The sequence below is a fragment of the Paenibacillus sp. GCM10028914 genome (assembly GCF_042666275.1).
Lineage (GTDB): Bacteria > Bacillota > Bacilli > Paenibacillales > Paenibacillaceae > Paenibacillus_AQ.
Genome location: NZ_JBHTFO010000013.1, coordinates 1 through 57,671 on the forward strand (window position 1 = coordinate 1; position 57,671 = coordinate 57,671).

The 57,671-nt window shown below is 42.7% G+C and carries 52 protein-coding genes (1 of these 52 running past the window's edge); 39 read left to right on the plus strand and 13 right to left on the minus strand.

The window, feature by feature from the left end; genetic code table 11:
- Positions 1-87: 87 nt before the first annotated feature.
- Entirely contained in the window at positions 88-672 is a 585-nt protein-coding gene (clpP, locus tag ACFQV5_RS12000; RefSeq protein WP_379247032.1) for an ATP-dependent Clp endopeptidase proteolytic subunit ClpP, read from the minus strand.
- A gap of 174 nt (positions 673-846) precedes the next feature.
- On the opposite strand from clpP, the gene ACFQV5_RS12005 reads away from it, so the two are divergent.
- From ACFQV5_RS12005 to ACFQV5_RS12085, 16 genes are all read left to right on the plus strand, one after another.
- Positions 847-1,581 (plus strand): RNA polymerase sigma factor, encoded by a 735-nt coding sequence (locus tag ACFQV5_RS12005; protein WP_379247034.1) that lies wholly within the window; start codon positions 847-849, stop codon positions 1,579-1,581.
- A gap of 207 nt (positions 1,582-1,788) precedes the next feature.
- A complete protein-coding gene (locus tag ACFQV5_RS12010) occupies positions 1,789-2,682 on the plus strand; it encodes a TIGR01777 family oxidoreductase (RefSeq protein ID WP_379247036.1) in 894 nt (297 codons plus the stop codon).
- A gap of 5 nt (positions 2,683-2,687) precedes the next feature.
- Positions 2,688-3,281 carry a CDP-diacylglycerol--glycerol-3-phosphate 3-phosphatidyltransferase gene (gene pgsA / locus ACFQV5_RS12015; protein ID WP_379247038.1) on the plus strand — a complete coding sequence of 198 codons (594 nt, stop codon included), beginning with the start codon at positions 2,688-2,690 and terminating at the stop codon, positions 3,279-3,281.
- Positions 3,282-3,343: 62 nt separating this feature from the next.
- The gene (locus tag ACFQV5_RS12020; protein ID WP_379247040.1) at positions 3,344-3,883 is read left to right on the plus strand and encodes an STM3941 family protein; all 540 of its coding nucleotides are present in this window, start codon (positions 3,344-3,346) and stop codon (positions 3,881-3,883) included.
- Between the two features lie 17 nt (positions 3,884-3,900).
- Positions 3,901-4,053, plus strand: coding sequence for a hypothetical protein (locus tag ACFQV5_RS12025; RefSeq protein ID WP_379247042.1), 153 nt, complete (start codon positions 3,901-3,903; stop codon positions 4,051-4,053).
- Positions 4,054-4,323: 270 nt separating this feature from the next.
- Positions 4,324-5,757: an SWIM zinc finger family protein gene (locus ACFQV5_RS25570; protein WP_483874800.1), complete on the plus strand. Its 1,434-nt coding sequence runs from the start codon at positions 4,324-4,326 to the stop codon at positions 5,755-5,757.
- A 25-nt stretch (positions 5,758-5,782) separates the two neighbouring features.
- Positions 5,783-7,645, plus strand: a complete 1,863-nt coding sequence (locus ACFQV5_RS12040) for a HEAT repeat domain-containing protein (protein ID WP_379247044.1) — start codon at positions 5,783-5,785, stop codon at positions 7,643-7,645.
- A 12-nt stretch (positions 7,646-7,657) separates the two neighbouring features.
- Complete coding sequence (locus ACFQV5_RS12045) at positions 7,658-8,761, plus strand: ATP-binding protein (RefSeq protein WP_379247046.1); 1,104 nt, start codon at positions 7,658-7,660, stop codon at positions 8,759-8,761.
- Positions 8,740-11,088: a DUF5682 family protein gene (locus tag ACFQV5_RS12050; RefSeq protein ID WP_379247048.1), complete on the plus strand. Its 2,349-nt coding sequence runs from the start codon at positions 8,740-8,742 to the stop codon at positions 11,086-11,088. The genes ACFQV5_RS12045 and ACFQV5_RS12050 overlap by 22 nt, the downstream gene beginning before the upstream one ends.
- 2 nt (positions 11,089-11,090) lie before the next feature.
- A complete protein-coding gene (locus ACFQV5_RS12055) occupies positions 11,091-12,302 on the plus strand; it encodes a VWA domain-containing protein (RefSeq protein ID WP_379247050.1) in 1,212 nt (403 codons plus the stop codon).
- Between the two features lie 202 nt (positions 12,303-12,504).
- The gene (locus ACFQV5_RS12060) at positions 12,505-14,802 is read left to right on the plus strand and encodes a helix-turn-helix domain-containing protein (RefSeq protein WP_379247052.1); all 2,298 of its coding nucleotides are present in this window, start codon (positions 12,505-12,507) and stop codon (positions 14,800-14,802) included.
- A gap of 255 nt (positions 14,803-15,057) precedes the next feature.
- Entirely contained in the window at positions 15,058-15,873 is an 816-nt protein-coding gene (locus ACFQV5_RS12065; RefSeq protein ID WP_379247054.1) for an ABC transporter permease, read from the plus strand.
- 16 nt (positions 15,874-15,889) lie between these two features.
- A complete protein-coding gene (locus ACFQV5_RS12070) occupies positions 15,890-16,786 on the plus strand; it encodes a carbohydrate ABC transporter permease (RefSeq protein WP_379247056.1) in 897 nt (298 codons plus the stop codon).
- 29 nt (positions 16,787-16,815) lie between these two features.
- On the plus strand, positions 16,816-18,489 hold the full coding sequence (locus ACFQV5_RS12075; RefSeq protein WP_379247058.1) for an ABC transporter substrate-binding protein: 1,674 nt from the start codon (positions 16,816-16,818) through the stop codon (positions 18,487-18,489).
- Between the two features lie 18 nt (positions 18,490-18,507).
- The gene (locus ACFQV5_RS12080; RefSeq protein ID WP_379247060.1) at positions 18,508-19,812 is read left to right on the plus strand and encodes an alpha-L-fucosidase; all 1,305 of its coding nucleotides are present in this window, start codon (positions 18,508-18,510) and stop codon (positions 19,810-19,812) included.
- A gap of 2 nt (positions 19,813-19,814) precedes the next feature.
- Entirely contained in the window at positions 19,815-20,687 is an 873-nt protein-coding gene (locus tag ACFQV5_RS12085) for a sugar phosphate isomerase/epimerase family protein (RefSeq protein ID WP_379247062.1), read from the plus strand.
- A 110-nt stretch (positions 20,688-20,797) separates the two neighbouring features.
- Here ACFQV5_RS12085 and ACFQV5_RS12090 read toward each other — a convergent pair whose 3' ends face one another.
- Positions 20,798-22,141 carry a lytic polysaccharide monooxygenase gene (locus tag ACFQV5_RS12090; RefSeq protein WP_379247288.1) on the minus strand — a complete coding sequence of 448 codons (1,344 nt, stop codon included), beginning with the start codon at positions 22,139-22,141 and terminating at the stop codon, positions 20,798-20,800.
- A 579-nt stretch (positions 22,142-22,720) separates the two neighbouring features.
- Here ACFQV5_RS12090 and ACFQV5_RS12095 point away from each other — a divergent pair.
- Positions 22,721-23,335, plus strand: a complete 615-nt coding sequence (locus ACFQV5_RS12095) for a superoxide dismutase family protein (protein WP_379247064.1) — start codon at positions 22,721-22,723, stop codon at positions 23,333-23,335.
- Positions 23,336-23,507: 172 nt separating this feature from the next.
- On the plus strand, positions 23,508-24,260 hold the full coding sequence (locus ACFQV5_RS12100) for a superoxide dismutase family protein (RefSeq protein ID WP_379247066.1): 753 nt from the start codon (positions 23,508-23,510) through the stop codon (positions 24,258-24,260).
- Positions 24,261-24,469: 209 nt separating this feature from the next.
- On the opposite strand, the gene ACFQV5_RS12105 is transcribed toward ACFQV5_RS12100, so the two are convergent.
- Positions 24,470-25,192 (minus strand): DUF2812 domain-containing protein, encoded by a 723-nt coding sequence (locus ACFQV5_RS12105; protein WP_379247068.1) that lies wholly within the window; start codon positions 25,190-25,192, stop codon positions 24,470-24,472.
- Positions 25,189-25,506, minus strand: coding sequence for a PadR family transcriptional regulator (locus ACFQV5_RS12110; RefSeq protein WP_379247070.1), 318 nt, complete (start codon positions 25,504-25,506; stop codon positions 25,189-25,191). The genes ACFQV5_RS12105 and ACFQV5_RS12110 overlap by 4 nt, the downstream gene beginning before the upstream one ends.
- A 236-nt stretch (positions 25,507-25,742) precedes the next feature.
- Here ACFQV5_RS12110 and ACFQV5_RS12115 point away from each other — a divergent pair, with 236 nt between their 5' ends.
- From ACFQV5_RS12115 to ACFQV5_RS12130, 4 genes are all read left to right on the plus strand, one after another.
- Positions 25,743-26,627, plus strand: coding sequence for a PhzF family phenazine biosynthesis isomerase (locus ACFQV5_RS12115; RefSeq protein ID WP_379247072.1), 885 nt, complete (start codon positions 25,743-25,745; stop codon positions 26,625-26,627).
- A gap of 162 nt (positions 26,628-26,789) precedes the next feature.
- Positions 26,790-30,071, plus strand: a complete 3,282-nt coding sequence (locus tag ACFQV5_RS12120; RefSeq protein ID WP_379247074.1) for a DEAD/DEAH box helicase — start codon at positions 26,790-26,792, stop codon at positions 30,069-30,071.
- 16 nt (positions 30,072-30,087) lie between these two features.
- The gene (locus tag ACFQV5_RS12125) at positions 30,088-30,450 is read left to right on the plus strand and encodes a potassium channel family protein (RefSeq protein ID WP_379247076.1); all 363 of its coding nucleotides are present in this window, start codon (positions 30,088-30,090) and stop codon (positions 30,448-30,450) included.
- A gap of 83 nt (positions 30,451-30,533) precedes the next feature.
- The gene (locus ACFQV5_RS12130) at positions 30,534-30,674 is read left to right on the plus strand and encodes a hypothetical protein (protein ID WP_379247078.1); all 141 of its coding nucleotides are present in this window, start codon (positions 30,534-30,536) and stop codon (positions 30,672-30,674) included.
- Between the two features lie 100 nt (positions 30,675-30,774).
- On the opposite strand, the gene ACFQV5_RS12135 is transcribed toward ACFQV5_RS12130, so the two are convergent.
- The gene (locus ACFQV5_RS12135; RefSeq protein WP_379247290.1) at positions 30,775-31,614 is read right to left on the minus strand and encodes a Gfo/Idh/MocA family oxidoreductase; all 840 of its coding nucleotides are present in this window, start codon (positions 31,612-31,614) and stop codon (positions 30,775-30,777) included.
- Between the two features lie 23 nt (positions 31,615-31,637).
- The gene (locus ACFQV5_RS12140) at positions 31,638-32,699 is read right to left on the minus strand and encodes a Gfo/Idh/MocA family protein (protein WP_379247080.1); all 1,062 of its coding nucleotides are present in this window, start codon (positions 32,697-32,699) and stop codon (positions 31,638-31,640) included.
- Positions 32,700-32,849: 150 nt separating this feature from the next.
- Between ACFQV5_RS12140 and ACFQV5_RS12145 the strand changes: the two genes are divergently transcribed.
- A complete protein-coding gene (locus tag ACFQV5_RS12145; protein WP_379247082.1) occupies positions 32,850-33,467 on the plus strand; it encodes an NUDIX hydrolase in 618 nt (205 codons plus the stop codon).
- Positions 33,468-33,638: 171 nt separating this feature from the next.
- Positions 33,639-34,535 (plus strand): AraC family transcriptional regulator, encoded by an 897-nt coding sequence (locus tag ACFQV5_RS12150; RefSeq protein WP_379247084.1) that lies wholly within the window; start codon positions 33,639-33,641, stop codon positions 34,533-34,535.
- Between the two features lie 150 nt (positions 34,536-34,685).
- Here ACFQV5_RS12150 and ACFQV5_RS12155 read toward each other — a convergent pair whose 3' ends face one another.
- Positions 34,686-35,099, minus strand: a complete 414-nt coding sequence (locus ACFQV5_RS12155; protein ID WP_379247086.1) for an Lrp/AsnC family transcriptional regulator — start codon at positions 35,097-35,099, stop codon at positions 34,686-34,688.
- A 268-nt stretch (positions 35,100-35,367) separates the two neighbouring features.
- Here ACFQV5_RS12155 and ACFQV5_RS12160 point away from each other — a divergent pair, with 268 nt between their 5' ends.
- Complete coding sequence (locus ACFQV5_RS12160; protein ID WP_379247088.1) at positions 35,368-36,132, plus strand: MBL fold metallo-hydrolase; 765 nt, start codon at positions 35,368-35,370, stop codon at positions 36,130-36,132.
- Between the two features lie 121 nt (positions 36,133-36,253).
- Complete coding sequence (locus tag ACFQV5_RS12165) at positions 36,254-37,438, plus strand: MFS transporter (protein ID WP_379247090.1); 1,185 nt, start codon at positions 36,254-36,256, stop codon at positions 37,436-37,438.
- A 133-nt stretch (positions 37,439-37,571) separates the two neighbouring features.
- On the opposite strand, the gene ACFQV5_RS12170 is transcribed toward ACFQV5_RS12165, so the two are convergent.
- The 6 genes from ACFQV5_RS12170 to ACFQV5_RS12195 all read right to left on the minus strand — a co-directional run bounded on the left by ACFQV5_RS12170 (position 37,572) and on the right by ACFQV5_RS12195 (position 45,323).
- Positions 37,572-38,603 carry a glycoside hydrolase family 88/105 protein gene (locus ACFQV5_RS12170; protein WP_379247092.1) on the minus strand — a complete coding sequence of 344 codons (1,032 nt, stop codon included), beginning with the start codon at positions 38,601-38,603 and terminating at the stop codon, positions 37,572-37,574.
- 60 nt (positions 38,604-38,663) lie between these two features.
- Positions 38,664-39,497, minus strand: coding sequence for a carbohydrate ABC transporter permease (locus ACFQV5_RS12175; RefSeq protein ID WP_379247292.1), 834 nt, complete (start codon positions 39,495-39,497; stop codon positions 38,664-38,666).
- A 10-nt stretch (positions 39,498-39,507) separates the two neighbouring features.
- Entirely contained in the window at positions 39,508-40,407 is a 900-nt protein-coding gene (locus ACFQV5_RS12180) for a carbohydrate ABC transporter permease (protein WP_379247094.1), read from the minus strand.
- A gap of 197 nt (positions 40,408-40,604) precedes the next feature.
- On the minus strand, positions 40,605-41,939 hold the full coding sequence (locus ACFQV5_RS12185) for an ABC transporter substrate-binding protein (RefSeq protein WP_379247096.1): 1,335 nt from the start codon (positions 41,937-41,939) through the stop codon (positions 40,605-40,607).
- A 105-nt stretch (positions 41,940-42,044) separates the two neighbouring features.
- Complete coding sequence (locus tag ACFQV5_RS12190) at positions 42,045-43,604, minus strand: response regulator (protein ID WP_379247098.1); 1,560 nt, start codon at positions 43,602-43,604, stop codon at positions 42,045-42,047.
- A gap of 3 nt (positions 43,605-43,607) precedes the next feature.
- Complete coding sequence (locus ACFQV5_RS12195) at positions 43,608-45,323, minus strand: cache domain-containing sensor histidine kinase (RefSeq protein ID WP_379247100.1); 1,716 nt, start codon at positions 45,321-45,323, stop codon at positions 43,608-43,610.
- 293 nt (positions 45,324-45,616) lie between these two features.
- Between ACFQV5_RS12195 and ACFQV5_RS12200 the strand changes: the two genes are divergently transcribed.
- The 13 genes from ACFQV5_RS12200 to ACFQV5_RS12260 all read left to right on the plus strand — a co-directional run.
- Entirely contained in the window at positions 45,617-46,909 is a 1,293-nt protein-coding gene (locus ACFQV5_RS12200; RefSeq protein ID WP_379247102.1) for a Gfo/Idh/MocA family protein, read from the plus strand.
- A 19-nt stretch (positions 46,910-46,928) separates the two neighbouring features.
- Entirely contained in the window at positions 46,929-47,297 is a 369-nt protein-coding gene (locus ACFQV5_RS12205; protein WP_379247104.1) for a sensory rhodopsin transducer, read from the plus strand.
- Between the two features lie 122 nt (positions 47,298-47,419).
- Positions 47,420-47,944 (plus strand): DinB family protein, encoded by a 525-nt coding sequence (locus ACFQV5_RS12210; RefSeq protein ID WP_379247294.1) that lies wholly within the window; start codon positions 47,420-47,422, stop codon positions 47,942-47,944.
- Positions 47,945-48,003: 59 nt separating this feature from the next.
- A complete protein-coding gene (locus tag ACFQV5_RS12215; protein WP_379247106.1) occupies positions 48,004-49,236 on the plus strand; it encodes an aminotransferase class I/II-fold pyridoxal phosphate-dependent enzyme in 1,233 nt (410 codons plus the stop codon).
- Between the two features lie 216 nt (positions 49,237-49,452).
- Entirely contained in the window at positions 49,453-50,352 is a 900-nt protein-coding gene (locus ACFQV5_RS12220; protein ID WP_379247108.1) for a sugar phosphate isomerase/epimerase, read from the plus strand.
- A 70-nt stretch (positions 50,353-50,422) separates the two neighbouring features.
- On the plus strand, positions 50,423-51,205 hold the full coding sequence (locus tag ACFQV5_RS12225; RefSeq protein WP_379247110.1) for a methyltransferase domain-containing protein: 783 nt from the start codon (positions 50,423-50,425) through the stop codon (positions 51,203-51,205).
- 73 nt (positions 51,206-51,278) lie between these two features.
- Positions 51,279-52,070: a lipid II flippase Amj family protein gene (locus tag ACFQV5_RS12230; protein WP_379247296.1), complete on the plus strand. Its 792-nt coding sequence runs from the start codon at positions 51,279-51,281 to the stop codon at positions 52,068-52,070.
- A gap of 207 nt (positions 52,071-52,277) precedes the next feature.
- Positions 52,278-52,463: a hypothetical protein gene (locus tag ACFQV5_RS12235; RefSeq protein WP_379247112.1), complete on the plus strand. Its 186-nt coding sequence runs from the start codon at positions 52,278-52,280 to the stop codon at positions 52,461-52,463.
- A 304-nt stretch (positions 52,464-52,767) separates the two neighbouring features.
- A complete protein-coding gene (locus ACFQV5_RS12240; RefSeq protein ID WP_379247114.1) occupies positions 52,768-53,532 on the plus strand; it encodes a helix-turn-helix transcriptional regulator in 765 nt (254 codons plus the stop codon).
- Between the two features lie 134 nt (positions 53,533-53,666).
- Positions 53,667-54,518, plus strand: coding sequence for an AraC family transcriptional regulator (locus tag ACFQV5_RS12245; protein WP_379247116.1), 852 nt, complete (start codon positions 53,667-53,669; stop codon positions 54,516-54,518).
- A 90-nt stretch (positions 54,519-54,608) separates the two neighbouring features.
- On the plus strand, positions 54,609-56,096 hold the full coding sequence (locus ACFQV5_RS12250; protein ID WP_379247119.1) for an ABC transporter substrate-binding protein: 1,488 nt from the start codon (positions 54,609-54,611) through the stop codon (positions 56,094-56,096).
- The gene (locus ACFQV5_RS12255; protein WP_379247121.1) at positions 56,093-56,992 is read left to right on the plus strand and encodes a carbohydrate ABC transporter permease; all 900 of its coding nucleotides are present in this window, start codon (positions 56,093-56,095) and stop codon (positions 56,990-56,992) included. The genes ACFQV5_RS12250 and ACFQV5_RS12255 overlap by 4 nt, the downstream gene beginning before the upstream one ends.
- Positions 56,993-57,014: 22 nt before the next feature.
- Positions 57,015-57,671, plus strand: the 5' portion of a protein-coding gene (locus ACFQV5_RS12260) for a carbohydrate ABC transporter permease (protein WP_379247123.1). It continues 147 nt past the right edge of the window; the window shows 657 of its 804 coding nt (coding positions 1-657); it begins with the start codon at positions 57,015-57,017; the stop codon falls past the right edge of the window.

The following is a 57,671-nucleotide window of genomic DNA, read 5'->3' on the forward strand; positions in this document are numbered from 1 at the left end:
AATTTAGTCATAAAAAAACTGCACCTCCAACTGTTAGAGTGTGTCTAACAATTGGGGTGCAGTTCATAGGGTGGCTTTTTTTATGAGTTAGAACGATGTGAGCACCTTATCGATGATACCGTACTCTAGAGCCTCCTCAGCGGACATGAAGTAATCCCGATCCATATCCCGCTCGACTCGTTCTATCGATTGACCTGTTCGTTCTGCTGTAATTTGAACGACCTTTTCACGTGTTCTGAGTATTCGTTTTGCGCTGATAGCGATATCGCTCGCCTGTCCTTGAGCGCCACCATGCGGCTGATGGATCATAATTTCACTGTTAGGTAATGCAAATCGCTTTCCTTTTGCTCCTGCAAGAAGAAGCATGGAACCGAACGATGCGGCGAACCCGGTACATATGGTGTGAACCTGCGGCTTGATAAACTGCATCGTGTCGTAAATACCAAAGCCAGCGCTTACTGAACCGCCGGGACTGTTAATATACATATGGATGTCCTTGTCAGGATCTTCAGCTGTTAACAAGAGCAACTGTGCAATAACACTGTTGGCCAGTGAATCATTAATCTCGGAGCCAACAAACACAATTCGGTCTTTCAGCAGCCTCGAATAGATATCATACGATCTCTCACCCCGACTCGTTTGCTCGACAACATAAGGGATATAACTAGACATTTCCGTTACCTCCAGTGTTTAAATTATGGAACAACAAGTAAACGAACTGGATATGGAAAAAGATACGGTCTAAACAACCCATAAATATTTGAGCAACTTCCGTAACGAAATGAACTTCGTATTCGTTTACATAGGAGAGGTGTTTATAGAACGTTAAAGGAGTTGACTGTTTAAGTGACGAATTCATCACAACCTTACAATAAAGAGCCTGATTACCTACTGGACCATTTGAATGCCCTTCTCCACAGATATTGTCTTTCTCTTACGCAGTCTGTGTGGGATTCAGACGATCTGGTCCAGGATACATGGGTCAAAATTTTAGAGAAGATGGATGCTTGGCAGCATAACAATCCGGAGGCTCTTCTGCTGCGGACGGCTAAGAATGCCTGGATCGATCAGGTGCGGCGTCGAAAAATATTCGAAAGAATATTGGATAAAGAGCTGGAACAAGTCAGAGTAGAACAAGAGGTAGTGGGAGTAGAGGATACCATCAACTTGGAAATGGCATTTCTATATCTCATCAAACATCTGTCTCCTCTTCAGCGAATAATACTGCTTATGCGAAGTGTACTTGGGTACTCAGTTGCTGAGACAGCAGTTAGACTCCATACCACAGAAGGAGCGGTTAAAGCGGCTTACCACCGTGCCCGAAAGAGTCTTCAGAACACGGAGCAAGAAGTGGATGAATTGAATTATGATCCTCATGAGGAAGAAATGAAGATCAGGATACATGCACTTGCTGCTGCGTATGTGGGAGGTAACGTGGAAGAGGTGTTAAGACTGGTTCAAGAGAACCAGGAGGATCAAGAGATTGTTTCGGCAGTCGGTGCTTATTCGGATCAACCACGGTGTGGGATCTCGTCGTTCGGTTACTCAGTCACTCATACGGGAATTCGAATGGCAGCATAACAAAATAACGAATTCAATCGGGCATTTACCGTCTTGAAACGGTAAGTGCTTTTTTTGTGGAAATGATTCAATTTGTGTTAAAAAAAGGGAAAGGGTGGTGTTTAATCGAATATTTAGGCAGAGGTTTGAGCTATATTGTTGTCGTAGTTGTGGCATAGACGGACGGGATTAGTAACATCGTGAATCTTATAAAAGTGAGTTGATCATATGCATAAAAAGGTTGTATTAGCCGGCGGTACGGGATTCATCGGCACATTTTTGGAGAACAAATTCAAGGCACTTGGTTATGAGGTCTATATCATATCAAGACAGGCGCAACATATTCCATGGGATAACCTTGATGGGATTGTTGAAGCTTTGGATCACGCCGAGCTGTTAATTAACCTTGCAGGTAAGTCCGTAGACTGCCGCTATAACGAGAAGAATAAACGTGAAATCGTTGAATCGAGAACAGAGACGACTCGAATCCTGGGTAAGGCAATCGAAAATTGCAGCAGTCCTCCTCCGCTATGGATTAACTCCAGCACAGCAACGATATATAGACATGCCGAGGATCGGCCGATGACCGAGGAGAATGGTGAGATAGGAAGTGGATTTTCCGTTGAAGTAGCTAAAGCGTGGGAGGACGCATTTTTCTCGTTTAACCTTCCTCATACGAGACAAGTTGCTCTGCGGATTGCTATCGTGCTTGGTCCTGATGGTGGGGTCATGACACCATTTATAAATCTTGTTCGGTTCGGTCTGGGGGGGATTCAAGGTCCCGGCAACCAAATGTTCAGCTGGATTCATATTGAGGATATATTCGGAATTATCATGTTTTTGAAGGATCGTGAAGAACTAAGCGGCGTGTTTAATTGTTCATCTCCTCATCCGATCACGAACCGAGAGTTGATGACAGAGCTGCGTAAAGCGATGAATAGAAAAATCGGTTTACCATCTCCGAAGTGGCTGCTTGAAATAGGGGCCGTCATGATTAAAACAGAAACCGAGCTTATTCTGAAGAGCCGCTGGGTTATCCCTGATCGACTGGAGAGAGCCGGATATCCTTTTAAATTTATGGAAATCGATCAAGCACTTGCTCATATTCTGTTAAAGGAGTGATTTGAGTGAACTTGGCAAACAAGATTACAGTAGCAAGAATTCTGCTAATACCCTTCTTTATACTGTTGTTTATACGATATCCAGTCTGGTTGACAGACAGTGTGCCGCTGTTTCATTTTATCAATCATAGCGGTGTATACTTAGCTGCCATATTGTTTCTAATCGCCTCCGCTACAGATAAATTGGATGGTTATATCGCGAGAAAATATAATCAAATTACGAATCTGGGGAAGCTTCTTGATCCATTAGCAGATAAACTGCTCATCTCTGCTGCCCTAATTATGATGGTTCAGCAGAACATGATTGCGACATGGATAGCGGTTGTAATCATTGGACGGGAGTTTGTGATTACAGCATTACGGATGGCAGCTGCCGCGCAGAAAGTTGCTCTCTCGGCAGATCGGTATGGTAAGTGGAAAATGGTTCTTCAAGTTGTGGGAATAACAGCTGTAATGCTAAACAATTATCCTGTTAGCATGTTCACAGACTTTCGAGTGGATGTTCTGATCATGATGCTAGCCGTCGTGATGACCATCTATTCTGGCCTTAATTATATTGTGAAAAATTATAGAAACCTTAAAATGATCCCTCATCAATAATTGTTGTTATATGATTATTGTGAATGAATGCATATAACAAGATATGTAAAGGAGTTTAAACGTTGAACAATAATGAGGATATTGTTGTATATCCGAAGCTTGGCAAATTGGTGTTCTTTTCAGTGATCTTCGTCCTGCTGGGTATAGCCATTACTTATTTCGGACTTACTGAGGACGACGGTTCAATGGCAATTGTTGCGATCGGTGTACTGTGTACGATATTTTTTGGATTTGGTCTAATTTATTTTATATCCAGACTAGTAAACAAGCGACCTTCTCTTATTGTGAATGATGAAGGAATAACAGATCAGTCCTCATACATCCAAGCGGGTGTAATAAAGTGGGAAGATATTAAAGAAATTAAACTTTACAGCATGATGAATCAGAGGATGATTGGAATTATACTGTATCACCCGGAAAATTTCATGTCGAAGCAGTCGGGTTTTAAGAAGCTATTAATGAGGGCAAATCAAGGACTGGTAGACACACCCATTAATATAGCCGAATCGAGCCTGCCGATAAGTCTGGATGAATTATATATGATCATTCTTAATAAATGGGAATTATCGACTAGAGAAGCATCCGCATCATTAGAGGATTAAGGGAGAGAAGAAAACAAGTGGATACATTAATAATTGTTATTGGTCTGGTTGGACTGGCTGGAATCATCGGAAATCAATATTCCGGATTAAGAAGAATGGAGAAGCTGCAAAAGACGCTAGATGAGATTAACACAGGGATTAAAACGATGAACGAAAATCAGAAGAACTAGCCATAAAAGAAGCAAGCTGTTCGTATAATTGAATTGTGGTCATAAACCTTGGGGTATAGCACCCGAGGTTTTTTTAATGATGCAGTGACATTGCATCACAATCAAACCAAAAACATCCATTTTATAGGGAGTGAACGTTGTAGATGAGAATAAATGTTCCTAAATAGGTCTTAAGAAGGAAGGTCAAATGAAGGAGATTAGGTATGATTTAGGTAATTGAGAACTTTACCACTATTTAATCGGAGCAAGTTGATACAGGAGGGCATGATTTTGATTGAAATAACAGAGGCATGGATAGATTCAGTTGCACCGAATAGTGCAGCGATTAAGAATGGTCATGGACTTGTGAAAAAAGGACGATATTTACAGCTGAATCATTCCGAGGACAAATCAGTCCTGTTCGGTACATGTGCTGGCAGTGGCAGCTCCAATTACCAGCCGTCCGCTGATTTTGTTACACCGGAAAAACCGGTCATGCGTTGTACATGCCCGAGCAGGCAGTTTCCATGCAAGCATGTGCTTGGATTGTTGTATGCTTACGCGGACGGTGCAATGTTCACATCTGCCACCGTGCCAGAAGATCTGGCTGCTAAGCGGGAGAAGGCAGAGAAGCGGGAAGAACGGAAGCTCAAGGAAACGGCAGAAGGAGTAGCACCTAAACCGAAGAAGACCAACAAGTCTGCACTGAAAAAGAAAATTACGACCCAATTGGAAGGTCTAGACGTACTGGAGAAGTTAATTCAATCGCTAATCTTGAACGGACTTGGCACCATTGATAAAAAGCAGTTAAAGCTGATTCAAGATCATATCAAACAGATGGGCAATTATTACTTGTCCGGTGCACAGATCGAACTTCGACGGTTATCCATACTGTTGTCGGATTCGAGTGATCAAGAGACTGCTTATACATACGCTGTGGAACAGCTTGCCGTTATGAACGCTTTTATCAAGAAAGGTAAGGTCTATTTAGCATCGAAGCTTGAAGATCCTGAGATGACACCTGATCATGAGTCAACAATTGAGGAATGGTTAGGGCATGCATGGCAGCTGACAGATCTGCAAAATTTTGGCTTAATCAGTGAAGAGGTGGAGTTAATCCAGCTTGCATTTCTCAGTTATACAGATGAAGCACGGCAAGAATATGTAGACATTGGATTCTGGATACAGAAAGGCAGTGGAGAAATTCACCGCACGATTCAGTACCGCCCTTTCAAAGCTGCGAAGCTGATGCGTGAGGACGATAGCTTCTTCGAAGCCGTTCAAGTACCCGTGCTGTACCGTTATCCAGGGGATATGAACCGTAGAGTGCGGTTTGAAGAAATGCGATCAAGACCTTTAGCGACACAAGATATCAAGTGGATTTATGATCATGGAATGAGATCGTATGCAGAAGCTATTAAAAAAGTGAAGAATCAGCTGAAAAATCCATTGAGTGATCCTAATCCCGTCATGCTGCTGCACGTTTCTAACATCAGTAAAACGACAGCTGGCCAATATGCCATCACGGATGAAACGGGTCAGTCAATTGGGCTAGGCGATGTGTGTTTAAAATCAACCGCATCTATGCTGCGATATCTTAAACAGGATCAGCTGAGTCAAATATCGATGTTGGTTATGTTTGAGCACTGTCTGAAGACGGGGCGCCTATTAGCACAACCGCTGACCATAATTACAGAGAAAGAAATGATCAGGCTGCTGTACTAGAGCAGTTAATGAAAGGGGAACAAACATGAGTACGGCATTACTACAGGAGCTTAACCAAGAGGTAAGGCGTTTATATATAGCAGGCAGTGATCTCGCTGCAGGCGATTTCCGTTTGAAAAGACTGTTGCCACAGTTCCAGCAGCTGGGTGAACGTGCGCCCGTATTTAAAAGATTAGGAGAAGGAATCACCGCATTAATTGAACCGGAAATGGGGAAGGATGTCCATTCAGCTCAGCTTCTTCAAGATTTAAATCAGCTATTAAGTGCGGTACTGCATACCCAAGGGACAACGAGCCCGGAAGGCGAACAGAGTTCCATAAACAATATCCCTTTATCATTGTCATCAGAATTTTCTTTTCGTAAGCTTTCCGCTGTTCAGGTAGCATTAACAACAAAAGGTGGCGGACGCTATGAAATCATCGAAGATGCTTGGAAGGAAGGCTTGTTCCAGGATCTTCGGATGGTGGACTTAGCGATTGAGGCTCTGAATGATTCTTATGTGGAAATTGCAGAGCTAGTTATGAATGATATATTGCCATCATACGGTTATGAAATTGTCCCTCTACTTGTAGAAACCTTTAATAAAGCAGGTGGAAAGTCAGAATCCCGCAAACTGACTGTAATAGCAAGAGCAGGCGGTAAAGATGTGCTTGATCTCATCTATCAGGCAGCTGAAACAGGATCAGATGAGGTGCGTTCCACGGCCATTCGACTTCTTGCCCCCTATGAAGAGTATGAAGCAGAGTTAGTGGAATGGAGTCGGAACAAGAAGAAATCAATCCGTGAAGCCGCATATGATGCTCTTGCTGTGAGAGGTTCCGCTAGAGCTGTAGAGAGATTGTATGAAGCTTTTCTGGGAAAAGACAAAGAATTGGTGAGCTTTGCACTGTATAAATGCCAGTCAGCTCAGTTAACAGAATGGCTTGTCCGAGACTTATCCGCACTTCTTGATTCTATACCAGTGTTGAAAGAGGCTAATAACAATTTAGAGGATGTCTGGGCTAGCGTTAGAATCCACTTACGAGCATTATCTGATAAGCAGAGTCCACAACTCGAAGAATTATACCGGAATGTGATGGAGCAGTATCCGCTGTATATGACGATCTTAGATTCGTATTATCTAATCAATGAAGCGGTCCGTTATATGAGCAGGCTGGAGACGGAGGATGCAAGAGAACTTCTTCGTCAGCATGTTGAGTACGATCTAGTGCATTACAAGAATAGCGGTGCCTATGTAGAAGATGTTTTCCGGAATGCCCAATCGTTCTTGTCTCCTGAACGAGTATATGAGGAGTATGTAGATGTTCTGCTAAAGGGGTATGCTTCTTCTCCGCAGAGTAATGCAGGAAGAGAACGGAAACGACTGTTGGATACAATAGCGGATATTGTGATTGATCGGGAATACAGACCCTATGAAGAACTGTCGCATTTCGCTAGCAAAGGTTATACGTATTATGTTGAGATGGCTCCGCAAGAGCAGATAGAACAATGCTGGGATCAGCAATGGTTGGATCATTTTATCGAACAGGATGAATTTACGCTTGTAAGTGCATTTGCGCGGCAAGGACATCGAGCGGCAGAAAGCTATTTACTCATGAAATTATCAAAGTCACCTGAGTTCCGGAATCGATTTGCCAATATTTTTATTATGGGCTTGGTTCGGGCAGGTATTCAGAATGATCTTCTTCACGAAGCATTGATCACGGCTTTAGAAGATGAGCGTAATAAGCAGTGTTATGAGTTTGAGCCCTTTGTGTTCAAGCAGCTATGTCTGCTGCCATCTAGCTATTATGACCGTGTTCATGCGGTATTACCTAAATATTTGGATACTGCAGAGGAACAGCTATTATACGTATTGCGGAAAATGAAAGAAGATAAAGAAGACTAAGGAGTGGTATAGATGGCAGCAAGCCAAGATCAATTGCAGGATATCATGCGTCAGCCAGCGGAGATATTATTCCGCGAAGAACTGGAGGCGTTACGTAAAGCAGATACAGGAAAAATCCCAGCAGGATGGCAGATGTCACCGCAATCTGTGCTTACATTCATTGTAGGCGGTAAAGCAGGAAAGAAGATTATAACGCCTAAATATATCGGAAACAAACGGCTGATTGAAATGGCAATTGCTACACTCGTAACGGATCGGGCGCTGCTGTTAATTGGTGAACCAGGTACAGCCAAGTCATGGTTGTCAGAGAATTTAACGGCAGCGATCTATGGGAATTCGGGATTGGTTGTTCAGGGGACCGCTGGCACGAGTGAGGAGCATGTACGATATTCATGGAATTATGCCATGCTGCTCGCACAGGGACCTACGCCAGAAGCACTTGTGCAAAGTCCGATTATGCGGGCAATGGAGACAGGAGGAATTGCCCGGTTTGAAGAAATCTCGCGTTGTGCTTCAGAAGTTCAGGATGCTCTTATTTCGATTTTGTCTGAAAAGACGATTTCTGTACCTGAGCTTGGTAAGGAAATGAACGCGCGGAAAGGCTTCTCTATTATTGCTACGGCGAATACAAGAGATCGAGGCGTTAATGAAATGTCGACAGCGCTTAAGCGGCGTTTCAATATCATCGTTCTTCCGGCTCCTGCGGATCTGAATACGGAAGTTGAAATTGTGAAAAAACGAGTGTCCGAAATAGCAGCTTCATATGATCTGCAGGCGACTGTACCAGCTGAAGAAGCGCTGCTTAAAGTGGTAACTATATTCCGTGAATTGCGAAGCGGAATGACACTTGATAAGAAAGGAAAGGTGAAATCTCCAGCAGGTGTCATTTCGACTGCAGAAGCGATCTCATTGCTGACGAACAGCATGGCGCTTGCGGCGAGCTTTGGGAATGGAGAATTGACGGATGAAGATTTGGCTGCGGGTCTTCAGGGCGCAATCGTAAAGGATGATGATAAGGATCGGCTGGTATGGAAGGAGTATCTCGACAATATTATGAAGAAGCGCGGGGCAGAGTGGCGCGGTCTGTATAACGCATGCAAGGAGATAAACCAGTGAACCCAGCTGGCGTACATATTTTTGGAGTTCGGCATTTGTCCCCCGGCGGAGCGAAGCATTTACTAGAATATTTGGATGAAATAAAACCGACAGCCGTGCTCATTGAGGGACCATCTGATGCGACATCTGAAATTCGCCATCTGACGAACCTCACGACCAAGCCGCCTGTTGCAATATTGGCGTTTACGGAAGAGCTGCCCGTAAGGACAGTGCTGTGGCCTTTTGCAGTTTATTCTCCTGAATTTCAGGCTATGAAATGGGCGCAGAAGCAAGGAGCGTATACGGCATTTATTGATTTGCCCTCATCTGCGGCTGTATGTTTACAGGATCTTCGAGGTGTGTCTTTAATAGACGAACCGGAGCCGAAGGAAGAGGAAGGCAATCGCAAAAACATAGAGCCTGGAACTAGCAATCATTCGGTATACGATCAAATTGCTGAGCTGTCTGGAGAATATGATTACGAAATGTACTGGGAGCGCAGTTATGAGCACAACTTAAATTCTGGAGCCTATCAAGAGGCAATACTGGCGTTTTCAAGGCAAATGCGAGAGCTTTCGGAAGATAAAGAGCGCCGAGAGGATACAGTGGAATTTGCCTATAATGCGGTTAGAGAAGCTTATATGCGGCGTAAAATTGTTGAGGTCATTGATGCGGGGCATAAGCCGGAACAGATCGTGGTCGTATGCGGGGCTTATCATGCATCCGCCCTCACAGATTTATCAGATATCATGAGTGATAAAGAATTGAAGAGTTTGCCATCTCGTGAAACGAAGCTGACACTGATACCTTATTCATATTATAAACTGTCATCTCTTTCAGGTTATGGTGCTGGAAATACCGCACCTTATTATTTTGAGATGATGTGGGAGCGGATGCTGCGGGGATCTCTAGCAGAGCTGCCTCATCACTATTTGTCCATGGTTGCAAGTTCGATGAGAAAGAATGGAACTCATCGTTCTACAGCTGAAGTTATTGAAGCCGTTAGACTCGCCGAGTCTCTTGCAGCTCTTCATGGAGGGAGTGCTCCAACGCTAAGAGATCTGAGGGATGCGGCTCAAACGCTGCTTGGGCGCGGAGACTTTTCTGCTGTGGCGGAGGATCTTGCCCGAATCGATATCGGTACGGCTATAGGTGAGCTGGCTGAAGGTGTCAGTCAAACGCCGATTCAAGATGACCTGAACCGTCAACTTAAGAGATTAAAGCTGGATAAATATAAAACAGTTGTGGCTAATGATTTGATGCTGGATTTGCGGGAGAACCGGAGAGTAACGTCTGAAGAGTCTGCTTTTCTTGATTTGAACCGATCTTTTCTATTTCACCGCTTAAAACTGCTCGGAATTGACTTTGTAATGGCTAGACCAAGTGGTCAGGAACAGGCTACATGGGCAGAGCATTGGGTGCTAAAGTGGACACCTGAAGTTGAGATTCAGATTGTGGAATCAACTTTACTGGGAGAGACCGTAGAAGTCGCTTCAGCTTATGTGCTTCAACAGAAATTATCTAGCTGCACTTCTATTTCTGAAGCTTCTGCCCTGATCCGAACCGCTTATGAATGTGGAATGATTCATCAGATGGAAGTAGGGCGTCAGACATTGCAAAAGCTCGCCGTTGATAGCAGAGATGTTATTCAGATCGCTTCTGCAGCAAGAGAATTGTCTGTATTGATTCGCTTTGGTGATATCAGACGAATGGATACAGAGCCTCTTATTCCTCTATTGGAGCAGTTGTTTATGCGAGCATGCTTATTTCTAGATGAAGCGAGTCAATGCAGCGATGAAGTTTCAAGTGCTATGTTAGGTGCCATGAATGAACTGAATGGCGTATCTATGGAGCACAGTGAGCAGGTGGATGAACAGCTGTGGTTGCAGGAGCTGCTTCATCTATCTGAACGAGATGATCGCAATCCGCGGCTATCAGGTTATGCTTGTGCCATTTTGATGGAACGAAATGCAATTTCTGCTCAGCAAACAGCAGAGGAAGTGTCCCGAAGACTATCTCCTGGAATCCCGGCAGATTTAGGAGCGGGATGGTTTGAGGGCTTATCCATGCGAAATCGTTATGCATTATTGTCTCGAATGAGCCTGTGGGAGCAACTAAATGAGTATATCTTGTCTCTTGAGGAAGATGAGTTTATGCGTGCACTCGTTTTTCTACGACGGGCATTTAGTACGTTTTCAGGAACGGAGAAGACAATGATTGCTGAATTGCTGGGAGAATTATGGGGCGTTCATGCTGAGCAGGTTGCCGAGATATTGACGGGTGATTTGAAGGAGGAAGAAGTGAAGATGATTGACGATTTAAATGATTTTGATTTTGAGGATTTTTAACGATGAACAAGACGATAGATTCTCAACTCATGACGCGGTGGCGATTAATACTCGGACAATCTGCAGAAGCTCAATTAGCTGGTTATAGTCCAGAAGGGAGTGTACAACTCTCGGAGGAAGAGATGATCATGGATCGAGCCTTAGCAGCAATTTATGATAATACGAACAGCGATACAGAAGCAGGAGGTTCATCTACGGGACAAAGAGGTGCAGGGCAAGGAAAATCCGCTCCCCGGCTCGCTCAGTGGTTAGGCGATGTACGTACGTTTTTCCCAGAGGATGTTGTATCCATAATTCAGAATGATGCGATGGAGCGGAAGGGCTGGAAGCAGCTGTTGTTTGAACCGGAGGTTCTGGCTACGGTGAAGCCGGATATTCAATTGGTCGGCACGCTTATGTCTTTGAAAGGCAAAATTCCGGAGAAGACTAAAGACACAGCCCGAATGCTTGTGCAAGCCGTTGTGGATGAGCTGATCAAACGTCTGAATGAAGATATTCGAAGAGCTGTTACGGGAGCGCTAAATCGAAGACAGCACACACCTCTTCCGTCACTTAGTGGTATAGACTGGAAAAGGACAATTCAGAGGAACTTGAAAAATTATGATTCGAGCCGCAGGCAGATCATTCCGGAGAAATTTTATTATTTTGACAGGGCAAGGCGAAATAAAGAATGGACGGTTATAGTAGATATTGATCAGAGCGGATCGATGGCGGAATCGGTCATTTGGGCTTCAGTGATTGGGTCTATTTTCGCAAGTATTCCGTCATTAGATACACGTGTCGTCGTATTTGATACGGAAGTCGTCGATTTGACCGAGCAGTGCGCTAATGACCCGGTGGATATGTTATTTGGCATTCAGCTTGGCGGTGGGACAGACATTCATAAATCGGTAGCTTATTGTGAGCAGTTTATTGAAGAGCCTAAAAAGACATTGTTTATCATTATCTCGGATTTATACGAAGGCGGCAATCAAGCAGGATTAATTCGACGTATGCGTGAACTACGTGAATCTGGCGTCAAGACGATGTGTCTGCTTGCGTTATCGGATGAAGGAAGACCATTCTATGATGAGCGGGTTGCTAAGTTATTATCACGTGACGGTACACCATGTTTCGCATGCACACCGGCTCTGCTTCCGCAATTAGTGGAGGGTGCTCTTAAAGGGCAGGACCTTGCTGAGTTAGCGAAACGGGTAGGTACGAAGGGGATATAGCCGTTGAAGTGATTCACGAGGATATCGTGAGATCTTCTGATCTGAATGATCATAATTTATAAAAAGGAACTGCGTAGGGTTTCATGAATCCAAGATGCGCAGTCCTTTTTTTTCGTTAAAAACAGAGACTTGTGGGCTACTGACGCTTGTTTTCATCTTTGCTATATTGATGATACTGCGAAATTGTGAAGGTGGGATATCTGTGAAAGACACGTCTGGAGGACAAACCTCGCTGCTCATACGATTTTTTGTTCCTTATGTTCTGATTCTTTTAAGCTCGCTGCTTGTTGGTTGGTTTGCCTACTACAAGACCTCTGAGCTTGTTGAGAGTGAAACGATAAAGAGCAGTACAGCCGCATTAGGCCAAATCCGGGAAGCGTTAGACCGGCGAATTGCCGAAATTGAAACCATCGCTAAACAGATGTCCAGTGAGCCCAAGATACAATCTTTTCAATTCGTAAAGGATCCGTTCGGAGACACGAATCCATATCGATTATGGGACCTCGAGAAAAGCCTATTTGATTATCGTATGTTTAATCATTTCATTGTGGATTATTATGTCGCTTTTAAGAATAGTGGCATGTTCATCTCACCGCGGAAAATATATACGATAAATCAGTTTTATGATCTGCAGCTTCATTATAAAGATCTTTCTCTGGAAGAGTGGGAAAGACGTCTGTTTGATACGTATCATTATAAAACCTATATGCCGGGGGCTTCGGTTGAATATGAGGGGAAACCATATTCCGTTGTAAGCTTTATGCAATCGTTTGGCAATAAGGATAGCGGTGGTGTTATTACCGTTCTTATTAACAACGAGCAGATTCAGGAGATGCTGCGAAACATCGATTCTGAACAGGGAGGATTTGCTTATATAGCTGATCAGGAGGGGAATCTGATTAGCCACATTGGACTGGATGAAGAATTTGTAAACTTGAAAGCGCTTCCCCATAAAGGGAGCCCTTCCCAGCTGACATGGAATGGCAAGGAAATGCTTGTGACAGAAACGACATCTACCTACAACGGATGGACGTATGTGTCAGCACAGCCGAAGGAGATTGTGCTTGGAAAAGCCTATTACATTAAAGAGCTTACGTTCACAGTATTTATTGCAGCGCTTATTCTTGGCTTGGCTGTCGCCGCTTATTTTGCTTATCGGAGCAGCCGTCCGTTTCTTAAACTGCTTCAGATTCTTCCCGTATCCAAGGCAGATGATAAACCATTAGCTGTTCGAAATACAGTAGATTACATTCGCAGCTCCGTATCGGATTTGATCGAAAGGCATGATGATCTGAAGGGGCGGCTTGAAGAACAGCTGCCTCTCATGAGAAATGTGTTTATCGATCGATTGCTGAGTGGAGGTTATACTTCCATGCGAGACGTAGAGACAGCTATGGAACATTCACGAATTGAACTGATAGGAACGCAGTATGCTGTTGTTATTTTACGTCTTCGCGGTTATCACGCTCCTTATAATGAAGAAATATTGACGGAGATGGATATTGTTAAGTTACGGATCCATGACCGAATTAAGGAGCTATTTCATAATGGTGTTATTGTGCACGATCTAGGAGAAAATTTGATTGCTCTCTTACTGTACGGAGAAGAATCTGAGACGGATCTATTTATAGTCAACATGAGGACCTCACTCCAAGAAATGCATGAGGTTCTGACGATGGAAACAGATACCGGACTTTATATGGCAGCGGGTGGTTGCCATAGCCGCCTGACGGAGCTGTATCGGTCTTTTGGGGAGGCTAAATTCGTGCTACAGCATGCTAAATGGAATGAAAATAATCCGATTCTTTATCATGACGATGTAGATCTGACCGTCCCAAGTTATTTCTATCCTTCCGATGTAGAATTAAGGCTGATTCAGCTCGTGAAGTCAGGCAATAAAACGGATACGACCCAGCTCATCGAACAGATTACAGAGAGGAATCGAAAGGAACGTCAGCTTCCGCTCGTTGTTGAGCAGCTTCTCGCCCATGAATTATGCGGTACCCTGATGAAGTGCTGTGAACAAGCGGCAGGAGCTGACATTACTGATGAGGTTGAAACGATACATAAAGCGGCTGATCCCAAGCGATCACCTTGGGAGACCATTGATATGTTATGTATTTCATTCTTAAACTTATGCCGTAAAAATGCTGAACGGAAGAAAAGTCATAATGATCATCTGATGAATCGGCTGATTATTTATATTGATGAACACTATTCGGAAAGTGATTTAAGTTTAAGTGTGTTGGCTGCTGAAGCAAGGACTTCAGAAGCGTATATATCCTATTTTTTTAAAGAACAAATGGGACTTAACTTTTCGGATTATTTAGAGGATATTCGCATGCGCGAGGCTAAGCAGCTTTTATTAGAAAGCGGGAAGGCGATTAGTGAGATTGCCGCAGCCGTTGGATATTTGTCACTTAATACATTCAGTCGCGCGTTTAAGCGTGCTAACGGAATTAGTGCTACAGAATACAGACGAAATCATGAGGCTAGCTAAGGTTTTTCTAAAGAATGGTTAACTCCTTGAATGCTGCATAATGGTCATTCTAAAGAACGGAATAGTCTCTAAAATGAGAAGATTTACGAGAAATTCAAGCCCAGCTATACTTCAATCACCGGACCGGTCGGTATGACCATTACTTGATTGGGGTGATAGGCGCTGAATGGATGGAAGGATATCAAACGAAGTTGGCAGCTGTACGCACTTTTCGCATTGCCGTTGTTGTACATCATCATTTTTAAGTACGTACCCATGTACGGAGCGCAAATCGCTTTTAAAGATTTTAATGTAACAAAAGGAATCGGGGGGAGCGCTTGGGCAGGCTTTAAACACTTTGAGCGTTTCTTCCATTCTCACGAATTCTGGAGGCTGCTGCGGAATACGCTCTCCATAAGCTTTTACACACTGCTTGCGAGCTTTCCGTTCCCGATTATGCTTGCCCTTGGACTTAATTATGTAGGGAACAAACGATTTAAAAATATGGTCCAGATGGTGACGTATGCGCCATATTTTATTTCACTTGTTGTGCTTGTTGGATTACTACTTCAGTTTCTGGATCCCAGAACAGGGATGATAAACACCTTTCTAGGCTGGATCGGCCTCGGACCTTTCCACTTTATGGCGGAAGCCTCGTGGTTCCAGTCCATTTATGTATGGTCACATGTGTGGCAGAATGTTGGTTTTTCCTGCATCATATTTTTGGCGACTCTTTCTGGAATCGATCCGGCATTGCACGAAGCAGCTGTTATTGATGGGGCATCGAAAGTGCAGCGTATGCGGCATATCGATCTTCCGGGTATTATGCCGATTGCGGTTATATTGCTTATTCTGAACACCGGACAGATGCTGGAGACAGGGTTCGAGAAAATACTCCTTATGCAAAATTCACTGAATCTACGGTCATCGGAAGTCATTGATACGTATGTGTATAAGGTCGGATTAGTCTCTCAGGCGATGAACTTCTCGTATGCGACAGCGATCGGATTATTTAAAGCAGTCATTGGTTTTATTCTACTGTTAATTGTTAACCAAACAGCCAAACGGCTTAAACAGGAAAGCTTATGGTAGGGGGGGGCGAAGGCAAATGAATTCTAAGACAATAAAGGAATCCGGCTCCGATCGCCTGTTTACGATCTTTAATTATGTCATGCTTTCAATTGTACTTATCGTTGTGCTTTATCCTCTCATTTATGTTGTAAGCGCTTCATTTAGTTCGAGTAGTGCTGTGCTATCCGGAAGAGTATGGCTATGGCCCGTTGAACCTACGCTGGAAGGTTATAGAGCTGTATTCAAGAACACCATGGTCACCAAAGGTTTCATGAACACAATCTTCTATACGGTAGCTGGAACGGCCATTAATTTGATCCTTACGGTCTTGGCGGCATATCCGCTTTCACGTAAAGATTTTAAGGGCCGGAACTTCTTCATGCTGATGTTCGTCTTCACCATGCTGTTTAACGGCGGACTTATTCCGACTTATCTGATTGTGAAAGATCTTGGCATGATTGATACCGTGTGGGCTATGTTGATCCCAGCGGCACTATCTGTATGGAACGTTATTATTATGCGTACGTACTTTCAGACCACAATTCCTGGTGAACTTCTAGAGGCATCACAGCTGGATGGGTGTACCGACTTTCGGTTCCTGAAAAGCATCGTGCTTCCCTTATCCGGACCGATATTAGCAGTTATTGCATTGTTCTATGCGGTGGGACACTGGAATCAATATTTCAACGCGATGATTTATTTGAAACAGTCGGATTTGTATCCGCTGCAGTTGGTGCTTAGAGATATTTTGGTTCAGAACGAGGTGAATATCGAAATGCTTGGTGATGCCAAGACAGCAGCAGCTCGTCAGGGCTTACGAGAATTACTTAAATATTCACTTATCGTAGTTACATCGGTTCCTCTGCTTGTTGTATATCCGTTTCTTCAGAAGTTTTTTGTTAAAGGTGTCATGATCGGTTCCATTAAAGGTTAAGTATCCATTTGAAATTAGGGAGGGTCATTATGAACAAGAGTATGAAGGTAGCGTTTAGTGCTTTTACTGCGTTTAGCATTTTGCTAGCGGGTTGCTCGGATGGCAAGGGTACGGCTGGGGAGGAGAAGGGGAAAGATAACACAGCTTCTGCTGTAAAGTTGTCGGAACCGGGAACATATCCACTCGTTGAAGAGAAAGAGACCTTGAAAATCATGGTTAGAGGAAACCCACTGGTTGAAAATTTTGAAACAAATGAATTTACGAAATGGTACGAGGAGAAGACCAATGTTCATATCGAATGGGAAGTTGTTCCGGAACAAAGTATGCAGGAGAAACTGAACCTTGTGTTGGCAAGTGAGGATTATCCAGATGTCATCATGGGACTCAATATCTCTCCTTCACAGCAGATGATTTACGGTACACAAGGTGCATTTTTACCTCTGAATGATTTAATTGAAAGCCAAGGGCCACAGACCAAGAAGCTGTTTGCGGATTATCCGGACATTAAATCAACCATTACGGCGCTTGATGGCAATATCTATGCACTACCAGAAATTAATGATTGCTACCATTGCTCGATGAGTCAGAAGATGTGGATTTATGAACCATGGCTAAAGAAGCTGAATCTGGAAATGCCAACAACGACAGACGAATTTTTTGACGTACTTAAAGCATTTAAAGAACAGGACCCGAACGGGAATGGGAAAGCAGATGAAATCCCATTGTCAATATCGCAAAAATCATGGAGATCTTCCATTGATGCCTTCCTTATGAATTCGTTTATCTATAACCCGATTTACGGATCAAGTTATAAACATATGTATGTGAAAGACGGGAAGATGGATGTTGCCTATAACAAACCTGAATGGAAGGAAGGGCTTCGTTATCTCAACAAGTTGTATATGGAGGGACTTATTGCTCCGGAATCCTTTACACAAGACGATAATCAATTGATTCAGGTCGGTGAAAATCCGGATACGGTACTCTTGGGTGCTTCTACGGGTGGACATCAGGGGGTATTTACACAATTGATGGGTGAGAGCGGACGTTGGGGCGAATACAAAGCGGTTCCTCCGTTAAAAGGACCGAATGGTGTTCAATATGCACCGACGGATACGACAGCTTTAACACCAGGATCTTTTGTTATTACGAAAAAGGCGAAGAATCCGGAGCTGGCTATGCGCTGGGCTGACGGTTTATATGAAAGAGAGCACACCCTTCGCAGTGTATATGGCCGACCTAACGAAGAATGGCGTGATGCGAAGGAAGGCGAGATCGGAATTAACGGTGAGCCTGCTGAATGGTTTGAGATCAAAGCTTTTGGTACAGTACAGAACGTGAACTGGGCTCAGACAGGACCTGCGATGCGTACGAATGAATTCCGTCTTAGCTCTGTTGCAAATGGTGAGGATGATTTAGAGGTATTACTGTACAACGAGACGAAGAATAAATATGAGCCGTATGCGCCGAAGGATGTATCTACCGTACCCCCACTCTTTCTGACCAACGAACAATCGTCAGAGGTTGCGGACTTAGCCAAAACTGTAAACGATTACGTGGATGAAATGATCGCTCGTTTTGTTATCGGGGATGCAGACCTGGATCGGGATTGGGATGGGTACGTACAGCAGTTGGACGCTATGAATCTTGCACGCTTTCTAGAGATTTATCAAACGGCTTATGATGAGAAGAGCAAATCATAGCAGAAGGAGGTGTTTAACATGAATCCGAGATTTAATCGAACCGCTACGCTCATGAATGATCGATTCGGCCTTTTCATCCACTGGGAATTATACGCGATTCCGGCAAGAGGCGAATGGGTTCGCAGCCAAGAACGTATTTCGAATGAACAGTATCAGTCGTATTTTGATGAGTTTGATCCATCACGTTATGATCCGCGCAGCTGGGCGAAAGCAGCAAAAGCTGCAGGACAGAAATATGCAGTACTTACAACCAAGCATCACGACGGCTTCTGCTTGTTTGATAGTAAGCTGACGGACTACAAGGTAACCAATACTCCGGCGGGTAGAGATTTGATTCGTGAATATGTGGACGCTTTCCGCGAAGAAGGCATTTCTGTTGGATTCTATTATTCTCTCATTGACTGGTATCACGATGATTATCCGGCGTATAACGACCGTATTCATCCCATGCGTGGGGTGGAATCTTTCAAGGAGAAGGAGCAGGATTTTGACCGTTATCTGGATTATATGCATGGTCAAGTGAAGGAGCTCCTTACCAATTACGGTAAGATCGACATGATGTGGTTCGATTTCTCTTATGACGAAATGACAGGAGAAAAGTGGCGGGCAACGGAGCTCATGGAAACCATTCGTTCGCTGCAACCCGAGATTGTTATCGATAATCGTCTTGGTGGTAACATTATGGCGGCAGAACCAGAGGTTTATGCTGGTGACTTCTTCTCTCCAGAGCAGATTATTCCCCCGCGAGGAATCGTGAACGAGCTCGGAGAGCATGTACCTTGGGAAGCTTGTATAACTTTGAATAACAACTGGGGTTATCACGCTAAAGATAAAGACTATAAAACTCCACGTCAGGTTATACATGCGATCGTAGAATGTGTGAGTAAGAACGGAAATCTGCTGCTTAATGTTGGACCTGATGCAGAAGGGGAAATTCCTTCAGAGTCACTTGAGATTTTATCGACAGTTGGAGAATGGATGCGTCGTAATGGAGACAGCATTTATGGATGTGGCATAGCTGAGTTAGAAAAACCGGAATGGGGTCGTTATACCCAGTGTGGGAATAAGCTGTATGCTCATGTCTTTGACCGGGGAATCGGTCCGATTTATTTCCAAGGGTTAAAGGGACGAATTAAGAAAGCAAGGCTGCTTGCAGATGGAAGTGAACTGAAGGTGGAGACGCCTTGGATGGCAGAGCAGTATTCCGATACAGGAAGTGGGGCGTTCATTAATCTGTCCGGTGGAGGACTGCCTGATGAACTGGATACAGTCATAGAGCTTGAACTTAGCGATGAAGAGACAATTACAGGAGGCGCAGTATAACGATGAGAGTTGGAGTCAGCACGTATAGTCTACTTAATGCAATTAAATCAGGAGAAATGACAGTTTTGGATGTGATAGATTGGATTAAGGAAAATGGCGGGGAACATATGGAGATTGTTCCTTACGGATTTACGCTGGAAGATCAGCCTGAGCTAGCGGATGCTGTTCGCGAGCATGCTGCCAAGGTTGGAATCGCGTTATCCAACTATTCAATGCCTGCAAATTTTGTGCAGGATGGAGAAGAAGCCTTCGAAGCCGAGATGAATCGCGTCAAAAGACATGTAGACACCGTTCATCGGCTTGGCATGAAGCATATGCGTCACGACGTTACCGCTTTTACACTTCCAGCAGAGAAACACGGCATTGATTACCTGGAGTCCAATCTAGCTCAGATTGTGGAAGGATGTCGTATCATCGCTGATTATGCTGCTCAATATGGTATTACAACAACGATTGAAAACCATGGAGTCAGTGTGCAGGCAAGCGACCGGGTGCAGCGTGTGCTGCAGGCTGTAAATCGTCCTAATTTCAAAACGACACTTGATATCGGTAACTTCTTATGTGTCGATGAACAGCCGCTCGTTGGCGTGGCACGTAATTTACCATATGCCTCACTAGTTCATGTTAAGGACTTCTATATCCGTCCTTACGATCAGAACCCAGGTGGCGGTGATTGGTTCCGTACATCACACGGTAACTACTTACGTGGTTCCATCTTCGGTCAAGGAGATATCGATGTACGCCGTGTTCTTCGTTTAATCAAAGAATCTGGATATGACGGAGATATTACATTGGAATTTGAAGGTATGGAAGAATGTCGTGAAGCTACACACATCGGGCTTGAAAACTTGAGACGAATTTGGGATGAAATTTAGCATTCATCATTATTAAGCGTAGCGACTGATCATAGTAACTAAAGGGTTGCCCCTCAAGATTTTTTGAGGGGCAACCTTTTTTGATGAGCAATAAATTTAGGGGATTAACTCTACGGAATAACTTTCCATACATCTGCTCCGGACGCACCTGGTGTCTCGCCTAATGTCCACCATTTAGCTTCATAATTAACACCATTATGTGTAACTTTGTTACCACTTACGTACACAGTTGTTGCACTCCATGCCGGGTAAGTTACGGGCGCGTTAGGTGTTGTAACATTGACAACATTACTAGCGGATGACACATTCCCTGCAGCGTCTACAGCTTTTACGGTAAAAGAATAGGCCGTATTAGGGGTAAGGCCCGTGACAAGGTAATCCAGCGTGGAGCCTGAAACGGTAGCGACAAGTGTATTCCCATTGAACACTTGGTAAGCCGTCACACCTATATCATCCGTTGAAGCATTCCACATGAGCGGAACGGTTGTGGATGTTGATGTTCCCATTACGTGTAATGCAGTAGGTGTTGTTGGTGGATCAATATCTGGACCCGTTACAGCCTGCGTTGTGAAAGATACAGAAGTGCTAGCCGGGGACACATTCCCTGCAGCATCGACTGCTTTAACTGTGATACTGTAAGTCGTATTTGGGCTCAAACCCGTTAAATGATAATTAAGGGCACCGTTCGTAGAAGCGATTTGAGTTGAACCATTAAATAGGCGGTAGCTAGTTACTGCATGATTATCGGTTGCAGCAGTCCAAGCGATATTTGCACTCGTTGTAGAAACATTGGAAGCCGTTACATTTGCCGGCGCAGTTGGAGCTGTAGTATCCGCATTCCCAGCGAAATTCACATCAATGACATTGTAGAAAGCATTACCTGTATCTGAGATCTCCCATACGGCAAGGATTACTTGGTATCCTGTTCTATTCGGGACATCACAAGTATCGGAGTAAGTGTTCGAGGGTTTACCTTGATAGGGTACGCTGCAGAAAGGGGTCAGATCAAAAGAGGCCCGCGTAAGTGGAGAATTTGGATCCCAATCTTGCTTCGTAATATAGTACTTCCAGCTTGCAGTTGCATGCGGGACCTTTATGTTCCAATCAAAGGTCGTTGGTCCAGGTGAAATATTAACTTTCGACCAACGTGTTGCTGATTGTTGATCGAGTGGAGCGAACGCACCGTTAGCGCTTGCAATTTTGCCGTCAGCTGGGCCGGCTGCTGGAAATCCTTTCGGTGCTTCAAGGCTATAGGGCTCGTAAATGATAAGACCGCAATTCGTATTAACTCCACTAGCGCATAAATCTGCACGACTGGATGGATTGCTTACGTAACCGTGGGCGGACACTTTTGATTCGAACAATAACAGTGCCATAATGGCGAGTGACATCAATAGACTGCCTGCAATGATCTTTCTAAATAGTCCAGTGTTAGGTAAACGTAATGTTGTCATCACAAAAACTCCTCCTTTTTATAAGGGAATATGTAGGAATCACGATTCCATATTCCGTAATGGGATCCATTTTAATTCGTTAATTCACCTCCTTTCAGATGAAAATCTACGTATCTTTAAAAGTGATAAAGAGCTACTACTAAATGTATCGGGATTTATAAGAGAGAGTTGATGAATAAGGGGTTCATTTACTGGTAAGGAGTGTTTAGCTGAATACTCGAATTTTATCGGATGAGAGAATTATGAATAAGGAGTAAGACGCTGGAGAGTCGGACGTAATTATAATTGGAAGGGTTATAAGATTTATAGGTTTAAACGCTCAAGTCTTTTTAATTATGGTAATCTTTAACATTTATTTTATAGTAGTCTTTCAAACACAGCAATGGTAAATAGGTGCTGTGCTAAACGAACTACTTAGAGGATTCAAGGGTGGATGATCGAGTAGAATCACGAGTTTATAGTTAATGGAGGCAATAAATCGAATTTTTCTAACTAAAATAACAAAATTATCCGGATGACAGGTTTATTTATACGAAAATAGGAGAAAGGTGATTACTATAGACAGGAGGAGATAATATAATGAAAAAAACATTCAAGACAAAACATATGATAGGTTCATTTTTAGCGGGTGTATTATTGTCAGGCTGTATCTATGTAGTAGCTAATGCTGACCAAACTATGAATGCGATTCGTAATGTTGCTAAGAAGCCCGACCAACCAGTATCTCTGGATGTAGGTTCCAATTCGGAATCGATGGGGACGCTATCGGTTAAACTTCTAAATGCTTCAGGCGAACCTGCAGGGTTAGCAATCGTGGAGCAGGCAGTGGATGGGGTGAGTGTGAAGATATCTGTTTCAGGTTTGACTCCGGGCAAACATGGTTTTCACGTGCATGAAAATGCGATTCAATCGCTAGACTTCAAGACAGCAGGTGGACATTTTAATCCAACAGATAAGCATCATGGTCTTGAAAATCCTCAGGGGAGCCATGTGGGAGATATGCCGAATCTCATGGTTAAACAAGATGGCACTGCTGAAGCTGAGCTGATGATTCAGCATGCTACATTAGAAAAGGATAAGTCCAACTCTATCCGAGGGCGGTCACTCATTATCCATGCCGGAGAAGATGACAACAAATCGGACCCTGCTGGTAACTCAGGCGACCGTGTGATCGGCGGTAACATTCCAAAGTAAACAGACTTCATTTCTAAATGAACGATAAACTGCATCTCCAATTGTTAGTTATGTCTAACAATGGGGTGCAGTTTTTTTACGATCTCAAACTAAAGTACTAATAACCCCCGAAACAGATTTATTTGCGAAAAATGAGGGTATAGGTGAGTACTATAGCACAGGAGGCGATGAAGTGAAGAAAAGAACATTTTCATCCCAACATATTGTTGGTTCTTTCATGGCAGGCGCAATGCTATTCTCAGGCTTTTCCTATACGGCAGCTAACGCGGATGAGGCAATGGATGTCGTTTCTGGGACTGCTGCTAAAATCATGTTCTTCATGAACGGTGAAGAGCACTCTAATAAAGATGGTAACTACGTGAATCATGGGAACACTGTTCCAGAATCTATTGTTTATCAGGGGACAACTTATGTTCCTGTTCGAATGATCGCAGAAAGACTAGACAAGCCGGTGTTTTGGGATGGGGCTACTCAATCAATCTCGATAGGAGTTCCATCGGCTAAGTTGTTTAATGCAAACGGTGAAGCGTCAGGATTCGCGACTTTTGAACAGGTGGAAGACGGTGTGCTTGTGAAAATATCAGCTTCGGGATTAACTCCTGGCAAGCACGGTTTCCATGTACATGAAAATGAGATTCTATCATTAGATTTCGAGTCAGCCGGTGGTCACTTTAACCCTACAGATAAGCACCATGGCCTTGAAAATCCTGAGGGTAGCCACGTTGGGGATGTGCCGAATCTCGTGGTACGAGAAGATGGCACAGTTGAAGCAGAGGTCATCATTCAGCATGCTACATTGGAGAAAGATAAAACAAACTCCATTCTGGGAAGATCGCTCATTATCCATGCAGGAGAAGATGATAACCAATCCGATCCGGCAGGTAATTCAGGGGACCGAGTACTGGGTGGAAATATTCCGAAGTAGTAACGACGAGAAAATAGTTTAATGAATGGGATGTCTCAAAAGTAGATTATTAGATCGCTTATAATATGCTCCCCTTGCAGTATTCAGGCGAAAAAATAAAACCTGATCCTGTGAGGGGAGCTTTTTCAAAGCATGATTTTGGGCAAGCAGAGAATTAGTAATCATAAAGTAATAACAATGTCTAAAAACTTTGTTCTTCGTCTCCTTTACTAAGTCTTCTTTCCCCCCAGTTTATGATAAAGAGACAGGATCATCCAAATTGCAGTTGGAAATACGATCGCTCCAACTATCATAGACAGTAAAATGTAAACTGCTCGGTCTGTGTCAACGGCAAATAACAAAATAATAACAGCAGCTAAGAAGAGAAGGAACGGTATCGTTTTTAATAGATGAACTAATCCCTTTTTTTCCTTTACCTTCAATTTGTTAATGTATGTTGCGAATACAGTAAAAGCTATTGGGATGGCAATTATACTGAAAATTACAGCTATTACCTGAAGTAATGATGTTAAGCTGCCGGAGCTTATCATTACTCCACCCCATAGGAGTACTGTTATTAAAATTGACGGAATTGCTATGTATTTCATCGATCTATTTAAATTCTCGTACTTTTCAACCGATGTGTCACGGTCACTATAAATCGGTTTTGTTCCAGGTTGTGCCCGAAATAAATGAATATCTCCCGCTGAAGCAATGTGCGACCATCCAGAAGATGAAAAAAAGTCGAAATATTCCCCTTTTTCATCCTCTTTTATTGAACGATAATCTACACTGTAGATGTAATCTGAGCTTTTTCCTTTTTCAAGCGTATACCCCATAAACTTAAAATCTCTGACATGCCAACCCTTCAAAGAATATCGGCGTAGTTTTTCCATGTCCTTATCCTCGGAAAAAGCTAAACCACCTGACATAACATACTTTGTTCCTCTCATTCTCGAACCTCCTTCAATCCAGTTTCCGCTAATTGAATCAACGTTTTTCTTAGTTTCACATCTTCTTCTAATATTTCTCTGCCTTTTTCAGTAAGCAAATACGTTTTACGTCTTGAGTCCGATCCATCATACAAATAAATCCACTCTTCTCTTAGTAATTTTTTAATAATCGTGTACATGGAAGCAGGACCTATAGTAATTGCCCCTTTTGTTGTTTCTTCAATTAAATTCATAATGGAGTAACCATGCCTTGGTTTAGTTAAAGCAGCCATAATATAAAACATTGAATCTGTTAATTGCTCTGTTTTCTTCAACTAATCACCCTCTATATCTCTTTTAGATATATCATAAAACGATATATCTAAAAACAATATATCATAATGTGATACATGCGTCTAGAGTTATATCATAATGTGATACAACGTAGGCTTTTTAGTTATTGTATATCTGTATTTCCATATTATAGAATATGAATGATTCGCATTAATCCGAGAATAACGATCAACAAGAGTAATGTGTTCGAACTACTTTTTTTATAATGGAGGAGCTTATGGCGAAAGTAACGGTTTATCATTACGATGCATTCTCGGATACACCTAACCGAGGCAATCCGGCAGGTGTTGTACTCACTGCAGATCATCTAAAATATGACGAGATGCAGCATATAGCACATCAAGTGGGGTTTAATGAAACCGTATTTGTTTTGAAATCGGATAAGGCGGATTTGAAATTAAAGTATTTTACCCCTGGTCATGAAATGAATTTATGCGGTCATGCAACGATGGCTTCATTATATGGCTTGAAAACAAGAGGCTATCTGGAAGGCCGAGAAACGATTGAAATTGAGACAAAAGCGGGTATATTGCCGATTGTATTTCATACAGATCATGAACATCTCACTATCACGATGAAGCAGAAAACACCAGAGTTCATACCTTTTAATGGGGACACTCACAAGCTGGCAGCGTCCATGGGCTTAACAGAAGATTCTTTGGATATGACAATGCCAATTGTTTATGGCAGTACAGGTGCTTGGACCTTATTAGTTCCAATTAAGGATCTGGATAGCTTTAAGCGTATGCAACCTAATAATAATGCGTTTCCGGATATATTAGTGGAGAATCCGAAGTCATCTCTGCATCCTTTTTGCTTAGAAACTTATCATAAAGATGCACTCATGCATGCTAGACATTTCTCATCACCATACTCTGGTACGATTGAAGATCCGGTAACGGGTACAGCTTCGGGGGTTATGGGGGCTTACTACTTAACGTATATAGATCAAGAACAGAATGATATTCAATTCATCGTTGAACAAGGTCAAGAAATCGGCAGGGATGGGAGAGTGTATGTTCACGCTGTAAGGAACCTTGAAATGGATATTTATATTTCGGGCACAGCCGTTTTGATTCAAGAGTTTGAGATAGAGTATTGAAATGGAACATGCGAAGAAAGAAATGAGCTGGTGAGCATATTAAGCCTAGAAAGTTGACCACAGTAAAAGTGGTTCTTTCTAGGCTTGTTCTGTTATATTAGACGTGGCAATCTGAACCCGTTTGTAAGGGTGGATCAAGTTGTAACAAGAAAGGGTAGCGGTATGATTTTTCCTATAAATGAGCATATGATCCAGTCGTTATGTGGTCGAACTTCTTTTAATAAAGGAGCATCCTACGTACGATCTGGCAAAGTAACGATAACAAGTTATAACCCGAGTGAATTCACTTTTCAGGCGCAGGTTGAAACAGAGCAGATGTTTGATGTGCATGTGCACATTGATGATAAGGGAGATATCATGGCCGAATGCTCCTGTTCTTCGTTTTTTTCATTTGATAAACACTGTAAACATACAGCTGCTGCTCTATTATATATATTGCATAATCAGAGGGATTTACCCTCGATTTCTATGCCAGTTGTCAGCCCTGATTCCTTTGGAGAGGAAAACAGTGAGATTGATGTAGACAATCAGCTAGCGAACACGATGTTAGAACTATTTGAACATAAATATGAGCGACCGAGCCGAGCACAGTCTTATTTTGATACGAGACAGTTGCTTGAAGTGGAATTTGTCTGTCGGGTGATTTCTTATGGATTCCGAAAGTATCGGTTTGCAATGGAGATGAAGGTCGGTCCTAAACGCACTTATATCGTTCAGAACATTCGAAAATTTTTAGACCGCATACAGCGTAATGAAAGTTATGCCTTTACTAAACATTTTACTTACGATCCTGAACTTCATAGTTTTCAAAAAGAACATGACGATATAATCCGAAAGCTTATTGAGATATATAGTAGTGAACAATTGGTACAAGAGGCTTCTGGCCCGCTCTCAAGTATGGGTCCTGGCAAGCTTAGCGGCGAACGGATGCTTCTCATCCCTCCCTATATGTGGAGCGAAATGTATTCACTTCTAGTTAACGCACCATCCATTAAGCTGAAGCAGGATGGGGTGGTATATGACGGTTTAGTTATGTCTGATGAGGGTATTCCGCTTCACTTTGAATTTGACCAGACCGATGAAGGTAGCGAAAGTTATCAACTTCGCATTCAAGGATTAGAGCAGATCGTTGTCATGGATGCTTATGAGTTGGTCATCGCGGAAGGAAGGCTGTGGAGGCTTCCATCTGATCAGTGCGCAAGACTCGGTGAAATGAAGCATATGCTTGAGAACTCGGGCAGGAACACAATCGGAATCCGTCCGGAACAGATGGAGCCTTTTATGCAAAAGGTTATCCCCGGGTTAAGAAGGCTTGGAAGTGTCGGTGTCTCCCAGGTTGTCTCTAATAAGATTATACATACACCATTGGCAGCACGACTGTATCTGGATCGGGTGAGAGACAGATTGGTTGCAGGTCTTGAGTTCCAATACGGCGATATGATTATCAATCCACTACAGGAGACGAACGCAGCTCGGGGAGAAGGACGGATTCTAATACGTAACGGCGATCAGGAAAATCGCATTCTGGAGCTTATGGATCAAAGTCGATTTACTCGGACAGAAGGTGGTTACTTTCTGGATGGTGAGGATGATGAGTTTGATTTTCTGTACCATGTTCTACCTCAATTGGAGCAACTCCTAAAGGTATATGCTACATCAGCAGTCAAGGTACGGCTGTATAAAGGGAACATACCTCCTAAAGTTACCGTTAGTATGGATGAACGGACAGAATGGCTGAAGTTTAAATTTGATATGGATGGCATACCGGAAACAGAAATACGTAATATTTTGAAATCACTGGAGGAGAAACGGAAGTATTACAGGCTGCCGAATGGATCTCTCATGCCGCTGGAAAGTTCTGAATTCCAGGAGATCATTTCTTTAATGAACGGAATTGGAATCCATCAAATAGATGTAAACGGTAGTGAAGTTCATTTACCCGCTGTCCGTGGATTGTATTTCTTAGACTCTGATAGATTAGGGAATACAATTAAGCTGGAAAAGTCACTGAGACAACTATTGGAGCATGTTCGTAACCCGGATCACCTTGACTCACCTGTACCGGAAAGTATGGTAGGGATACTTAGAGACTATCAACATTATGGATACCAGTGGATGAAGACGCTCGCTTCATATCGATTTGGCGGTATTCTAGCAGATGATATGGGCCTGGGCAAAACCGTACAGGCCATTGCGTTTATCGTTTCTGTTCTGCCTGAAATCCGAAAACTTAAACGTCCTGCACTTGTTGTTGCTCCAGCATCACTTATGTATAATTGGTTGAATGAGTTTCACAAGTTTGCTCCCGAGGTCCGGGTTGTAATCAATGATGGTTCAAAGGTAGATCGGACACCTACACTGCGTAATACAGAACAAATAGATGTAGTCATTACCTCGTATCCGTTGCTTCGCAGAGATGTTCAGGATTATGCTCGTAAATCCTTTCATACACTCATTTTGGACGAAGCCCAGACCTTTAAGAATCATACGACTCAGACGGCTAAAGCCGTAAAGGCAATTGAATCAAGTTATCGATTTGCTTTGACGGGGACGCCAGTCGAGAACAAACTGGAAGAGATATGGACGATCTTTGATGTTGTATTTCCGGAATTATTCTCAGGACGGACAGCCTTTAAAGAGTTATCTAGGGACATGGTGGCAAAACGTATTCGGCCATTTCTCCTTCGCCGGCTCAAGAGTGATGTGCTGAAAGAGTTACCTGACAAGATTGAGACGATTCAAGCCTCAAATCTGTTTCCCGAACAGAAGAAGCTATATGCTGCATATCTAGCTAAGTTGCAGCATGAAACTTTGAAGCATTTGAACGAGAAGGGATTCCAGAAAAATCGCATCAAAATCCTCGCTGGATTAACGAGGCTTAGACAGCTATGCTGCCATCCTGCCCTGTTCGTGGAGGGCTATGAAGGTAGTTCTGCCAAGTTCGAGCAGTTGATGGAAATAGTTGAAGAGTGCCGAAATGCAGGGAGACGGATGCTAATCTTCTCGCAGTTCACGGAGATGCTTGGACTCATCGGCCGTGCCCTTGGTGATCAGGGTGTGTCTTATTTCTATTTGGATGGTAAGACACCGGCCTCAGAACGGGTAACGCTTAGCAATAGATTTAATGAAGGGGAACGAGAATTATTTCTCATCTCTCTGAAAGCTGGTGGTACCGGTCTGAATTTAACGGGAGCAGATACGGTGATATTATACGATTTGTGGTGGAATCCTGCTGTTGAGCAGCAGGCGGCAGATCGTGCTCACCGAATTGGTCAGAAGAAGGTTGTTCAGGTTATTCGACTTGTTACGCAAGACACTGTAGAAGAGAAAATGTACGAGCTGCAGCAGAAGAAAAAAGATTTGATCGAAGAAATCATCCAGCCTGGTGAAGAAGTTCTTTCAGCACTTACGGAACAAGAGATCCGTGAGATATTGATGATTTAAAGGAGGCGTTAAGAACATGATATCATTCTTACTGACACTGAAACGTCTCTTGAGCGGATTATGGGGAGCATTCAAGCTAAAGAACTTTCAGGTGTTATTTGTATTAATTCTGTTATTGCTATTGTCAGGAACGTTGTTTTATACAAAAGAAGAGGGGCTTTCCGTCATTGATGCATTGTATTTTTGCATTGCTACACTTAGTACGGTAGGACACCCTGATTTTGTACCCCAGACCGATCTGGGTAAAATATTCACGATGATTTATATTGTGGTAGGAAGTGGATTGTTCCTAGGGATGGCTGGGTATATTGCATATGCCATTATTAAGAGCAACCTTAGAGAGGACAATCAGGAGCGGAGAAACCGGTTTAATCGGTAATGAACAATGAAGGGGCTGTCCCAAAAGTAAGGTTCAACTGCTATTGACAACAGTCCAATATGGAAAAAGTGTTTACTTGAAAAATGACGGCGCTTCGGATGTTATTCCGGCGCCGTCATTTTGTGTATTTGAACTATATCAGCCTTCTTGAGCAAATTGTGGGCGAGCCCGTTCATGCGCTTCCTGCTTCTCCGCTTCTAGCATGGTTTGCGTCTAAAAAGTAGAGCATCTGCACAGAGTAGCGGAGGGAACGATTCGTACACGGAGCGTCTTCGAACAGCATAAAGGGCATATCGCAAGAGCTAAGCACTTTTGAGAAAGATATTAGGAAGGCAGCTCAATCCATTGATGAGGAGTTTGTGCTGCTTTCAGACCGTACTCAATGATCGTAATAATAGCAATCGTCTCGGCGGGATCTACTACGGGTTCGCCACTTTCGAAAAACTGAATCATTCGATCAATGAATGAACCAAAAAAATTAGATTCTGGTTTGACGATTTTAGCCTGACCGGATTCATAGTTCAAGGTTAACGTAAAAGGACACTCGGGTCCAAAATGGTTGATTGTCGCTTGACGTCCATTAGAGAACTCAATTAGAAGAGCTGGTGAAAGCTTAGTTCCGATATACATGACCCGTGTGGCTTCGGTACCCATCAGGGAAACAATAGGCTCTATCTGATGAATGGAGTAATTGTTAAACGATCCAGAACCTACACTGCAAATGGTTTCGATACCACTGCGTTCTATTTCTATATATTCCGATGCAAACCTGAGTGCCGAGCTGGAGTAGAGAGGAGTACCGTATTCGCGTGCTAACTCGAACAACTGAGTCGCAGTCTCTCTGTCCGGGGCAAATGTTTTATCGATATAAGTAGGTTTACCGGAGCGGAGCGGAAGCTGGGAAAGTTCTTTATGAAATTCAGGGTTATCAGGAGACAGAACGATTAAATAATCGCTTTCTTGGATAACTTCCTCGATGGTAGAGCGAAGCTCTATCCCCTTATCCTTGCACCACTGCGCATTATTGCGTCCATTGGGTGAGTCGATCATTCCGTAAGCGCTTGTCACTTTCATGTTGCCGCCTGATGCAGTATCAATCCATTCAGGGTATTTTTCTGCGTGCCATTCATCGAGATAATAGTCAATGAAGCCGATTTTTCTCAACATACCTTTACGCTCCTCATTCGCTAGTCAAAAATAATCTCCCGCCGCTGTTCAGATGAATCATAGATGGCCTGGATTATTTTCGCGGTAACAATAACGGTATCAATGTGTGATGGTAGCTTTTTACCGGTGCGGATACAATCCACAAAAGCGTTAATTTCATTATGAAAATGATCGCCAGTGTTAAATTTAGGACTGACTTCCAGCAAGGCGCCATCTTTTGCGCTATACACTTTAAAATCCCCGCCATATTGCAGTCGGATTCCGGCTTTATCCCCTAAAAAATCAATATACATTTCTTCTTCGCCAATATTTTGGGCCCATGCTCCGTTCATTGTTATGCTTGGTCCTTCTGTACGAATCATTGCGGTAACGAAATCTTCTACATCATAAATGCCTTCATCATTTGGAGGTCCTGCCCACATGTTCAAATAGGTATAATCTTTCATGTTCCGTCCAAGTTTCGAGTAGGTCTGAGCGGACACAGTTGTCGGTTTGGGATCTCCTGAGCAGTACATGACGACATCGAGAAAGTGAACACCCCAATCAATCATCACCCCGCCTCCAGAAATGGCTTTCGTAGTGAAAGCGCGTCCAAGACCGGGGATAGAGCGATGGGCTCGAAAGCTGGCATACACGTGGTACAGTTCACCAAGCTCGCCATTCTCGATCAGGTCTTTAATCATGTTGACGGCTTTGTTAAAGCGGTTGACTAAACCAATATTAAGCACCTTGCCCGTTTCGTTTTGAGCCTTTTGCATTTCCAGTGCTTCAACATAGGTTCTGGCGGCTGGTTTTTCACAGAGTACATTTTTACCTGCACGTAAAAAATCGATAGAAACTATCGCATGAGCATCATTTGACGTACAAACAGAGACAGCCTCGATTTCCGGATCACTCAATATGTCATGATAATCTTGCACAGCTACACCACACTTATACTCTTTCACGAAGCGTTCGGCATTTTCCTTGTAAAAATCACAAAAATATTTTATTTCGACGTTTGGATGCTTCAGATAAGCTGGAATATGAGCTGTTTTTGCTATCATCCCACAGCCGATGATAGCTACTTTAATTTTGTTCATGGAGAACCCCCCTGTAAGGTAATCAGTCCCTTCTTTATATTATTACGCAGGAAGAATCATACCTAAATCTATATATTTATTTTGATAGTCCAATCAATCTAACTCATATGATATAGTAAAGTTGAAATTTATGGAAATTGGAGGGCGACAATGACACAGAGATGGCTGGAGTGGGCGAAGGAGATTCAAGCGATCAGTCAGGCAGGTCTTGCCTATTCGAAAGATATTTATGATATTGAAAGATTTGAACAATTACGCGAACTAAGTGTTTCAATATTACATGAATATACTGATATCGAACACACAAAGATCCGTTCCTTATTTGCTAGCGACACCGGTTATCCAACACCAAAAGTGGATATTCGCGGGGTTGTTTTTCAGGATGATAAAATCCTCTTGGTTAGGGAGCGACTCGATGGAGCATGGGCAATTCCTGGTGGATGGGCAGACGTTGGGTTATCAGCGAAAGAAGTCGCTGTCAAGGAGATCAAAGAAGAGTCCGGATATGATGTTCAGCCAGTGAGATTACTGGCAGTATTGGATAAGAAATTTCATAATCATCCACCTGCTTCCCAGCATGTGTATAAAATGTTCATCCAGTGTGAGCTGATCGGCGGAGAAGCAGCGGGGGGGACGGAGACCACTGAGGTTAATTTTTTTACAGAGGATAACTTGCCTCCATTATCACTTGAACGAAATACGAAGGAGCAGGTTCAGCGGATGTTTGAATTCCTTCGGAATCCCGGAGAAGACGTCTGGTACGATTAGTGGCTATGCTACCAAATGGCGGCTTTATTGTGGACAAGAACATGTATCCATAGCGGTTCGATAACGGGCAGGATACTATGAGACAAATTATGAAGCAACTTTTTTTGGCACACATTGTTGCGAAGCTATTTTATGCCCCACCTATACTTAAATACGAAAGGAGGGACTTAGATGGAATGGCTCGAGCGGATGAACCGTGCAATAGATTATATTGAAACGAACCTTACCGAGAATGTTGAACTGAGCGAGGCGGCCCGCTTAGCCTGCTGTTCGTCGTATCAGTTCCAAAGGATGTTCTCGTTTATTACGGACGTGACGTTGTCAGAGTATATTCGGAGAAGACGGCTGACGCTTGCCGCGTTAGAGTTACAGCATGGCGGAGCTGCGAAGGTGATCGATATCGCATTAAAGTACGGCTACGAATCCCCTGTTTCTTTCGCGCGGGCGTTCAATTCGCTGCATGGGATCACGCCGGCTATGGCCCGTCAGGAGGGGATCGCGCTCAAAGCCTACCCTCGTTTATCCTTCCTGATCACAATTAAAGGGGCAGAGGCTATGAATTATCGGATCGAAACGAAGGAAAGCTTTGAAGTGTTCGGCATTGAAGAAGTATTCCCTACAAACGGAGGTGGGGAGTCGGCGCTGACGCCGGCAAAGCTTTGGGAGCAGAGTCATGCGAACGGTGATGTGAAACGGCTTGAAGCACGTGCGAGCAAATTGCCATCGTTCGTCAGTCAGAATCTGCATCCCGTGCATGCGGTATGCAGCTACCGGAAGACTGGAAAGGATACGTTTCCTTACATGCTATGCGTCTTCAAAGACGAAGCTAGTAACATCGAAGGGTACACCTCGGTGACTATTCCAGCTCATACTTGGGTGATCTTTCCCTCGGAGCCGCATCCATGGGATCAGTTTGACGAGACGATCGAAACGCTTTACAAACGTTTTTACACCGAGTGGCTCCCGACTGCAGGTTATGAACAAGTGGACGGGGTAGAGTTCGAAATGTACGGTGCTCAAGATGGCCTCAACTATATTGAACTCTGGTTCGCAATTCGTAAATTGTAATTGGTGTATTGGAGGAAATTGCGAGTTTATCACCCGAAGTAGTGATTATATAAATTTAACCGAGCAAGCCGTCATCGACGACGATCGAATGGGATTATGAAAAAGAAACTCCGAAAACCCGCTATTTTCAAGGGTTTTCGGAGTTTCTTTTTAATGCTTATTAATTACAATCGACACTTTATAATTAACATGTTTGTTTAAATATGTTAAAAACTGGTCTAAATCCTCATTAGATGGGAATCTACATTCCAAAAGGTAACAACCATCACCACTAATTCTGTAGTTGTTCAACACAAATTTTTTTTGTTCTTTTATAAACGAAAGATAAGGCTGATGGGATGTGCTTTTTGTATAAATTGTAATCCAGGCATGTACCCAACAGCCGAGTTCCTTCTGATTCAGTTGGATTGTATACCTTTCAATAATTCCTCTATCTTCTAGTTTTGCGACTCTAGCTGCTGCTGCTGGACCAGTCAAGTGAACCTTTTCACCTAATTCCTTCATCGTAATTCGGCTGTTTATTAAAAGTTCATCTATGATAAGTTTATCCGTGGAATCTAACATTGATCTGTATCCTTTCAAAAATTAAGTTCATTGGTTGGAAGACTTAATTGTCTCTGCTTTTAATGATTATTCATAATATAAACTAACTTTAAATTAAAGAAAAGGAGTTAGAAATTAGTTCAATAACAACGAAATCATATCTTTAAACGGATATTCTTTAATAAATAAAATAAAACGGTCAAAACGCTTTATTTATTCCGTGTATATGCACATTGTGCTTGATATACAATCAATCTTGTAAAAACAATCAAAGGAGAATTTATATAAAATGAATATTCAACAAATCCGAAATGCGACAATCATTGTACAATATGCAGGGAAAAAATTTCTAGTTGATCCAATGCTCGCGGACAAGGGTACGTATGCTCCATTCCTTGCAGGGATCAGAGAAGATGTAAGAAATCCTATCAATGATTTGCCAATGTCGGTTGACGATATTATCAAGGATGTTGATGCCGTTATTTTAACTCATTTGCATCAAGATCATTATGATGATGTAGCAAAAAAAGTACTTCCCAAGAGTATTAAAGTTTTCGTTCAAGATGAAAAAGATGCTGAACAAGTTATCAATGATGGTTTTCAGCAAGTGGAAGTACTCACTGAAAATACACTTTTTGAAGGTATTCAGTTAATTAAAACACAAGGTGAACATGGGAGAGGAGAAGAGTTACTAAATATGATTGGGGAGGTTTGTGGTATTGTCTTCAACCATCCTCATGAAAAGACATTATATGTAGCTGGAGACACCGTTTGGTATGAAGGTATCCAAAATGAAATTGATGCCCACACGCCTGATATTATTGTTGTAAATGCAGGGAACAATGTTTGGCAAAGTCTGGGCTCGCTTATCATGGGAAAAGAAGATGTTTATGAGGTCTTTAAGGCTGCTCCAAAGGCGAAAATTATAGCTGTCCACATGGAAGCTGTTAACCACTGGACTTTATCTCGTGAAGAACTAAAACGCTATGCAGATGAAAAAGGCTTTTCCTCTAGTCTATTAATTCCTGAAGATGGTGAATCGTACACTTTTTAATAATGAATGTGACGTATAAGACACTATCAAGACTTTAAACAAATAATGAGACCCTTAAGGGTCTCATTTTTGATTGAAATGCGATGAAGTTATAAATATTACGGAGACAAGGTGAACAACTATGAACCATACGAACTCTAAATTATGGACGAAAAATTTTATTGTTCTTTCGTCAGTGAATTTTACGATGACATTAATTTTCTTTTTATTAAATGCAACAATCACCCTATATGCAATCAATGAATATCATGCGTCTACCAGCCAAGCTGGTATCATTGCAGGTATCTTTATTATCGGTTCATTATTGGGGCGTTTGTTTATAGGACGGAGTATACACACAAAAAAGGTTTTGATGACCTGGTTGCTATTCTTTATTATCACAACGTTACTATATTTCACTCATTTTAATGTTAGCTTTCTCATATTAAGTCGGTTTTTGAACGGGATCACGGTGGGAGTAGTGACTACTGTTGTAAGTACAAGTGTAGTGCTTAGCCTTCCTGCTTCACGTAAAGGTGAAGGGATCAGTTATTTTGCAATTAGTACGGCTCTTGCTACGGGTATTGGCCCATTTATCGGTATGAAAATGAGTCAAAACGGTAATTTTGATATGATTTTTATTTTCTCTGTTTTGCTGGGGATTATGAATTTAATTATTGCATTATTAATAAAGTTTCCTGCTACTAATATAACGGAGATAAAAATAGAAAAGAGATTGAAAGTCTCTGGCTTTATTGAGCCTAAAGTGATCCCGATAGCAATCATAATGTTTATTATGGCTTTTTGTTTCTCTGGTATCGTTTCATATTTGAATGTTTATGCTTCAGAAATCGGATTAATAGACACAGCAAGTTTCTTCTTTATGGTCTATACAGTGTTTGTATTGATATCAAGACCTTTTACAGGTCGAATCATGGACAAGAAAGGTGCAAACATTATCATATATCCAGCCCTACTAATATTCGGAGCAGGAATGTTTCTCTTAAGCTCAGTTACTACCGGTGTTTCACTGTTAATAGCTGGTGCATTAGTTGCTTTGGGATTTGGAAATATTTCATCGATATCTCAATCTATAGCCATCAGTTTAGCTGAGCCTCACAGAGTTGGCTTAGCAACAGCGACTTTTTTTATATTTTATGATCTTGGGAACGGTTTTGGACCATCTATTATCGGGTTATTGATTCCAGTTACAGGCTATAAAGGTCTATATGTAATATTAGGATTCATTATTCTAGCATCAGTATTTTTGTATCACCAGTTGTATGGAAAGAATGAGCGTAATAATAAAAAACAAATGATTAACTAAACTTCTTCAGAAAATTAGAGCAAGAGCGATGAGAGAAATGATTTGTACCCAGCGTCTAACTATAGAAAAAAGAGCCATCCCGCATGATCTTAGATCTTGTGGGGTGGCTCTATGTCTACTCAGACACTCAAGCTTAATACGGATTTTGTTTAACATTCAGTACTGCGGACAGGAATGTTAACGTCAGTCCCTGTCCCCAACCCTGGATCCGTTTATCGGGTACAGCTTTGTATCCGGCTGAGTCCTTCATGACGGCTGTTCCGGCTGAAACACCAGTAACCGTTCCCTCGTCTGTGATCTTTGAAATAATCCCATGTATAGCTTTCTGCGTATATTTGTTATAAATACGTCCTTTCGTCAGCAGAGCGGCGGCAATTCCAGCTGAACCAGATGTTTCAAGCGGTGATTCCGGATCCGTAGTAATGGTATGCCAAAGCCCGGATTCATCCTGAAGACGGACTAAGCTGCTTAGTTGATCGCGCAAGGAGCCCTCAATAATCATAAATGATGGATGGGTTACGGGGATGAGTTCGAGTGCACGGGCCATAGTCAGGGCAGCCCAAGCGTTTCCTCTTGCCCAGAAGACACCGGACATATGATTTCCAGAAATGTTATCCCAGCCGTGATAGTACAGATTCGTAACAGGATCCTGCAAACAATTCTCATGTCCATGATATTGTCTGAGACCATCTTCGAAATAATCCTCGCGATTCAATAGTACGCCGATCCGAAGAAGGAAGTAACCCGCCATAAACATTGTATCCACCCATGCTTGCTCCGGAAAATTATATGTTTCAGAATTTACAGTATGCTGAAAAACGCCATCTCCAAAGCGTACTGCCTCATGTGTCAGAAACTCAGCCATTTCCTGTGCGGTATTGATGTATTGTTCCTCTTTGTAAACCTCATACAGTGTGAGCAGGGAATGACCGATGGATACACCGTTGACGGACAGCTTGGGAAGACCATCCTCCATATTTTCATCCACCCAGGCTTTCAAGGGTTCGAGATATTCGATGTTTCCCGTTGCTCGATATGCTTCACACACCCCGTAAAAGGCAACTCCACCCGGCCAATCCCAGCTGAAATCCATCTGGAATGTCCGATCGACCACACGCTTAATTAACGCTTGAATATGTTGTTCATCAACAATGAGTACTGGCATATTGAATAACTCCTTTCATAAGTCCATTCACATTGGTTAGAGGGAGGGGCGGAAACGAAGCTAACCTTTTAACCCCGTGGTGCTAATCCCCTCGACGATATATTTTTGAAAAATAAAGAATACGATGACAACCGGCATAAGCGAAAGAGTAGCCATAGCGAACATACCGCCCCAGTTATTGAGGGATTCGCCGTCCAGAAAGAGCTTCAGGGCAAGTGAAACCGGATACTTATCCGGACTGTTCAAATAGATCAGCGGATTAATGAAATCATCCCATCGCCAGTAAAAGGAGAAGATCGAGCAGGTGATGAGCGCTGGACCAATTAATGGTACGACAACCCGATAGAAAATACCGTACTTACTGCAGCCGTCTATCTTGGCGGCTTCGTCCAGTTCCTTCGGAATTGTGCGGATAAACTGCATGATCAGGAAGATAAAGAAGGGAGTCCCGAAGAAATGCGGGATGATCAGCGGTTTGAAAGATGACAGCCATCCGAATTTGGCGAACATAACATACTGCGGCACGATGACAACATCATGTGGCAGCATCATAACGGCCATCATGCAGACAAACCAAAACTTTTGTCCGAAAAACTTAGTCCGTGCGAGTCCGAAGGCGACCAGCGCGGATGAGACGACAGCCCCGATGGTAGAGACGATCACGATGATAAATGAGTTTTTGAAAAAGGTTGAAAAGGTTGTACCTGCAAATCCTCTCCATCCGGAAGCATAATTTGACCATTCCAGACGGCTTGGAATGAGGCTGTAAGCAGTAGAGAAAATTTCATTGTTCGGTTTTAATGAGCTTGCGATCAGCCACAGAATGGGATATGTCATCATAAGGGCGAAGGCGCTGACCAGAATATGATAGATAACCCGTTTGGAGGTAGTCATGGTCATGGCATTAATCTCCCTTCGTCTCATAATGAACCCAGCGGGTAGATGATTTAAAGATGAGTAATGTTAATACGCCGACGATAATGAGCATAATCCAGGCAAGCGCCGAAGCGTATCCCATCTCAAAATGTGAGAAGGCTTTTCGATAAAGGTAAAGGGAATAGAGCAGCGTCTGGTCAAGCGGACCGCCTTCACCCCTTGATATGATGTAAGCTGGTGTGAACGTTAAGAATGCAGAAATCGTCTGTAGTGTTAGGTTGAACAGAATGATAGGGCTTAACATAGGCAATGTGATTTTGAAGAACCGATGTACTGCATTGGCTCCGTCTACGCTGGCTGCCTCATAGTAATCCCTCGGAATGTTCTTCAGGCCGGCAAGGAAGATGATCATGGATGAGCCGAACTGCCATATGGATAAAGCAATCAATGTCCATAACGCTGTGCTTGGGTTTCCGATCCATGAGGTGGATGACTGGATGCCGATAAGTGAGAGAAAGGAATTGATCAGCCCCTTATCTCCGAATATCTGCTGCCACATGATCGATACCGCAACGCTTCCTCCGATCAGGGAAGGAAGATAGAAGGCCGAACGGTAAAGGCCTACGGCGCGTGTTGCTGTATTGAGTATCATTGCAACGAACAAAGCGAATATCAGCCTCAGCGGTACACTGGCTAGTACATAAGTGAATGTAACTTGAAACGACTTGGCTATTTTCTCATCCTCCAGAAACATCCTTTCATAGTTATCAAAGCCCAGCCATCTTGGCGCCTCCATCAAGTTATAATCCGTAAAGGAATAATAAAGTGAAGAAAGAATCGGATAAAGCGTAAAGATGAGAAAGCCTATTACGAAAGGAGCGGTGAATACATAACCGGTAATATGCTCGTTCTCGCGAAGCTTCTTCATGATCGTCAACCCCTAGAATCCAAATTTGCAGTTCCCACAAACGATTGTCCATGGATGTAATCCCATTATAAAAATAGGAGGGTGAGGAGGTAATGAATAAAACCGACCAATTTGTTCAAAAACCAGAGTTGAACCTTTGCAAAAAATAAAAGCCGGAACCCGACCGGGTCCGGCTCATTGATCGTTATATTGATTTCTTATTTCTGGCTTCTAGCAAGAATAGCATTTGCCTCTGATCGGAAATCAACCGCCGCTTGCTCAATGGTGATTTTCTTGAACAAAATTCGCTCGCTAAGATCACGTAGCAGTTTCTCGATCTCTACGGCTCCAATTGGATTCGGAGGATCGCCAATGCTGCTATTTGCCTCGGCCCATGTGACATAGTCGAAAATTTTCGCTTCATTTGTGGAGAGCGTTGGTTTAAGAGCTTCCTTTACTTTGGACGATACAGGCACTCCGCGTTCCCCTTTAATCAACTTGTTGGCTTCAATATCGTTGATAAAGAAGTCAATAAATTTAGCTGCTTCTTCTTTTTGCTTGGAGGATTCGGTCACAGCAAAATACATAGAAGGCTTCAGGAATAACCCTTCTTTGGTCCCGGGACCTGGCATTGGATTCAGCTCAAGTTCACGGTCTGTTACGAGATTTGCCACAGCTAAGAATTGATTAGACCAGCCTGTGCCGGAGATGGAGTTGCCAAGGACAATCTCATCCTCTTCAGCAACACCCTTTTTCTGAGCCTCTTTATCTAAAGATAGGATATAGCCGTTGTCGTACCATTGCTGATAGCGGGTGAAATAATCAATGAACGCTTTGTCATCGGAGTAGCTGATTGTTTTGCCGTCTTCACTGTACATTTTTTGGCCAATGGTTCTGAGATAGTAAGGGAAAAAGACATCATGCCGGTATGCGAAACCGCCAATTTGTAGTCCCTTTTCTTTCGCTTGAGCACCCATTTTATCCATGTCATCCCATGTCCACTCTTTGGATGGAATATCGATACCATTCTTTTTCATGGTTTCTACATCAAATGTTGTCTGTAGTGCGTTAACACCGAGGTTCATGGCTACAAGCTTTCCACCAACTTCACCGCCGCTTAGAGCATTTTCACTAACATCCCCTACATTCAGCACACCATTCTCAGTAAATGGCTTCAGGTCCGCTAACTGGTTACGTCCGGCGTATTGATTCAGATAGGATATATCCATCTGGATGATATCTGGTAATCCTCCAGCTACAGCTTGCGGTGCTAGCTTCTTCCAATAGTCGTCAAACGGTGCGTATTCCGGTTCGATCGTAACGTGAGGATTCTTCTCTGTATACATTTCAATGACTTTCAGTGTGTAGTCATGTCTTGACTGTCCGCCCCACCAAGCGATTCGAAGCTTGACTGGATCCTTCTTATCATTAGTACTGACCGTCGTTGTCTTCGTACTGGTGTCGGCCGGTTTCTCTGCAGTACCACCACCTGAACAGCCTACTAGGCTCGTAATCAAGGAAAAAAGCAGAACTGCGGTTAACGTTTTTTTCATTGCATTTCCTCCCCTTGTATAAATAATTGCGTAATGATACTGCTTACATTTCCAATTATCGATTTTTGCGATCTTAAGGGTAAGGAAAAAAACCGATCTGTTTGTTTAAAAAGCAGTTGTTTTTCGTATATATTCGGAAGGCGTGCAGCCCATTTGTTTTTTAAATACCTGACTGAAATACTGCGGGTTATCTCCAAAGCCAAACATTTCAGCCATCTCAAATATTTTGGTATCGGGATCGGCTGCCATAAGCTTGGAGGCACGTTGAATGCGAACCCGCATGACATAGTTGGAAAATTTCTCGCCGGTTTCCTTTTTGAATAGTTTTCCTAAATAATCCGCGTTCATATAAAGCATCTCATGAGCCACTAAGTTAAGGGATAGCTCGGAATTTCCCAGCTGCTCATCGATGATTTCAATGACTTTTCTGATGATGGCATTGTACTTAATGGAGTTCCTTTCATAGTTGCGTTCGGTTATTTCTTTCACAGCTTCTTCAAGGAATGTATGGATCGATTGCAATGTGTTCATCTCGGCTATTTCTGGTATTTTGGTATATGCATCTTTCATTCGATCTGGATCGGCTATTCGAATCAGAGCAGCATATTGCTGAATAGCGTAAGACTTTGTCATGTCTATGCTGAGCTGAGCTTTTTTTAACCCGTTAATAAATTCCGCTAAAGCTAGTCTGGACTCTTCACGGTGGCCTGAACGTACCGGCATAGCAAGCCGTTCTTCGTCGAATGTAAATTCATTCGAGGACCCCTCGGGCACAAAGGTGTCTTTTCGCGTAATAATGCCACTCTCATCTAGATAAAAGCGATAATTAAGACACTGTAGCGTTTCACGATACAGCTGTCTGGCTCGAATGATGGGCTCAGGGTCGCTGATTGCTATCGTCACGTCCATTTTGTAATAAAGACTGAAGGTTCGTCTGATTTCTTGAACTCGACTTTGGAGCAGTTCGAGATCAGGAAATTCCGTATGGGAGATGAGTAGAAGGACCTGATCTCCGATTGTTGTGCTTAACAGCGTTGTATGGAGCAGGTCCTCTGCGATATTTTTAACGGCGAATTGATGCTCATAATCCGTCTTTCCCTCCAGATGACACAGCAGAAGCCTTACCGGCTGGTCAAGATCGTATTGAAGCAAGGTGCGATACTCTTCAAGGTCTCGCTGACCATACGTTTTATTTGTAACAAATTCCTTAAGTATTTGTTCTTTAACATGTGGAACCACCCTCTCGAAACGTTGCTTCATATCACGGACGAACGAGTCTATCCGTTGCTTCTGTTCCAGCTCCTCGGTTAATTCCTTAAGTGCATCAGTAATTTTGGATTCATCCGTTGGCTTTAGTAAGTAATGCTTGACGCCATACTGCATAGCCCGGTTCGCATATTCAAATTCTCCGAAACCTGATAAAAGAACGAATTTCACGTGTGGGTGGCTTGCATGGGTTTTAGCTACCAGTTCCAGACCATCCAGACCAGGCATTCGTATATCACTGACAACGATGTCTGGTGTGTTTTCGACGATTTTTTCATAGGCTTGAAGCCCGTTTTGTGCGGTTCCGTACAGTTCTGTTTGAACGGCAGGCCAATCGACCATCTGTGATATACCATCTAAAATAATTCGCTCATCGTCCACTAGAAGCACCTTGTACATAGACTAACCCTCCGTTTCTCTAGGTAACATGATCTTGATTCGGGTTCCTTCGCCCGAACTGCTGTCGATTTTAATGCCGTATTGCTCGCCGAAGGCGAATTTTATACGCTCGTCTATGTTTAACAAACCAATACCGTTACCTGCGGTTTGCAGCTCCTCTTTACGCAGCAACTCCAATGTGTTCGGCAACATGCCCGGCCCATCATCCTCGACGATCAGGCAAAAGGCATCTTCCTCGTACTGTGCGTATATGGAGATGGAGCAGGTGCCAACAGAGGGCTCTAAAGCATAATGGACTGCGTTCTCAAGCAGTGGCTGCAGCGTAAGCTTTGGAATTGTTCGAGTGAGCTCTTCTTTATTTATGTCTAGGTTGAACGCTAGACGGTCTTCAAAACGATATTTTTGAATAGTGACATAGTTTTTAACGATTTCGAGCTCTTCTTCAAGGGTCAAGATGGGTTCTTTTAAACTGACGGAATTACGAAGCAGGAAGGCAAGTGCCTGAACCATCTGGGAGATTTGGGTCTGTTTGTTGATTTTTGCAATCCAGTTGATGGATTCCAGGGTGTTGTACAGGAAGTGAGGATTGATTTGAGCCTGAAGCGCCTTAAACTCGGTTTCTTTTATAAGGAGCCGGCTGGAATAGTTTTCAGTAATCAGTACATTGATCCTTTCGATCATGAGCCGGAAGGTTCGGTGCAGCAGACCGAGCTCATCCATCGCAGGCGGCTCTCCGCCTATGGCCAGCACATTGGCCTCAACGAAGTTTCCTTTTTCAGCAAGCTTCATGCGGGCGATCAGGTTTTCAATTGGACGTGTGAGGCCACGAGAGAAGCGGATGCCCCATAATATTGCTACAGCAAAAATGATGATGAAGACTACGATGACAAGCTCTTTAATAAAAACGATCTGTTTGAAGATTTGATTGAAGGGGGTAACGTTTAAATATGTCCAGCCTGTATCAGCTGATCGGTTGAAGGCTATGAAATATGTTTTCCCTTCAATTTCTTTTGTAAAGTAGCCATTTTCAGAGGAGATGGAATTACGAATTCCTGCAGGATCGAAATGAAGTTCGGAAGGGTAGATCACATCTGCTCCGGAGGCGATAATCAGATCTCCCTCATCAGCAACATACTCCTTAGCAATGCGATCCATGTCGACCCGCATAAAGATAGTACCGATATGCTGCAAATCGAACTGCGTACCGGAGTAAGAACGAATTTCACGGGACAAGATGAGGGCCGGATCGAACGCGTCTGGATAAGTCCAACGCTCTGCACCCTTGCCTTCGCCAGCTAGTTTAAGTATCTCATTTCTTTTGTCGGTGTTGATATGAATCACACTTCCAACGTCCTGCTGGGCACCGAAAGAATCCACGATATGTATGGAGAAAAGAGAGGGCTCTGAGCCGACATAGTTTAGTAGACGGTCAACTAGACGCTGGCGTAGAATGAGCCGGTCATAATCAGAATCGCTCTTGGAAATTGAATGAAGCAGGAGTTGAATCTGTGTATCGGTAATGATATTAAAGGATAATTGATCGATCCGTTCCAGTTCTTTCTCTATTGCTGAGGAGGACAAGTGCAGGACTCGAGAAGATTTTAAGTACAGCTGTTCATCATAGACGGAAAAAGCATACTGCTGTACGATCAATGCAAACGTAAAGGTCATAGCCACGATAAAAGCGATAAGGAGGGACAGTTTGTTTTTGATTTTCATATGTTTAAAGTTAACTAGCCATTTATACAAAGCAACCTTCTCCCTGCTGTGTGGGGATTTGTGTGATTATTATGTCATTTCAATGTAAACGCTGTCAATATAAGGATTGAATGTGAATCTCTGCGTTTCATAGACAAGCGGCCGGTGTCCAGAGTCTGTTTTTTTAACAAGGATAACGGAATATTACATTCAACTGCTGGGGGCGAAAAAGCGATAATAGGGTCAGAGGAATGCTTGCGGATAGGATTGTCGCTCTATTTAAGATAGTACACAAAACAAGGGAGGGCGGGAAAATGAATAAGAAGAGGTATGTATTAGTAGGAACCGGTGGACGGGCAGAATTTTTCTACGGTGCAATCGCTTCCGGATTCAGCGAAACATCTGAACTGGTTGCTTTCTGTGATGTAAACCAGACACGTATGGACTATGCGAATAAACTGCTTCAGGAAAAATACAATTATAATGCTGTAAAAACATACCACAATACTGAGTTTGACCGCATGATAGAAATACATCGGCCTGATGCTGTCATTGTAACAAGTGTGGATCGCACGCATCATCTGTATATTATTCGAGCAATGGAGCTTGGTTGTGATGTCGTAACGGAAAAACCGATGACCATAGATGAAGAGAAATGTCAGGCTATATTAGATGCGACCGAACGTACAGGCCGAAATGTCCGGGTGACTTTCAATTACCGCTATGCTCCTCATCATACAAAGATAAGGGAAATGATTGAAGATGGCATTATCGGACAGGTATGTTCGGTTCATTTCGAATGGCTGCTGGATACACAGCATGGTGCGGATTATTTCAGACGCTGGCATCGAGATAAGCGTAACAGCGGCGGTCTGCTTGTGCATAAATCAACCCATCACTTCGATTTAGTGAATTTCTGGATAGGTTCACAACCGATTTCGGTGTTTGCCTATGGAGATCTGCTGTTTTATGGAAAAGAAAACGCTGAGCAGAGAGGAGTAACACATTTCTATGATCGTGCCACGGGGAATCCTCATGCGGAAAAGGATCCGTTTGCTCTCCATCTGGACCAGAATGAACATTTGAAATCCATGTATCTCGATGCGGAGCATGAGGATGGTTATTTAAGGGATCAAAGTGTTTTTAGTGACGGTATTAGCATTGAAGATACGATGGGGGTCATCGTCCAGTACAACAACAAAGCGGTTCTTACGTATTCTCTTAATGCTTACATGCCTTGGGAAGGCTATCGTATTGCTTTTAATGGGACTAAGGGACGTATTGAAGTGGAAGTCATCGAGAATTCCTATGTGAACTCCGGAGGCGAGAAGTCCGATGAAGGTGCATTAAAGGGAAAGACCATAAAGGTGTTTCCAACATTCGCGGCACCATATGAGGTTGAAGTGCAGGAGATGCACGGCGGCCACGGTGGCGGAGATCCAGTACTTCTAAATGATATATTCGGAGTGCCACAAGAGGATCGTTTCAAACGTGCTGCTAACCATTTGGACGGTGCCCGTTCGATATTAACTGGCATCGCTGCAAATCGTTCGATTCGTACGGGGCTTCCCGTTCGTATAGATGATTTAATAAAGTTCCATAACTGAACTTTGGGAGTGTGAGAACGTGTCAAAAGGTGAATGTCAGTGGATTATACCCGATGGCTACATTCCGCCGACGAGCAGCGGCCAGTTGAAAAGTCATGAGTCCATTTGTGTACTGAATCTCAATCAGGAGCAAGTGACTGTAACGGTGAATGTTTATTTTGAAGACAGGGAGCCGCTTCTTGGAATGGAAACGATCGTGCCAGCCCTGCGTACGAAGCATATCCGCACCGCTTCTCTGAATACTGGAGGACAGAGCATTCCTGCAGATGTTCCTTATGCTATGGAAGTGATCGGAAGCGCTCCGATCTACGTGCAGTACAGCCGTCTGGATAGCACTCAAGCTGAAAATGCACTCATGAGCGTGATGGCATTTCCGGTGAAGGGGTAATAACGGAGAACCATTTGTTGTAGAATAGAAATAGATGACACACGAAGAACAGTATTTATATTAGACACCATGCTTAATGAGGCTTGGTGTCTTTTTTCTAGTTAAGGAGGGAGAGAGCGTTGATGGACATGGAAAAGATTTACCTTGTAAGTGATCTGCCGGGCTATACACCTCAGATCGGCCGGTTGTTGTCCATGATGAATTATGCAAGGCATACAACACTGGAAGCAGTTAAAGGTTTGACGATGAACGATTTAGACTATCTACTGGATGCTAATAGCAACTCTATAGGAGGACTGTTGCTTCATATTGCAGCCATAGAGTTTGCGTATCAGGTGGGCACTTTTGAGAAGAGAGAACTGACAGAAGAAGAGTTATCCATATGGGGCCCGGCTCTTCATCTAGGGGAGCAGGGACGTCTGCATATTAAAGGTCATGATCTTTCTTATTACATAACCCGCATGAATGAAGTGAGAACAAGAACATATGAGTTATTTCAAACCGTTGATGATGATTGGCTGACTCCTGAGGTGCAATTCTGGTATAACAAGCAGGCTAACTACTATTTCATGTGGTTTCATGTGTTTGAGGATGAGATAAACCATCGGGGACAGATCAGGATAATCCGTAAGAGAATAGAGTCTTAGAGGAAGGATTTTTAATCTATGTAAAAATGACCATGCTATAATGAAAGGAAAAAAAGTGGGTGAAGACCTTGTCAAATCAAACATCAAAGCGATCATGGCGTGCCGATAAACTCTCACGTCTTGGTTCATCCATCTTTGCAGAGGTCGGAGGTTGGAAAGAGGAAGCTCTTCTTGCAGGTAGACATATAATAGATTTGAGCATTGGCAGCCCAGACCATGGGCCATCTCTGGGTATTCGAGAAATACTTAGCTCGGAAGCACTTAAAGAAGACAACTATACATATCCGGGAACGAGTGGAAGCCAGGGATTTCGCCAGCAATCAGCTGCTTGGATGGAGCATCGATTTGGTGTTCGCGTGAACGCTGAAACTGAGATACTGTCTTTGATGGGATCTCAAGACGGTCTTGCACATCTGGCTCAAGCGATCTGTAACCCTGGAGACGTGGCTATTTTACCAAATCCGGGTTATCCGATCTATGCAGGCTCACTTGCTATTGCTGGGGTAACACCCTGGTATCTTCCCCTAAAGGAGGAACATGGATTTCTGCCGAATCTTGACAGCATTCCAGCAGAGGTTTGGGAAAAGGCGACTTTTATCTTACTCAATTTCCCAGGAAATCCGATTGCGGTTCAAGCAGATCTTCCTTTCTTTGAAAAATTGATTGGTTTGGCTAAAAAATGGGACGTACTTATTGTCCATGATCTTGCTTATTCAGAAATGGGCTTTGACGGCTATCGTCCGATCAGCGTTTTACAAGTTCCGGGAGCTATTGACATTGCTGTAGAATTCCATTCCTTCTCCAAGAGCTTCAACATGGCAGGCTGCCGCATTGGTTTTTTGGTAGGTAACGAAGAAGCGGTAGGCGCACTAAAGGAATTGAAGAACAATATTGATTTTGGCGTATTCAAACCGATTCAGAATGCGGCCATTTATGCGTTGAAGCAGGCCATGCTATCTGTTGATGAGGACCAAGGGGTAGCTTCATTGTATGAGAAAAGACGAAACGTCTTGGTTGAATCGTTAGCGGAAGTTGGATGGGATGTACCCAAACCGAATGCAACGATGTTCCTCTGGGCAAAATTGCCTGAACGTTTCCGGGACACGACAGACATATGGAGCTCAAGACGATTCTCCCGGGAATTACTGCATAAGACAGGTGTTGCAGTTATACCTGGGGATGCTTTTGGTTCTGAGGGTGAAGGATTTGTGCGGATTGCTCTTGTTCAGGAAGAAGAGTTACTGCGTGAGGCTGCTCAGCGGATTGGGACATTTATCGCGGAGCAACCGTAATACTATATGATTTAAGATAGCTATCCTTGAAGCAATGATTCCCTTCTTAATAGAAGGGGATTTTTGTATATATGTTATCCTTGTTAAGAGGATTCAATCTATCAATTCCCGAATCATTCAGATGGAATTATTGATAATTCAGATATCAACGAACTGAGAAGCTTTATATATTGATGCACTATAACTGAATAATGATATTGGGGGATGGGATAGCAAATGAGACGTCTTCAGGTAGGGATGTGGGAACAATTCACATTAAACCAATGGAATGATAAGTCGAATGATCTAATTAGAGGAATGGAGATTTCACAGTTTCAGAGTATAGAAGCTATTGAAGCGGTGAGCTTGTTCTGTAAGGATCGAGACATGAAATTTGGTGTGCACGGTCCAATTCTCAATACCTATGGATATAAGCTGCCAAAAGTAAATTCACCGGACCCTTTGGAATATGCAGAAGCGTTAAAACAAATTACAACAGAAGTTAAACTAGCAGCGGACTTCGGGGCGGATTATATTTTATTCCACTATCCATTTTTCCCGACATTTCAGCAACCGTTCACCCCGTATCCAAGACTTCCAGACCCTCTAAGCCGGTATGAATTTGATCAATTAAATAAAACCGAATTTAAGGACATTTCTGAGCGCTTGTTTGAGAGTTTATCAGAAATTCAGCAGAAATACCGCCAGCGAATCGTCCTGGAACATGATTTTTTCGGGGATTACGAAGATGTGTTTATTCAAGCATTTCTTCAGCATCCTGACATCCAACTTGTCATCGATACGGCAAGATTGGATATTACCAAGCGGGCTTTTTCGAACTTTGATCCATATCGTTTTTTGGATGCTTTGTCACAACAGGTATATTTGGTCCACTACAGCAATGTACTGTACACAGGCAATGCTTTTACGCACCATCTGCCTGTCCAGCCTGAACATGATGAGGATACGAACTATGGGGACTCCTATTCCTACCTCAAATATCTATCTGAGAGAAATCACACGTTTCACGTAACTTTCGAGCATAACCATAGACTAATTCCTAAGGATCAGTTGGTTGAGGAATATAGCAGAGTAGCTCGTCTGCTTGGATTAACGACAGCATCCTGTAAAGATTGATTACGGAAGAGCGTGTGCACGATTATTCATATTAATCTATTACTAGTCCATTATTAGGGAGGCTTCTGTTATGACCATTAATTTTCACGATGAGCAGAACAAGTATACTTATGCGGCTAGATCAGCCGACCAAGGGTGGATCGAACTTTTAAGGCCCTATTTTGAACATAAACCAGAAATTGCGCTTGATATTGGCTGTGGTGGGGGGATATATAGCAAGGCATTACTAGACTTGGGGACAAATCTTGTCATGGGTATGGATTTCTCCGAATCTAATTTGGAAGGAGCTAGAGATAAATGCAGGGCTTACGAAAACATATCTTTTGTACAAGGAAACGCACTGGATACCGGTTTACCAGATGCGAAGGCGGATGTTATTTTGGAACGGGCTCTCATTCATCATATTCGTGATTTAGACGCTTGTTTCAAAGAAGCTTCCCGTCTACTGAAAGCTGGTGGACTATTCATAGTACAGGATAGAACTGAGATCGACTGTCTTCTTCCTGGAAGTGAGAATCATATTCGTGGGTATTTTTTTGAGAAGTATCCTAAATTGATTCTTAAGGAGACAGAGCGACGTTATTCAAGCCCTGCGGTATTAAGGAGCCTTGCACAGCATAACTTTGAGATCATTGAGGAAATTTCTTTTTGGGAAACGCGTAGAATTTATCACGATATTCATGATCTGGAGCAGGATTTATTGAATCGGACAGGGCGATCCATTCTTCATGATCTGGATGAACATGAACTTCGAGCTCTCGTCGACTACATACTTGGAACATTTCAAGATAAGCAGGGTAAACAGATCCTAGAGCAAGATCGATGGACCCTTTGGATAGCGAAACGCCTATAGCGTTATACGTATCTTACGAGAGTAGAATATTAAATGTGAGTCTTTTATATGGAAAGGAATCACTCTGATGATTATGATGAATAGCCTGATTATCGTGTTCGTCTTAACGATGATCATTCATACGGCAGAGACTCTTTCATATTCCGTTAGGTTTGCGGGTGTGAAGATGAACAAGATCGCAGTTGCACTATCCCTTACAGGAATTATCGTTCTTGTTTCACGTACGTCTAACCTGATTCAAGCACCATTAACAGCAAAATTTGTGGATTACGCAAAAATTGATCCTACCTTTGATGTATTGAAGTATTTCCGCTTCATTCTACTTGCGTCGTCTGTAGGTACGCTGATTGCCATCGCATTGTTCCCTACATTTGTGAACTTGTTTGGAAGAATAATTACGAAGCTGGAAGTAGCAGGTTCAATTCCGAAACTCATTTCAAGTGTCACCATTGGGCAACTCAAGAATACGAAGCATTATTTTAGGAAACCAACATTTAGAATCAGTCAATTCCGTTATTTAGATGTACCGAAACGATTTATTTTACTCAACGTGTTAGTAACTGCTTTTTATACGGTAGGAGTGTTGTCATCTTTATATGCTGCCCATGTGATTCCATCGCTAAGTACAACGGCGTCACAGTCCTCCGGGATTATTAATGGTGTGGCTACGATTATATTAACCATCTTTATTGATCCCCAACTAGGCTTAATAACGGATAAAGCAATGCATGAACCGACAATGAGAGATCAGCTTGGCAAGGTATATACACTGCTCATGGTGTCACGTTTTTTCGGAACGTTACTTGCTCAAGTTGTAATTGTACCTGCATCTTATGTGATTAGCATCGTCGTAACTTGGATATAGCCAGATTGAACTTCTCGAACATACTTTTAATCTATGAATTTCTCTTCTATATGGATAATTCAACAAAAGTGAACATAAACATGAACATATGAGGGAATTCTGCATGAGTTCAACTTTTAGTTGAGTGAAGATCATAGACTTGATATGTATACGAGACTTCAAAGCAGCGTTCCCCCTTGATGAATTTATGAAAAGGGGTTTTGTGAAATGGCGAAATCAAAAAGAGGACATTCCCTTTGGAACCTTCCATCCCGCGGTAGAGGAACCTGTCCAGTATGTCAAAGCACACGTATTAAACTTTTGTACCCACGTACCAAATCGGATGGAACAGCATTAAAGGTGTGCAAGCGTTGTGACAAAGCAACACAATCGAGAATTGATGCGGCTATTTAAATTTATTGCTGTGTAACCACATTAAAACTGTCAGCATTCGTTCAATGAATGCACTGACAGTTTTTTTGATATTAATGATATAACATTTTGAACTTTGGAGAGGGAGTTATTGTAAAATTATGTAGTCGATAATATACTTTATATAAGTAAATATAAGGACTTATTAATGATTAATAGTATAACAAAATGAAGTTATATGGAGTTGTGAGTGGACATGCTTGTTCGTATAATCCGATTTTTCCGACTTCCCACCGTGCCGATGCCTTTATATGTTCATACGGTGGGATGTAATAAACAAAATTCAATGGCGAGACCGGAAGGGTTCTCAACCCATCAACTTTTATTTTCTCGAAAAGGAGAAGGGCGCGTACGATTATCGGGGCAGGAGGAGTTTACTTTTGGTCCCATGCAATACATGCTTTTACCAGCAGCGCTTCCCCATGAATATTTTCCAGTATCGGACGAGGCTTGGGAAGTAGGTTACATTTCTTTCTCGGGTACGAAAGTTGATACTTTACTGGAGCATTTCGGTCTTGAGTTTTGTCAGCTTCAAGAAATGTATGATGCCGACAGGATTTGGTCCGTACTCGATGAGTTATGGAAGATTGCAGATGAGAATCAAGAAGGTTCTGAATGGGTTGGGGCCCGGATCTTGTATAGTCTGTTACTCGATCTGAATCGAATGCGGCTGAATGATGAACAGATCAAGCTTGAACCAGCCATTTCATATACAGAGGATGTTTCAAGAGAAGTAGTATTACAAGCTGCGAACTACCTGAATGAGCATTATAATGAGAATATATCATTAGCTAATATGGCTTCCTCGTTAGGCTATACACATCAATACTTAAATAAGTTATTTCATAAAACCTATGGTATGAGCATGCTCCAATATGTTCAGAGATTGCGACTGGATAAGGCAATTGGCTTATTAAGCTCGAAGGAGAGCATTACTGTGAAAGATATAGCAGCTTATGTCGGTATGGAAACGAACTATTTTATCCGCACGTTCCGAAAAGCTACAGGACAAACACCAGACCAATTTAGAAGAACGATAGTGCACACTTAAATGTACAGGTTTTACAATATATCAGCTTCCGCTCTTGTATTTATCAAATGTCGGAAGCTTTTTTAGTACCTTCTATCAGTTGAGCATTACGCCAAATAAAACGAGGGAGAGAGTTTCCCGGAAATGAGGTCAAGGTGTCTTTTACCGTTAGCGATCAGATTGGAATTACACTGTTTGATGTAAAAAAAGTTCAGTACCAATCAAGGGTTATATTTGATTATATACAATCGTGCTATACCGTATCCTACATCCATCAAGGAGATGTAATTACGATCTCGGAAGGAAAAGAATATGCTGCGAAAACAGGAGACATCATGGTGCACAGGCCTCATATTCCTTTTAATGTTATATCAAAAACTGATGGTGTTCATTATCTATTTAACCTGGATTTGAAGGTGAAGGGAGATGAGGATTTCTTTCAATTTTTCCCGCTTGATCGGGTAATAACGATTCGAGACCCTCTTATTTACGAGAAGAAATTTGATGAGATGTGGAGTATCTGGCTGCAAGAGGTGGGAGAGATTCGGACCGTTCAGTCAGGCTTTCTGGCACTATTCTTACTTCATGAAGTTATTGAAAGTTCGAAAGTAGGGGAGAGACGTTCAGCAAAGGAACCTTATGAAATGGACCGTTTCAGTAAGGTGATCCATTATATGGAGCAAAGTATTGAAAAAAGCATATCGCGAAACGAGCTGGCAAGTCTATATCATATGAACCCGGTATATTTCAGCAGAGCCTTCAAAAAGGTTCATGGGATGACACCTATGAAAATGTTACATAAATTACGGCTACTCCATGCCCAGAGAATGCTTGAGGATCCCGAAAATACGATTGAAAAGATCGCTCAGAAAAGTGGTTTCTATGATGCTTCGCATTTCACTCGTACTTTTCACAAGGTTTTCAAGCAATCTCCAAGTGATTATCGAAAAAGTATCAAAAATACAAAAAGAAGAATCATGTCTACATTGTCCAATGAAGATGTCTAAATTAGAATCAAATACAATATAGGAGGTGTTGTTACCGGTTTCATATCAAATGAAGAGACGCTTGGGAACATCGAATAAAGGGGGATATCTATGATAAAGAAATGGAGAACATTTGGTTTAACATGTCTTACAGTATTGAGTATTCTCGCCACTACAGCTTGTTCTGGATCTAGCGATGGCAAACCAGAAGGAGAAAGTGGAAGTGAGGCAAAAAACGGTGACAAAGTGGTTCTGCGTGTTATGGACTGGGCAGACAGTGAGAAACCGTACAGGGAGAAATTTATACAAGATTTTGAAACCAAGTATCCGAATATCAAGATTGAATATACCCTCTTAACGGTGGATCAATTCCAGAATACGATTACCACCGCGATCAAATCAGGAGACGCACCAGACCTGTTTCCGATTCCCTCCAATATGTCTCTGAGTATGGCTGTCAAAGGTGATTGGTATCAACCGCTTGATTCTTATCTTGATGATGAGTTCAAGAACCGATTTGTTGACGGGGTGTTTGTAGAAGGATCTACAATGTTGGATGGTAAGATTTACTCCATTCCAGCAATGGCCGCCGTACCAAGTACACTGATTTATTACAACAAGCAATTATTTAAGGATGCTGGGCTTGATCCTGAGAATCCTCCTACAACATACAGTGAATTCCGTGAAGCCGCCAAAAAAATTACAGAAGCCGGAAACGGTAAAGCCTATGGCATTATTGAAGGCGGTAAGCAAATTGGACGCTGGAAGCTGGCCGCTATGGACTGGTCTGCCCTCGGTGGAAGTGGACTTAATCAGCATTCACCGATCAGCTTAGTTACGAATGATGCCAATTATGATTCAAAACCTGTCATTGATGTCATTAACCTGTTTAAGGGTTTGAAGGATGATGGAAGCTATCATCCGAAGACTATGAGCATTTCTGCACCTGAGGCCCGTGCTTTATTCGGGGAAGGGCAAGCAGGATTCATTCTCCAGGGTGAATGGTCTATTGGTGTATGGAAGCGGGATAATCCGAATCTGGATTTTGGTGTAATGGCTCCTCCGATTCCTGATGACGGGCAAAAAGGATATTTACCGAGATCAAACGTCGGTCCATGGATCGGTATGTCCAAAACTACAAAGCATCCTGAAGAAGCTGCTCTTTATTTGAAAGAATATTTCAGTAAAGACTATCAGTCTGTTCTAGTAAAAGCGGGTGACCGTTTCTCAATACTGAAAGAAGTGAATGAAACCGCTTCAGATATTCCGCAGTTTAAGCAGTATTATGAAATTGCTCAAGCAACTTCGCGTTTAGTGCCTAGTCCTCTTATAAGAAACTCAGGATTATCTGCTGTATATGCGAATTACAAAGATGTGCAGCCAGGTATAGGAGACATCCTTCAAGGAGTTGTGGCGGGTGCACTGAATGATCCGGAAGCACCACTGAAACAATTATCAGATGGTATTGATAAGGCACTAGAGGCAGCTATAACACAAGCTAAATCCGAAGGTGCTGACATAGACAAGAATCACTTCATCTTCCCGAACTGGAGTTCAGATAAGGACTATAAAGCGGAAGATTATAAGGCTTTACCATGATAGCCAAGAGAAAAGTTGAACTATGGTGCTGGATATTCTTATTTCCGACATTAGCTCTGTTCGTCATGTTTCAGGGCTGGCCGATTGTGGCCAGCCTGTTCTATGCAACCCGCGACTGGTCAGGGCTTACTGCCGATTCTACATTTGTCGGTTTACAGAATTTCATAAATGTAGCTAAAGATCCATACTTCTGGAACGCATATAAAAATAGCTTTGTGTTCATGCTCGGCGTTGTACCACTTCATTTATTTGTTCCATTAATTCTGGCTGTCATATTAAATCGTCCCCGTTTAAAAAGTGCTAGTGTGTATCGAACGCTCATATTTCTTCCGGTAGTCACAACGACATCCATTGTCGGGATTATTATGGTATTTATTTGGGGGAGTGATGGAGCGGTTAACGATGCGCTTGTGAAGCTGGGATTGCTGGATACGCCTATTAACTGGCTAGGTGATGCCAAATGGTCGATGTTCACAGTCATCTTGATTTCCGTGTGGAAAAATCTTGGCATTAATTTGGTCTATTGGTTAGCGGGTTTACAGGGCATTCCTAAAGATTTATATGAAGCGGCGGAAGTAGACGGGGCAAAAGGGACAAAGCTGTTCTTCCATATCACTTTACCTTTATTAGTACCGATTGGTGCAGTTATTCTATTGCTCAATGTCGTGAACTCATTAAAGGTGTTCGATTTGATCAAGACAATGACAAATGGTGGGCCTTTCTTCGCAACCGATGTGGTTTCCACCTATATTTATCGTTATGCGTTTTCCAGCGAAATGGGACTTCCACAGCTCGGATATGCATCTGCAGCCGGTATCTTCTTCGCTCTGACAATCAGTTTACTGGCCATTATCCAATCCGTTCTGAATAAGCGAATTAAAGGTAGTGGTAAATAAGATGAAGACTGTGAAAAAGTCTATGTTTCATATTGTCATGACCGCTTTCTGCTTTGTATGGATATACCCGTTTCTATGGATGGTTTCAGCCTCGTTTAAGACGCAGAGTGAGTTTTTCACGAATGGTCTTAAGCTGATTCCGAACAGCCCCAGCATGGATAACTTGATACGAGCTTGGAATGAAGCCAATTTCGAACGGTATTTTCTGAATAGTGTTATTCTATCCGTCAGTACCATTCTGATCGTACTCATTGCTACCGCGACATGCGGCTATGTGTTAGGACGGTATTCTTTTAAAGGAAAAAAGGTTGTCATGGGGCTTTTGGTTGCGAGTATGTTCGTTCCCATGGAATTCGCGATCATTCCAATCTACGATTTGATCAAAAGTTTGGGTCTGATGAACAATTTGATGGGTGTGATTTTGGCTGAAGCGGGTGGGGTACATATTATTTTTATTTTGCTATTCGCTACGTTTTTTGGTCAAATTCCAAAGGAGCTTGAAGAAGCGTCTATTATGGATGGCAGCAGCTTTTTCCGCACATTTGCTTCTATAATGTTGCCATTATCGAAGCCGATTGTTGGTAGTGTCACCATTATGCAGTTCATCTGGTCTTGGAATTCATTTATGGTTCCGCTCATCTTAACGCTTAGCAAGCCTGATCTGCGTCCACTAGCCGTT

Bases quoted from the DNA above. Each gene is read 5' to 3' on its own strand.
- ACFQV5_RS12140 (WP_379247080.1), bottom strand. From the start codon at position 32,699: ATGAACAAAATTAAAGTAGCTATCATCGGCTGTGGGATGATAGCAAAA.
- clpP (WP_379247032.1), bottom strand. From the start codon at position 672: ATGTCTAGTTATATCCCTTATGTTGTCGAGCAAACGAGTCGGGGTGAG.
- ACFQV5_RS12095 (WP_379247064.1), top strand. From the start codon at position 22,721: ATGAAAAAAACATTCAAGACAAAACATATGATAGGTTCATTTTTAGCG.
- ACFQV5_RS12185 (WP_379247096.1), bottom strand. From the start codon at position 41,939: ATGAAAAAAACGTTAACCGCAGTTCTGCTTTTTTCCTTGATTACGAGC.
- ACFQV5_RS12155 (WP_379247086.1), bottom strand. From the start codon at position 35,099: ATGTTAGATTCCACGGATAAACTTATCATAGATGAACTTTTAATAAAC.
- ACFQV5_RS12145 (WP_379247082.1), top strand. From the start codon at position 32,850: ATGACACAGAGATGGCTGGAGTGGGCGAAGGAGATTCAAGCGATCAGT.
- ACFQV5_RS12105 (WP_379247068.1), bottom strand. From the start codon at position 25,192: ATGAGAGGAACAAAGTATGTTATGTCAGGTGGTTTAGCTTTTTCCGAG.
- ACFQV5_RS12075 (WP_379247058.1), top strand. From the start codon at position 16,816: ATGAACAAGAGTATGAAGGTAGCGTTTAGTGCTTTTACTGCGTTTAGC.
- ACFQV5_RS12195 (WP_379247100.1), bottom strand. From the start codon at position 45,323: ATGAAAATCAAAAACAAACTGTCCCTCCTTATCGCTTTTATCGTGGCT.
- ACFQV5_RS12250 (WP_379247119.1), top strand. From the start codon at position 54,609: ATGATAAAGAAATGGAGAACATTTGGTTTAACATGTCTTACAGTATTG.
- ACFQV5_RS12200 (WP_379247102.1), top strand. From the start codon at position 45,617: ATGAATAAGAAGAGGTATGTATTAGTAGGAACCGGTGGACGGGCAGAA.
- ACFQV5_RS12040 (WP_379247044.1), top strand. From the start codon at position 5,783: ATGAGTACGGCATTACTACAGGAGCTTAACCAAGAGGTAAGGCGTTTA.
- ACFQV5_RS12175 (WP_379247292.1), bottom strand. From the start codon at position 39,497: ATGACTACCTCCAAACGGGTTATCTATCATATTCTGGTCAGCGCCTTC.
- ACFQV5_RS12170 (WP_379247092.1), bottom strand. From the start codon at position 38,603: ATGCCAGTACTCATTGTTGATGAACAACATATTCAAGCGTTAATTAAG.
- ACFQV5_RS12165 (WP_379247090.1), top strand. From the start codon at position 36,254: ATGAACCATACGAACTCTAAATTATGGACGAAAAATTTTATTGTTCTT.
- ACFQV5_RS12090 (WP_379247288.1), bottom strand. From the start codon at position 22,141: ATGACAACATTACGTTTACCTAACACTGGACTATTTAGAAAGATCATT.
- ACFQV5_RS12240 (WP_379247114.1), top strand. From the start codon at position 52,768: ATGGCGAGACCGGAAGGGTTCTCAACCCATCAACTTTTATTTTCTCGA.
- ACFQV5_RS12080 (WP_379247060.1), top strand. From the start codon at position 18,508: ATGAATCCGAGATTTAATCGAACCGCTACGCTCATGAATGATCGATTC.
- ACFQV5_RS12230 (WP_379247296.1), top strand. From the start codon at position 51,279: ATGATGAATAGCCTGATTATCGTGTTCGTCTTAACGATGATCATTCAT.
- ACFQV5_RS12180 (WP_379247094.1), bottom strand. From the start codon at position 40,407: ATGAAGAAGCTTCGCGAGAACGAGCATATTACCGGTTATGTATTCACC.
- ACFQV5_RS12065 (WP_379247054.1), top strand. From the start codon at position 15,058: ATGTACGGAGCGCAAATCGCTTTTAAAGATTTTAATGTAACAAAAGGA.
- ACFQV5_RS12190 (WP_379247098.1), bottom strand. From the start codon at position 43,604: ATGTACAAGGTGCTTCTAGTGGACGATGAGCGAATTATTTTAGATGGT.
- ACFQV5_RS12120 (WP_379247074.1), top strand. From the start codon at position 26,790: ATGATTTTTCCTATAAATGAGCATATGATCCAGTCGTTATGTGGTCGA.
- ACFQV5_RS12010 (WP_379247036.1), top strand. From the start codon at position 1,789: ATGCATAAAAAGGTTGTATTAGCCGGCGGTACGGGATTCATCGGCACA.
- ACFQV5_RS12225 (WP_379247110.1), top strand. From the start codon at position 50,423: ATGACCATTAATTTTCACGATGAGCAGAACAAGTATACTTATGCGGCT.
- ACFQV5_RS12235 (WP_379247112.1), top strand. From the start codon at position 52,278: ATGGCGAAATCAAAAAGAGGACATTCCCTTTGGAACCTTCCATCCCGC.
- ACFQV5_RS12210 (WP_379247294.1), top strand. From the start codon at position 47,420: ATGGACATGGAAAAGATTTACCTTGTAAGTGATCTGCCGGGCTATACA.
- ACFQV5_RS12045 (WP_379247046.1), top strand. From the start codon at position 7,658: ATGGCAGCAAGCCAAGATCAATTGCAGGATATCATGCGTCAGCCAGCG.
- ACFQV5_RS12255 (WP_379247121.1), top strand. From the start codon at position 56,093: ATGATAGCCAAGAGAAAAGTTGAACTATGGTGCTGGATATTCTTATTT.
- ACFQV5_RS12150 (WP_379247084.1), top strand. From the start codon at position 33,639: ATGGAATGGCTCGAGCGGATGAACCGTGCAATAGATTATATTGAAACG.
- ACFQV5_RS12070 (WP_379247056.1), top strand. From the start codon at position 15,890: ATGAATTCTAAGACAATAAAGGAATCCGGCTCCGATCGCCTGTTTACG.
- ACFQV5_RS12115 (WP_379247072.1), top strand. From the start codon at position 25,743: ATGGCGAAAGTAACGGTTTATCATTACGATGCATTCTCGGATACACCT.
- ACFQV5_RS12160 (WP_379247088.1), top strand. From the start codon at position 35,368: ATGAATATTCAACAAATCCGAAATGCGACAATCATTGTACAATATGCA.
- ACFQV5_RS12220 (WP_379247108.1), top strand. From the start codon at position 49,453: ATGAGACGTCTTCAGGTAGGGATGTGGGAACAATTCACATTAAACCAA.
- ACFQV5_RS12130 (WP_379247078.1), top strand. From the start codon at position 30,534: ATGACGGCGCTTCGGATGTTATTCCGGCGCCGTCATTTTGTGTATTTG.
- ACFQV5_RS12085 (WP_379247062.1), top strand. From the start codon at position 19,815: ATGAGAGTTGGAGTCAGCACGTATAGTCTACTTAATGCAATTAAATCA.
- ACFQV5_RS12055 (WP_379247050.1), top strand. From the start codon at position 11,091: ATGAACAAGACGATAGATTCTCAACTCATGACGCGGTGGCGATTAATA.
- ACFQV5_RS12125 (WP_379247076.1), top strand. From the start codon at position 30,088: ATGATATCATTCTTACTGACACTGAAACGTCTCTTGAGCGGATTATGG.
- ACFQV5_RS12050 (WP_379247048.1), top strand. From the start codon at position 8,740: ATGCAAGGAGATAAACCAGTGAACCCAGCTGGCGTACATATTTTTGGA.